This is a genomic window from Streptomyces sp. NPDC030245, from assembly GCF_055572995.1.
On sequence record NZ_JBVICF010000001.1, the window covers coordinates 491,833 to 549,503 of the forward strand.

A 57,671-nucleotide genomic window follows, 5' to 3' on the forward strand; every position below is an offset into this window, starting at 1 on the left:
CGGCTTCAACGGGCAGTCTATATGAAGGCATTTCAAGCAGCCCGCGATCGAGGCCTGCGGTTGATGTCACTCGGCAACGATCCCTCGCTGTACGGACACATAACCAGCCCTGGCCTCTTCCGCTTTAAGGCGCGACTGGGATTTACTCCGGTCCCATCACACCACGTCGATCCCGCAGTTGGTTGGACCGAGGCAGACCGAGTGCTGAGTTTGCAAAAACTGAGCGATCCCTCGTTGATGCTGGCGTACCCAATAGCTTCCCCGGGTGAATCTACGACCCTCCAAATGATCCTTTTTACTTCCAGCGCCGAAGTGGCTGCAGAGGAGTACCAAGCGGACTTCCTGTCCGGAATCGAAACGAGAACGATTCTGCCTATTTAGCCCTTCCGTTTGAGCTTCGGTAGCCGTGCGTATTGGAGCCGCTGGGCCGAGGAGGAAATAAAGTGCAGGCGGCACGCCCTCATTATCAATGAGGGTAAGGCAGAGACCACTTAGCCTCTGTCCGGGCATATTTTTTCATCACCTCAGAGGGCGAATTGGAGTTATTCCCGCTATGGAGCCACGCTCACACATTGAAAAGCTTCAGCGCTCCGCGAGCCCTGGATATCCCCGTGGTAACTACCTGCGTCTGGACCGGAACGAACTGGTACCGGACATTACGCAAGAGGTGTTTGAGGGGATCAGGTCACGTCTCTCACCGACGACATTCACTTGCTATCCGGCAACCGGTCCGCTGTACGACGCACTGGCAGCAAAAACGGGGCTGGACCAGTCGAATATTCTGGTCGGTGCGGGTTCGGACTGGCTGATCCGGAACGTCTTCGACGCCTTCTGCGCACCCGGCACCCGGGTGGTCATGCCAGTGCCAACCTATGGCATGTATGAGGTCTACGCGAACATCAACCAGGCGGATCTCATTACCGTCGACTACCGGATTGATCTTGGTTTCCCTACGCAGCCCGTGCTGGCGGCGATGGCGCAAGGAGCCGACATCGTAGCGTTGGCCAACCCAAACGGTGCGATTGGTAGCGCCATTCTAGAGGAGGACCTCGCGCAGATCCTCGAAGTGGCTCGTAGTTCAGATGCGCTCGTCATTGTGGATGAAGCCTACGTTGAGTACGGCGAGACCGACTGCAGCACCTACATCGAACAATTTCCGAATTTGCTGGTCGTGCGTACCTTCTCCAAAGCCCTTGGCCTCGCCGGACTCCGTGTTGGATATGCACTTGGCAACGCCGGCCTCATCCGCTCCGTCGCAAAGCTCCGGCCGAATGTAGAGGTTAACCAGGTTGCCGTGGAGGCCGCGCTATATCTGCTGGAGAACGAACAACTGGTATCCGACCACGTGCGAGCTGGTATTTCCGGCAAGGGCTATCTGAGCCAGTGCCTTCGCGACTTCGGGTTCGAGGTGTACGAAGGGCATGCCAACTTCTTGCAGACAAAGTTTGGTGAACTCCGGGGAAGGATCCTTGACCGGTTCCGATCAGAGGAAATCCTAGTGAAGGACGAACAGGACCCCATTTTAAGTGACTGGACCCGTATCACTATCGGCCCTGTCCAACAGATGGGACGAGTCGTTGAGTGCATCCGATCGGAGATGAAGAATGCTTGATGAAGCTCGCCTCGATAGTCCGGATACTGACTTCTTCAAGAACGCTAGGTACATCGGGACCCAGTCAACTCCCGATCTCCGACATCAACTCAGGGGTGAAGTGGAGAAACACCTCACGCGAAAAAGTGACGATCCTTCATTTAGCGAGGATATGCAGGGCGTCATGAGCTATCTTGCCAATGAAGAGGATCACGATTCGGAGGGCCGGGATCAAGGGTACGCCAAGCAGTCTTTCAGTCGAACCGAAATTGTAACCGCTATCGGTATGCCGTTGGCGCGACGGGCCGACTATTTGTTGTACCGCTACCGCTTCAATGAGTATCCACGCAGGCGTCAGACTGCGCGTATGCCGATCATCTTGGCAGTCGAGCCGACAAGCGTCTGCAATCTTCGCTGCACAATGTGTTTCCAAGCAGACGAACGTCTGCGGCGGAACCGAAAGCTCATGGGCTTCATGAGTCGGGAGCTCTACGAGAAGATTGTCAGCGAGGCCGCTGAAAAGGGTGTGGGCGGTATCGTACTCGCTAGCCGCGGAGAACCGCTTCTGCATAAAGAGATTGCCGATTTCGTCCGGATTGCCAAAGATTACGGCATTATGGACGTTAAACTCAACACCAATGCCACGAAGCTCACGGCCGACATGGCTCGAGCGCTTCTTCGGGCCGGCCTAGACAATCTCGTCTTCTCCGTGGACTCGGCTGAGAAGCACCAGTTTGAGAAGATTCGGGTTGGTGCCAAGTTCGACCAGGTCGTCGCCAACATCAAACAGTTTAACGAGATTCGTAGGACAGAGTTCCCGGACTCTCCCACACGCACTCGGATATCAATGGTGCTGCTCGATGGAGACCAGGATGCCGAGTATGCAGCAGAATTTTGGAGCGAACTCGTCGACGAGTTCGCGGTTCGCTGGGAAATCCCACGGCTGGGGATCTATGACAAGGAGGAAATTACTGGAGACCGCCCCTGCTCGTTGCTATGGGAGCGCCTCTACATCTGGTGGGACGGCATCGTAAATACTTGTGACGAGGACTACCTCAGCAAGTTGCAGATTGGCCAGGTGTCCGTGGATTCAGAGGAGACGATCGAAGGGCTGTGGAATGGGGGCCGGATGGAATTCTACCGGGAGATACACAGTGCGGGTAAGCGTCGCACCATCAACCCGTGTGCCCAATGCCCGGGACTCTAATGGGGACTACTGGCTGACATGTACGTCGACGGTTCCATCTTAGCGTCGGAAGGTTCGAATGAGTGTCGTAGCTGTGGTACCGGCTCGGGGCGGGTCTAAAGGCATCCACCGCAAGAACCTCAGGCTGCTGAACGGCCTTCCTTTGGTTGTTCACGCCATTCGTCACGCCCAACGAGCGCGACTCATAGACCGAGTCATTGTATCCACCGAGGACGAGGAAATCGCTGATGTGGCCCGGAAAGCTGGCGCAGAAGTTCCGTTTCTCCGCCCGGCTGATCTGGCCACTGATGACGCCGTGGACCTCGGCGTCTTCGAGCATGTGCTGCACTACCTGAAGAATACAGAAGGCGAGATTCCTGAGCTTCTGGTGCAGGTGCGAGCTACATCTCCGGTCCGACGGCCTGTCTTCTTGGACCTTTCGGTCCGCCGCATGCTGGAGCGGCCGGAGGCTGACTCGCTGCGCTCCGTCTCCACCTCGGCCCAGACTCCCTACAAAATGTGGCATTACACCGAGGGCAGCCTGATCGATCCCGTCATGCGGCACGAAGAGGTGCCTGACTGGTTCGACATGCCTCGGCAGGCCCTTCCGCCGGCTTTCGTCCAGGACGGGCTCGTCGACGTCGTCCGATCACGAACCGTTCTAGGTCTCAAAACGATGGCGGGTGAGAAACTGCTGGGGCTCTTCCATGCGGAACCGGCGATCGATGTCGATGACTTCGAGGCGCTGACCCGGGCGGGTGCATCGTCCCTCTGGGACGAGCCCGTGCCAGCTCTTCGGGGCGACAACCTCTTCGTCATGCGAGGAAAAGCTGGGCCTGAGGCAGTCGGCGCCGCCGGCCTACCGGCCCTTGAGGAGGTCAGTGTGGACATACGCGATGTTACTGAGATGGGCACCCAAATCCAGGTCTCGGTCGAGGACGAGTTGGTTCTCCGCTGCGAGATCGACAGTCGGTTGAGTGACAGCACCCTGCAGGATCTAGCCGCCCTGGCCAAAAAGGCTAAAGCGAGACGCGTCCTGTTGCCGATCTGGGATGCCGGGGACCCCCATCGCGTTGCCTTGGCCAGGCGGAAGGAACTCCGTCGGATCGCGGATTACCTGGCTGGCCAAGGTGTTGAGCCGTGCCTTGATTGGGACCTGCGGCCGCAGATGCTTTACGAGGTCCTCGGGATCATCGGTCACGCCTCGATCAATGTAACCGCCTGTGTTGAGAGCAATGGGTCTCTGGATCTCGACGACCTCGACGATTTGGAACTGCTAGCCCATCGCATCGGCACTTTGTATGTGCCGGTTATGGAGTCTGAACCCGCTGCATGGACCTCGCAGATGTTGCTGATCATGAAACGGCTTTCAGATGGTCACTTCCAGGGCGACCTTGTGATGGCAGCTCCACGCGAGAGAGCAAATGGAGTCAGAAATCGGGCGAGTCGCCCCGGGCCGGTATTGGCCGCTTCGGGTGCATCGGGATAGGGGAATCATGGGTGAGAATCATACGGGCGCTAGCCTGCTAGCGGCGGCTGTCAAAGATGCTGAAGCGCCAGTCTTTGGTATGGTGGGTGGCCACAATCTGGTCATCTTCTCGGAGCTGCAGAAGGCAGGCGTCACCTTCTATCAGGGACGACACGAGCAGGGCGCAGGCTTCATGGCGGAGGGCTATGGTCGGCTCACTGGCACCCCGCCGGTGCTGCTGACAACGGCCGGACCGGGCATCACCAATGTGGTGACACCCATCGCCCAGGCGTACACCGAATCGGTTCCGATGGTCGTGCTCGCTGTCGACAACTATGCGTCGACTATCGCCACACCCATGGGTCGTTTTCACGGTATTCCGGAACTGCGGAGCATCCTTTCGCCGATCAGTACCTGGTTGGGGACCGCGGACTCCCCCGAAGAGCTCTACCGGCTTGCTCATTTGGCACTACACCCTGCTGAGCACGACCGCCCGATGCCGCGTGTAATCCATGTGCCGAGCGACATGCTGACAGCGGCTGCCGCCGAGATCGCCGTGTCGGGCAACGAACAGGCTGCAACTTCTAACATGTCACTCGATGGTGACGTGGATCGGCTACTCGGGCTGCTGACACGAGCCAAACGGCCCGTGATCTTGGCTGGTGCGGGGAGTGTTCGCGCTCAGGCGGCGCGACAGGTGCAGGACCTTGCGGTGCGCCTGAACGCGCCTGTCGTCACCACCGTCCAGGCCCGTGGTCTCATTCCTGACGACCACTTCCTCGCGGCGGGCACCATTTGGGATCGCTACGCGTCGCTGGACGACCTGGCGGCGGAGGCAGATCTCGCCCTGTGCCTGGGAACCAGCCTCTCCCCCCTGTCAACCAGGGACGGGTCTCTCCCGCTTAAGAACATCTTCCAGGTAGACCTCGCGGAGCCGCTGCGGGCAACCACGTATGAAAGTCGGCAGGTAGCTCGTCAGGACGTCAAACGCTTTGTGGAGCGCCTGCTGGAGCGCCTGCCCGATGATCGGAAGGAGCAGGACAACGGCGAGAGCTTCGCTCGCAAGGTCAAACAGGCTTCCCAGGACCGGTGGGGCCGGCTGACGGAGCGTTCTCCAATCGTGGCCGGTCTGCTACAAGGGATTCGGGAGGCTTCCCCGCGGGAGACAGTCTTCTCCTGCGACATGACGATGTTCGGGTACTGGGCGCAACGGTTCCTTGCGGTACACACGCCCGGCGGTCTGCTCTCTCCGTACTACTACGGCACACTGGGATACGGCGTCCCTGCGGCCATCGGTGCGGCGATTGCCAAACCGGGGCAACCAGTAGTGGCGTTGTGCGGTGACGGCGGGGCCCTGATGAACTTTCAGGAGTTCGCCGCGGCCCAGCGCTTCGGTGTTCCGGTACACGCGGTGGTCTTCAACGACAGCGCTTTCGGTGCTGTGCGCGCCGATGTGCGACGACAGGGAGCTGGCGACGTCGACGTCGTGGATCTTTGGAACCCAAGTTTCGCCGAACTCGCGAATGCCTATCGCCTGGACTATGAGCAGACTGGGCCTCAGGGGGCTGACGTGTGCACCGCGCTGTCGAAGCAGATCAAGAAGAACGTCCCAAGTCTTCTCGAAGTCAAGATCACCGACGAGATTCCCATCTTCTACGAAGTCGACTTGAGGTAGTCAGTGCGTGCGGCCCAAACTCTCACAGCGCTAGCTACTGTCAGGCATCCCGGCGCTGTTCATTGCCTGTTCGGGGCGATTCACCTGACCACCGAGGCCCGGTGGGTGGTGGCGGCGCCCAGGAGACTGCAGGGCTTCGTCGTCGAGCACTACTCAGACCTTCTCAAGACGAGGGACATCGAGATAGTTGACGCCGACGACCAGGCCGCAGGTTCGTTGCGGGAGCGGGCTGCGAGGTTACTAGATGCCGTGCAGCCGAACCTTCTCGTCCGCACGACACCCACCGTCGGAGAAGGGATCGATGAGCACCTGGTCCGGACAGACCGCGAACTTGGTCGCCACACCCCGGCCCTCGTGCTACAGGACTGGCAAGGCATCGGCCGGCACCTTTCGATTGGCCGACCTACCGAATCGTACCGAGTCCTGACGGTGGACGAACGCGCTGCGTCAATGGTGCGCGCAAGGTGCGGAGTTGATGCTGACGCGGTGGGCTGGCTGGCGCACTCTAGATTCCTTCGTGGCCTGCCGTATGCGGAGGCCCGACGTTACGGCCGACGGCTGTTGGGGCTGACCGAAGAGACCATCCAGGTTCTGTTCATTGGATCGGCCGCCGAGGTGGAGGTGGAGCGCGAGCTCAGTTTGGTGGAATCGATCGCGCGGGAAGTACGGACGCTCGTCAAGTCCGTGCCTGTTACCTACAGTTACCGGCCGCACCCGCGACGGGGGGCCGCAGAGCAGGATGAACTGTCAAACGGCGTGTCAGCGTTGCTGGAACCGCTCCCAGCCGTCGACATGGCCCGGCTAAGCTACCGGGAGACCTTGGCATCCGTCGACGTCATGGTGTCCGCCGCCTCGGTAATGAATCTTGAAGCGCTTGCCTACTTCGGTGTGGGCAAAGACCGCCGGCTCCGGGTCCCGTTGAGCGTCTACCAAGACCCGGATAGGCCAGGCCTGTTCCCCGGCGACTGGTCCACTGCCAAGCCTTCAACGCACGTATCCGGAAACGGCTCGGTGCTGGTGCGCCCAGGCAATCCTCCCCCTGCACTTGAGGAGCTCGTGCGGGATCCTGCAATGTCTAAGCACCGCGCTCGTGAGATAAGTCAGTACCTCCCAGACCCACAGGGAGAAGCTTTCCGGTCGAGCATGCGATCCGCACTACAAGAAGAGACAGTTAGTAAGGATCCCTAGCCTAGATTCGCAACCCTGATATCTAGCATATTGATAGGCGGGCCGACCCGGCAATTATTACCCGCCATTACATCCGGGCGAGCGAATGACCCCGTCAGCAATCTAAGCAATTATTCCTGTAACGTTCGATGCATCAAGCCGTATACAAACTCACGAAAGGCTGCGTTTCCATGTTCTCTCTAGAGATGTTCCTTGAGCCCTCCGCGGATAGTCAGATTCGCGCTCTTTGGCAGGAGCTCACAGAAAGGAGCATCGCTACCCTGCCCGAGGTATGGGCGCGTCCGCACATCACCCTCGCCATCTGTCCCACGCTGGACGGGATTGATCACGAGGCTCTAGGGGCCATCTGTCAACGAAAGCCCCAGAACATTCGGATATCGACCTACGGACAATTTCTCGGCGCCCCCAACGTTCTCCAACTCGGATTGACACCGACGCGTGAACTGATGGCCCTTCACGGATCTGTTCATAAGGTCCTCGGAAGCACGAATACAAAGTGCGACCCGCTGTACGTCCCCGACGTGTGGATTCCGCACTGCACCATTTCGATGGGCATGGAGGCAGAGGACCTGGGGGCATTGCGCACTACCCTGCAGAACCTGAAGCCCATCATCTGCCGCATCACCGAGATCGCCTGGGTGGACAATAAGGCTGGCCGGGAGCTTTCTGTAACCTCCCCCTTCTAGACTGACAACTCACCATGTCCGCCAATGAGGCCCTGGCCGGAGCTTGGCCTAAATTGTGCAGGATTCAGCCGGCGACAGAAATTAAATTCTGCCCCCGCGAGGGAAGCTCGCTACTGAGCGTGCACTCGTTCGTAATTGGCGGACATGCAGGCAGACATCATGTCCGCGGCGGCAGGTGCGGCGGGCGTACCCGTGCACCTTGTTAATTTAGTAAGCTACTCAGCCTCCGCCAGCATGCTGAATAGGGCTCGTATACATCGAACGGAGAAGACATGGGTGACACTCGATCACATGACGTTCTATTGGTGCTCTCGCGCCATGAGCTGCCGGGTGGGAATGCCACGATGGACGGACTTTCCAGCGTTATGAAGGCTGTGGGATGCCGGGAACTACACCTACTGCACGTCAAAGAATTCCAGACGCCCTCGTACATATGGCCGCTTCTTCTTGAGTTCAGGCTTCCCGACGAAGGAGACGAGGAAAAGAAGACCGAGCGAGCGCATGAACTACGCTGCCAGCTCCTCGAGCAGTGTGCCTGGCTGAACCATACTGACCTCAAGTTCCTGTGGCTCACGCAAACAGGGTTCGGTGAGGAGCACGACGGAGCAACTCTCATCACCAGTCTGTACTCCTGGCAGCCCGACAGTTCCGCTGAAGAGCGCGACAGGCAGATGTGGATTCACTTCAACATGGAGCGAGACGAGCCCGATTACACGGCCGTCCACTTCAATACAACTAAGGGTGCCGAACACTTCGATAATAGAGAGTTCGACTTCGCCTTCCAGTCGTATGTAGATGACCCGGATGGGCTGCAGCGAATCTACTCCAGGGAGCGTCTCGAAATGATGCGGGAACACTCGAAGGGGTTCCTGGACATCGATACTCGACGGCTCGGTTTCGGTACGGTTCAGATAGTTAGGCTTCCATAGCCATTGGGCCTCGTGACATTCACCGTTTGATCGACGGTGTGCTGTCAGTTCTGCGGTCGTGGATCCCGCCGGGTCGGCAGGTAGCAGGGTTCGAATACAGCTCAAGGGCGGGTGCTCGCGTTTGAGGGTACCCGGCCCCTCGAACGCGTGGTGCACTCGCTCGCCGTCGCGGTATCGAAAATGTGCATTTAAGAGAGCGTGACGAGGAAACGCATCGACTGCGTGTGCTCCAGCAGGTCACATCCACCTCCAGGACCCCTTGAAGAAGCCCCCGGGTGATCGGATAAAGACCTGCCTCCCACCTCTAGCGTTAGTTAGGAGAAAGTAATGACCTTCACCGCTGCGTCTGCCTGCGGCCCTGAGGGGCCGCTTCGCGCTCCCGCCGCACTTCGTCAGGAGCCTGTTGTAAAGACGGTTCTTTTCGACTTCTCAGGAACGCTTTTCCAGATCGATTCCTATGCTGCACGGATTCGGTCCGCGATGAAGCGGAACCTCGATGAGAACGAGATGGAAAAGTTGCTCGACGGGCTCGAATCCGGGCTATCCGATCCGGAAGTCGTCGCAGCCCAGCGCGGTCGGGACGTTTCTGCGCAGGCTCATCGTCATGCGTTCACCACGTGGTACAGCTCGGTACCGGAGCTAGCCCCGTATGCCGATGCGCTCTATGGCCAATTGAAGGACCCAGCCCACTGGCTCCCTTATAGCGATGTCGAGGCGACACTGACCTGGCTCCACCGGGCCGGCTTGCGCCTTGGAGTGGTGAGCGATGTGGGTTGGGATCTACGTCCTACCTTCGCCCATCACGGCCTCGACCATTTCTTCTCCGCGTGGGTTCACTCATATGAGCATGACACAGAGAAGCCTGATCCCCAGCTGTTTTACCACGCGTGCCGGGAAGTGGGTGCTAATCCGGATGAAGCTCTCATGGTGGGTGATCACCCAGCCAAAGATGGGGGAGCCGCTGCCGCAGGACTGAGGGCCTACGTCCTGCCAGCAGGTGCGGCACCCGGTGCATACAGAGGCCTGGACGCAGTGCGCCGGCTCGTTAGCCTCGGGCTTTCATGAGGCGGGCGGTCCAGCCTGGGACTGACGATAGCTTCGTAATGACGGATGGGTGTACGCACTACATGGCAAGACGAGCCGCGGCCACACCCAGACTTCCCTCAGGGGGACAAAATCCTGAAATGGAACAAGGATGGGCCGAATGACGTGCATGGAAAACTCTGTCACCACACCTTAGGTGATCTAGATTCCGCAACTATACAGAGCTCCATTGTATTCCCATTCCTGAGAGTCGCTTCTGCGCGTCCCGACCGAATAGCCGTTCGGTATTCCACAGGCATCTATACTTACGGCGCACTTGCGAGGCGAGCATCTGCTATCACCAACCGCCTCGCAGAACTGGGAACGGGGCCAGGCAGCAGGGTGGCTCTGGTTGCTAGTAGGAGTGCCAACTTAGTTGTGGGAGCAATAGGCTCCCTGATGGCCGGCGCAACATTAGTCATTATTGATTCATCCTATCCAAGGCGGCGCATCAATGGTCTAGTGGAGTCGTGCAATCCTTCTGTGATTATAACTGCGGACAGTGCATACAAGTCCGCCACGGGAATACCGACTTTTTCGACTGAAGCCGTCACGGAAGAGCGATATGCCAATAGTGGGGCCATCGCAGACCGCATATCCCCGCTTGCCTACCTGGGGCCAACCTCTGGAACAACGGGTGCACCTAAGCTGGTAAAAGGGACCCACAGTGCAGTCAGGCACTTCCTGAGCTGGTACTCACAACTGTTTGAACTCACCGAGGACTGCCGGTTCGCGATGCTTTCGGGCATATCGCATGATCCACTGTGGAGGGACATATTTTTGCCCTTGTCTGTAGGTGGAGCGTTATATATACCCAGTGTCAGAACATGGGCTCGCACGGAGTTGCTGATCGATTTCCTGGCCGAGCACGCGGTTACTGACCTGAACGTGACGCCAGGAATGGCCCGACGACTCCTCAAATCTGAATTGGGATCACTCCCTGCTGTGCGTAGAGTAGTTCTTAGCGGAGAAGCAACCTACTGGGAAGATGTGCGGGGCTTTACTGAGGCTGCACCACGAGCACAATTCATAGCAGCTTACGGGGCGACAGAAACGCCACAAATAGCCGCCCTCAACGTTCTGCGGAGCGACGATATTACAGCTAGGACTGGGCTAGTCCCAATTGGGCAGGCATCTCCAGGGTTCGAGCTGGAACTAGTCACACCGAGTGGCAGCGCTGTGGAAGATAAGGCGATAGGTGAGATCGCAATTCGGTCACGATATGTGGCCCCCGGATACTTCGGCCGCAACTCGACTAGTTTGCGTGCGCTCGGGGGCCTATGGGAATTCTCTACCGGCGATCTAGCTCACCGTCTTCCGGCGGGGGACTTGATGTTTCAAGGGCGAACAGATCGACGCATCAAGATACGAGGGGTGCGGGTCGAAGCAGGCGAGATTGAAGCGTGCATCCGCGCACTTCCTGATGTATCCGACGCAGCAGTCTCCATTGTAGGGTCTTCTTCCCCTTTCGCCGAAAGGGAGGAAAAGCTCATCGCCTTCGTCTCAACGATGGATCCCAGCAAAATAACTGGCCAGCAAGTAAGGCGGCATCTTGCCGGTTCGCTTCCCATCGCAGCTCTCCCGGATGATGTTGCCATACTCCCTATGTTCCCCATGAATGCGAATGGAAAGATTGACCTGCCGGCAATGGTCGACAACTACCAGCAGGGCGAAAGTCGCTAACCCCATGTCGGAGCCACTCCAGATGGAACAGGCCGTAAAGTAGTTAGGACTACTGAATAATGTCAATCGAATTCGACATTGCTGCCAAGTCTGCCCGACTTGGGATTGAGCGTACTCTGACGTCAATCTCGGCCGAGATAGTCGGTCGATCCGACATCGGAATACACGACTCGCTCTTCGATAAGGGGCTGACGAGATCGGATGTCGTACGGCTGCAGAGGCGAATCAAGCAGTATTTCGGTTTCGACATCACTGAGCATGCCATCTACGATTCTCCCACTATCTTCGGACTCTCGCTGGTATTGAGGGGGGATCCGAGTCCAGGTAGGGAACTGACGTTGATCCAACTAAGGGCTAGTGATAGCCCGAGCGCGCTGATCTGCTTCCATCCCGTCGGAGGTGGGGCAGCTCGGTATGCACATTTGGCACGGGAGGTAGATGGTATCAATGTGTACGCTGTACAGTCCGTGGGCTTGAACCACACCAGCGAACCAGACCGCACAATTGAACAGATGGCGGAGCGCTACTTCGAGGAAATCAAGCGCGCCGGCCTCGAAAGCAAGCGGCTCGTGCTTATGGGATTCTCGATGGGTGGAGTACTCGCCGTTGAGGTCGCTAAGCGTATGCAAGCAGTATGGGGCCTCTGCCCACCTGTCGTGGTGGTCGACGGGAAGCCCAGTTATTCTGGTTCGAAAGGCATCGATGTCGACTTCAGGGTGTTCGTGCGACAGGTTCTCTTGCTGGACCTAGATGTGGAGCCTGCCCCAGCAGGAGATCTACATGACGCACTAGACAATGTCTACGAAATCGCAGTGGACGAGGGGTTCCTGCCGCAGTCATTTCCTCGGGAACTGCTACATCGGATCCTGGAAGTTTTCCGAACAAATGTAGAGGCCTGTGCAGGATATAGCGGCAGTCATTTTCCGGGGGAGGTTTTTCTATTCCGGTGTACGAAAGATTCAGAAGCTTTGGATGATCTCGGTTGGGCCGATTATGCAGATGGGGTGCATAGGTTCGCCCTACAGGCTGACCACTTTTCCGCTCTTGAACCACAGCACGTGAGCGAAATCGCAGGAAATCTGGCACAGCTCTTCCGTTGATCCACCGTAATAGCGATCGTGGTACTGAAGGAGAACAGATGGCTACCGACCAAGCAGACGTTGTGCGCGAAGTCTGGAATGAACTGCTCGATGTTGGAGCCGAAAGCGACCCGCAAGCCGACTTTTTTTCCCTTGGGGGGACGTCTCTGCTTGCGATGGCATTCATTCAAGAAATCGAGAGTCGACTCCTCATTGAGTTCCCTGCCGAGATTCTCTACTCGGGTGCCACGCTAAAGCAGGTGATTGATATCTGCGAAGAGCGTTCTCTAGCTTGAGAGATGTGTCAATAAGTGCCGATTAGTCAGCGTTAGCGAATCAACCTTCTTGGCGAAGGGGACTGCATCCGGCCCATGGTAGGCCAATCATCTTCCTTCGGTCCGAGAAAAGGACGTATCCCGACGGTAGGTTCGGTATGCGAGGCGTGACAGGTTCACAAGGGCTTCGGGAAGGAATCCGGGCTTAAGGAAACGGCGACACGCTGAGTGCCCATACCCAGAATCCCTCAAGAGGAGCGCTGAGCAGTTGATTGACAAACGGACCATTGTGGTATGTAAGTGGCAATCAGAGATCGCACGTACGCTCCTGAATTGTGGCGCTGACGTCTATATGGTGCTCGATCGCTACGATATGTTGAATGAGAGTCCAGATCAAGGATTACTGAATCGCTGCCTCGGCGTATATCACGTGGGTAGCTTCGACTCTCTAGAGGAATTGTCGGGTGTTGCCGTCGACATCCGGATGCGTGGTCGAGATGTCGATCTGGTGATCGGCCATGGCGAGATGTGTCAGCTCGGAGTGGGGTACCTCGGCGTGCTCCTGGGGACGGTATCCGACCCGCTTGTTCCCCCCTCGCACCGGGACAAACGCTTGATGAAGCAGCGAGTGAGGGCGTTGGGCGTTCCGGTGACCAACTTCATGTCGCTGCCGGACGGAAGCGATAGAGAAGCAGCCGCGATGGTGGCAGAGACTCTCTCTATGCCTGTGATTGTTAAGCCGGCGGCCGGTTACGGCTCAATGAGCACGGTGCGAGTCACGGACGCGGCGGAACTGATTTCGGTGACTTCGGAATTCACCTACGAGCCACTTCTGCGTTCCAAGCAGCTGATTGTCGAAGAGTTCGTGACTGGTAGCGAGCTGTGTGTGGACGCAATTTGGTCAGGAGGGGAGCCACTGACGTTCGTCCTGCACGAGTACCATACGCCTCGCCTCGCCGTCGCCGAGGACGACGATGCACCGAGCATGGACGGCTCGCGTGTACTTGCAGCCGAGGAACACCCTGACCTGGTGAGCCAAGCACTTGAGATCCACAGCCGGATCAACGACGTGCTAGGCATCCGAGAAGGCGCCACACATATGGAGCTATTCGTGCGTCCCGATGGTGAGGTGGTGTTCTCGGAGATCGCCACACGGGTCGGCGGAGGTTGGATCCCCGACATGCTCACAGCCCACCTTGGTCATTCCATTTGGGGCCTGGTGGGCCACGCGGCTGCCACAGGTACGTGCCCGCCCCTGAAGAGTGAGCATGGCTACATCGCCGGTGTGCATCTAAGGCCGACGAGGCCAGGTGTTATCACCTCTCTCCCCGCCGACGAAGAATTTGCTGCCTTCCCTGGGGTGATCAGTTGGCGTTGCTCGCGGCAGGTTGGTGACCGAGTCCGGCTCAGTCACCCGTCAGAGTGGTGCCTATTCGTCGTTTTTGGGGCTGAAACCCCTGAAGAATTGGAAGAACTACGGGTGCGTGTAGCCCGGAGATTCCAGATCGAGACGGCAGGTTAGACCGTCCATCGGTGAACACCGGACGACAGGATGGTCACGCTCCCGTGTGGGATCTGAGCCCTGTTTAACCATGATCGCGACCCGGTCACGCCGTCGAACTTCGGGTGCGACTCGACGCTCTTCTGATCATCTAGGCAGCCGTGAAAGCCAAGATAAACGCTTTCTTGGGATTGCTCTTGCCAGAAGTTCTACTCCTCTGCGATGCACCAGCCGATGACATTCTCTGGAGGACTTCTCTGTGTCCGTCTCCTCGTCCAGCTGCCACTTATGTGTGCCTGCTTATGGCCGGCGGACAGCCGTGACTGTCCTTGCTCGCGTTCTGAACACTCGCGAAACTTTCCGACCCTAGGAGGAGCCATGTCAGTCCATTACACCGTCATCCTCCGCTTGACAAATCTGGTTGCCGATCACGACGGTCCCTCTAAGGGCGAGCGGACTCTCCGGGCGAGCGATGTGCTCCCGAGAGCCGTCGCCCCGCGGCTCGACGTGGCCACGTCTACCGAGATCGTATCCATTACCGAGGAATGCCGCAGGGCGCTGGGTAGGGCGACCTCTTTCGTCGCGTTTGCGATCGAGCCGCTGGTAACCAGGGCGCCCAGTGCTCAATTCCTGGTGTCGGGCGTGTGACCGGCATGGGTCTGTTGAGCAGCTACACAGTGCCATCCCGGGACGGGCGGATTTTCGCTGCGACCGTGGGCCTCTTCTCGGCGGGCAACGGTCTCTATATGGCAGGCGGGACCTTCTTCTTCGTCAGAGGCATCGGACTGAGCGCTGCACAGGTGGGCGCCGGGCTGACCATCGCTGGGCTGATCGGCTTTCTTGCCACGGTGCCAGTGAGCATGTTAGCTAGCCAGCTAGGCATATTGCGCACCCTGCGGCTACTACACATTTGGAGGGCTAGCGGGTTTGCCGCGCTTACCTTTGCAGACAATGTGGTGTCCTTCACTCTTTTCGCCGCGATGCTCGCGATGGCCCAAGGGCCAAGCTCCCCGCTGAATCAGGTGGTGGTCGGCACCATTGCGGGGGAGCAAGACCGGACGCGGACATTCGCTGTTATGCGAACGGTTTCCAATGCAGGTATGTCTATAGGGGCCCTGATGGCCGCGCCGTTCTTGACTGTGGACAGCGACTGGGCGTTCAGGATACTGCTTTTGGTGAACACCCTGGTCTACCTCGGTGCTGCCCTGCTTCTGGGTCGCCTAAAGGTTGAGATCAGCACGCCGGAGGCGAAGCGGGCACCCTGGCGGGGAGGTCTACTGGCCGTACTCCGCGACCGCCCATATGCCGCGCTGACGGTGGCAAACGGCGTACTGTTCCTGCACACCGTGATTCTGTCAGTCGGGCTGCCTTTATGGGTCGTGGAGTCGACGGATGCACCAGCCGGGCTCCTAAGTGCATTGATCGCGGTCAACACTGTGCTGGCTATCGCCCTTCAGGTTCACTTCACCAAGCGGGTCGACTCCACTGCGACTGGCGCACGGGCGCTGCGGTTCGCAGGATGGGCGCTGACGGCGACTTGTTTAGTCCTGGCCCTGACGACCCGGACCAACGGCTATGTCTCTGTGGCCCTGCTGGTGTTCGCCACCGTCCTGCTGACCGGCGGCGAGCTGTGGCAGGCGGCCGGCGGCTGGGAACTGTCGTACGAGCATGCAACAGAGAACAGTCGGGCCGAGTACCTGGCCGTGTTCAGTCTGGGTGGCTCGGCAGCAGGCATTGTCGGCCCCGCCCTACTCGCTGTGACGGTAAGTCATGGCGCCGTTGGAATGTGTTCACTGGCCGTGCTGTTCCTTTTGACTTCTGCAGCCATCAAGGCGATCGGACTCCGGTTGGAGCAAACGGTCACTGAGGCCGACACAGCGTCCGCGTGATCACCCACACAACCTGTCCGCACTGCCCCACGAAATCGACACTCTTTCCCATCAGCGGCAGCGGCAGCGGCAGCAGCAGCAGCAGCAGCAGCAGCTAGAAAGGATCATGGTTTGTGAGGCTTTCCCGAGTAGGCTATGAAATGGCTAGTATGTCCGGCCTGCGAGGCATCATGGAGGACATCGCGACCTCTATGGGCGCCGCAACAGAAAGACCGTGGCTTAACCTGGGAATCGGAAATCCGGCGGCGATCCCCGAGGTTGGCGATACTTGGAAGAAGACGACGGCAAGGGCGCTCGCCGACTCCTTCGAGGATGTAAGTTGTCGATACGGACCCTCTCGGGGTTTACCCCTGCTCGTCGATGCCATCGTCGACTACTTCAATCGACGATACAACTGGGGAATCGGACCACGAAATGTCGTCGTGGGGCCAGGAAGCCAGATGCTCTGCTTTATCGCCGCAGCATTATTTACTGGTCCAGGGGGTGATCGTGACACGCGCTTGGTTCTCCCGTTGGTCCCGGACTACACCGGTTACCAGGGCCTCAATATGACGCCGGGAGGGATCGTCGGCATCGAACCGCTGTTGCAGACAGCAGGCGACGGACGCTCGTTCAGTTACCTCTTTGACCTAGCTGCCCTCGAGCGTCAGGCGAACGTTGGGCTGATGTTGCTGTCAAGTCCAAGCAATCCAGCCGGGCGCTGCGCTTCCCCTGCCGAGATCTGGAGCCTGGTCACAGCCGCTGAGGGGCATGACGTGCCACTCGTGATCGACAATGCCTACGGTGCGCCGTTTCCCCGCATCGGAAATTCGATCACGGCCCCGGTTTGGCATGATCGCGTCGTCAACTGCTTCTCTCTTTCTAAGGCAGGTCTGCCAGGAGAGCGTCTTGGTTTCGCGATCGCAGATGAGAGATACATCGATCCGATCGTCTCCTTTCTTGCTAACTCCGCCCTGCATTCGCCCCAGCTAGTACAGTCTGCGCTTGCACGCGCACTGGCCTCCGGCACCCTTGATGCCCTGGTGGAGTCGGTGATCCACCCGTTCTACGCTCATCGCCGGAAGTTCGTAGAGTCCTTGTTCCGGGAGAGTATTTCGGAGAGCATCTCCTGGCGGTTGTATGCCAGCGAAGGGGGAATGTTCTTCTGGGTCTGGGTGGACGAGGAGTGGTTCGACGATATGCTGCTGTATCAAGAGCTCAAGGAGCGTGGGGTTTTCATCGTGCCAGGGCGTCACTTTTTTACAGATCTCGACAGCAAGAGTTTGGGCCGGCATCCGCAGCAGTGCTTCCGCGTCAGCATCACCCCCGATGCGGCCACGCTGGCCGCCGGTATCGAGATGATCGGGCAGGCGCTGAGTGATATGCAGGTCGGGAATACCCGTGTGCACGCGCGTCCGTGATGGCATGGGGCGCTTCTCTATTTGCTTACCGGGAGGCGCCGAGGCAAACCGGTGGACGTGTTTACGCTCATCCGCGTAACCTATGGCACTGAACAATTCACTGCGCTACTGAACTATGCACTGAACTGTTTCGTGCGCGACTGAACTCTTCAGTGCTATTCAACAGGTCGGCACGGTCGGAGCGAACCGGTGGGCTTCGCGTTCCCAGGTGATGACGACGGAAGCCGGGCAGATGATCAGGGTCGGTCCCGTGGCGCCGGTGGTGGTTTCCCTGCGGTGCAGGTGCAGAGCGAGAGCGGTCAGCGTTTTGCCCAGGACCATGTCGTCGGCGAGCAGCGCACCGAAGCCCGCGTCGGTGGTGTTCGCCAGCCAGGCCTGGCCAAGTTGTTGGTAGTCGCGCAGGGTTGCCTACAGCGTTTCCGGCTCAGGGACGGGTGTGGTGCGCGAGTTCGGTGCGCAGGAGTCCACGAGGTTGGCAAGAGAGGCCACCGGCTCGCATGGCACGGCATCTCCCATCGCCAACTGCAACCGGCAACAAGATTCGACTGTGGCAGTCAGACTTCGACACCAGCAGGGTCTCGTGGGCGGTGCAGGGGGATCACTCGGCCGCCCGAGGCAGCGACCTCCTGTCGTAGCAGTGTGTTGTCGTGGTGGAGTGCGGCGATCGCGGTGGCGGCGGCGTCGAGGCGGCGCTGGAGCGTGGTGCACTGGCGGGTCTTCTCGGCGAGTTTGCGTTTAAGGTCGCGGATTTCCTCGTCACGGCGGGCTTCTCCGGGGGTGGTGCTGCCGTGCTCGGCGAGGTGAGCATCCCATTCGGCGAGGATGGCTTGGGCCCGGTTCATGGTGGCTCGACTCACCCCGGCCTCCCGCCACAGATTCTGCTTGGTCAGACGGCCGTCAGTTCGCTGGGGTTTCCCCGCGAATAGCCGTTGCATCGCGGCGCGCAGTGCTTTGGCGGTCTCTTCGGTGACGCCGTCAACCGTCAGTGTCCGATCGGCGGGGCCGGTCACGTGTTCTCCTCCTTGACGTGGGCGAGGACGGCTTCCGCACGCTCGACCTCGCGGCGGATGACGGCCTTGCGAGCTGCGGGCAGACGGCGGGTTTCCAGCAATTTGAGCTGGGTGCGCTTGTGAGAGTCGTAGATGGGGACGTGCTCAATGCCGATCATGCTGTTGTGGCAGCGGTCTGGTCGGCACCGCCAGTCCAGGGGGCCGGTGTGCCCCTTGGGGATGACCGTGTTCTCCCGGCAGACGGCCCCCTGCGGGTTCGCCTCATCGAACAGGCAGTTGTTGAGCATGCCGAACCGGACGGTGATCCGGGCCCTGCGTAGCAGGTCGTCTTCGACTCGGGCGTCACCGCCGTTGGCCGTGACGGTGACGATGATGTCGTCGAACACCTCCTTGACCCGGTCCGCGCCGCTGCCGTAGCCGATCGGCTTGCCGTCCTTGTACTGGCCGTAGAGGTCTTTGAAGCGGCGGAATCGGGTGACTTCCAGGGCGGTTTCCAGCAGTTCGGCCCACTGGGTGTCACCGGCCGCGTAGGACTGGGTGGCGCGGTTGGCCAGGGCCCGTGCGGCGACGTGTTTGAGCTGAATCCCCAGGGCGATCTCGGAGCCGGGGAACTGGTCGGTGAGCATGGCCATGGTGTGGCGGAACATGTGCGGGCGGACCCGGCCTTCGGGGATCTCGTCCAGTCCCGACCAGGCCCGGCCGGAGTTCACCTCGTTGATGAACGCGTCGATCATCTGGTCGCCGTGGACGGCCTCGGTGCTCTCGGGCCTCTTCATCGGGGAGAAGACGCGTTCGTCGTGGACCGAGACGATCTCGGCCAGTGTGATCGCCTCGGCAGCGGGTTCGATGATCCACCAGTGTTTGCCCGGTCGGCCTGCTCGTCCCTTGTCCAGGTGCGACTTGATCGCTGGGGCGTTGTAGTGCTGGACGACGGAACCGCGCCTGATCTCGTGGATCTCGCTGTCGCGCATCATGGACAGTGCCGCGACCAGGCAGAATGCGGCGTCCCTGAGCCTGACCAGCATGCGTGTCAATGCTCTGGGATCAAGGCCGGGATGCCAGGGGCCGACAGTGCCGTCCGCCCGGGTCACCTCGACGAGGTCGTGGATCAGGCCGGAGGTCGTGGGGTGCCCGGCGGCGAGGGCAGCCCAGACCTTCTCACGTCGGCGCATCCCGGACGGCAGCGCTGCGGTGAACAGGCCGGATCCTTTGGAGGAGCTGAACCCTATGAACAGGGCCAGCAGGTTCCAGTTGACGCCCTCGTGCTTCTTGCCGAGGGAGGACCCTGAGTGGGCCGGATCGTGCAGCGGGATCCGGTTGCCGGGGTCCGCGAGCCAGGCGTCGAGCACCTCGTCCGCCTCGCCGCGGCGATCGGTGCTGGTCCGTGCGATCGTACGGAGCTGCTGGTAGCGGGTCATGGCGCGCAGGACGTCGGGGGCGAAGGTGTGCACATAGATCCAGGCCGCCCTGACCAGCGGAAACCATACCTCTGGTGCGATGGTGGGGGTGGACAGGTCGTGTGTCACCTCGTACTTGGCGGCCTTGCGTGCGCTCATGCCGCGCCAGGGGTCCACAGCCGGGCCGCCCAGGGCGAGGGCGGGGCCGATCTCGTGGAGGAACTTCGCGACGACGATGTAGTTCATCAACGTGCCGGGCTTGCGACCCTTCTCACGCAGCCACTTGATGAACCGGCGCAGGTCCGTGTCCCGCCAGGTCCCCATCCGGGCCGGCAATTCCTGCTGCTCCGCCCAGCCGGCCAGAGTGCGCAGAGCGGACACCCGGCGGATAGCGGTCTGCACGTCGAAGGGCTCGGGGGCGAGATGGACACCTGCATCAATCAGCGCCTCATGCCGCGGGTTGGCCATGATCATGAAGGTTTCCCGGGCCGTGAGGTTCCACTCGGGATCGTTCAGCCCGTTGCTGAAGGTGGCCCGCCAGCCGCACTCGGGGACGTTGGCGTTGCGGCGGACTACGCCGTTGAAGTCCCAGATATCCGCCTGCCCGAACAGTGGCAGGTCGGCGTCGCCCAGCAGGGAGTGGCTCTGGATGACCGGTTCGTCGCCCTTGAAGATCGAGACGGGCAGCGGTGGGGTTGCAGGTGTAGTCATGCGTCGAACTCCACGTGTGCGGCCAGCGGAAGGGGCAAGGTGATGCCGGCCTCGGCGATGTGTTTGCGGGCCAGCGAGATCTCCTGCTCGGTGCGGTCCTCCAGTACCGCCTGTAAGTTGACGTAGGACTGTCCCCACAGTGCGGTGAAATGCTGCGGGGCCAGCCGCTGCCGGATGCGCTCCACGTGGTCGCTGAACAGCAGGAGCTGAGGAAGCTGACTGGGCAGCACCCAGGCGTTGCGGCATTCCAAGCAGCGCAGCGGGGCGACCGCGCACAGCTCTCCGGCCGGGCTGAATGGTGATTCGTAGGGGTTCGTGCAGTGGGTGACGCCCATGTCCAGTTCGCCCTCGACCAGGTCGTCGGCCTCCTTCTTGCTCAGGCCGAGGGCCTGAAGCTGCGTGCTCTCCTCGGCGGCATGTTCGGCCTCCTGGGACAGCACAGTCGGCCCCTCGAGCGCCTTGCTGAACCAGTGGTCCTGGGCGGAGTTGATCACCTCGGCGGAGATCACGCGCAGGGTCGTCCCCTGCGCGTAGTGGCCTTTGAACGTCTCCTCGTAGTGGTCGTCGGCGGCCTCGTGGACGTGGCCGCGGGAGGCGACGACCTTCTCCACCTTGCCGGACTTACGCAGGCGCCTGATGTCGGTCTTGCCCTCGACGGTGACCCCGTGGACCTCCAGCCACCTGCTGAAACGGGCCAGTGGGGCCTCGGGGTTCCACTCGCAGAACTTCAGCTCACGGTCCACGTCCACCGCCGCCCGTACGAACAGATTCCTCTCTGGGTCGGCGGCCCGCTGCCGTGCCCGTTCGGTCACGGCCATCAGGCGCTTGACTATCGCGCCGGGCTCGCGGCGGGGCCGGTCGGTGAATTCCTTGGTCTCGATCACGTCCGTCATCTCGATCGAGGTGTCCTTGAAGGCGCGGTAGTAGCGGCGCTTCGCGCGCTTGCGTACCAGCGTCAGTCGCACTCCTCGCGGTGTGAATTCGACGCCGTCTTCAGTGAGTTTGCTGACCTCCTCGGGCGGATGCGCGGTGGCGTCGATCAGCAGCACCCGGAAAGCATGCAGGTCGAAGGTGCTCGGCCACAGCTGAGCGACCAGATGCCGTGACAGCTCGATGCGGGCCGTGGTTACCGGCATACTGCCGTCTGGCCGGCGAATGCACGCGCGCAGTTCCTCGGTCCACCCCCGAGTCGGCCCCACGGCATCACTGATCTGCGCTGGTGTGACCGCCTCGTTAGCGAGTCCCCACAGCAGATCCGGGATGGACATCCATGATCCGTCGCCCGGGTGGCGGCCCTGTGCGGCCAGACGCCAGCCCGTCTCCAGGCGCTTCTCCAGCGCGATCACAGCTGCCCAGGCGGCACGGACCATGGCCTGCTTCTCCGCGCGGGAGAACTCATCGAGTTCTTCGTTCTCGCCGATCGGGACGCCGCTGCCGGCCTTGGCCAGCGCGGCCATACGCTCTGTGACCGGCCGCTCCGGGTGTTCCACCCGTCTGCGGATCAGAACCCGTACGGCGCCGGACAGGATGGCGGGCCGGTTGGAGTTGGGGGCGAACCCTGACGGCAGTTTCCTCTCCCAGGTAGCCATGGCGCGTGCCAGGTCGGGTTGCTCTCTGCCCAGGGAGGCTCGGGCGGCGTCCTCGCCCAGCTGAGCATCCACCGACGTGCACAGATTGTCGACCGCCTGCTGATAGGACTGCACCGTCCCGGCCGCCAGCCCGGCCGCCTCGACGTACTCGACCCACTCGTCGGCCAGCTCCGCTGCCAGCTGCGAGCAGGTGTACACACTCGGCAGGAGGCGGTTGGTCAGGTTGCGCCTCGTCGCACTCGACGTACGGATCACGCGCTCCCCGACCCTGCCCACCACCGGATCCGGCACCTCGGGCACATCCGGGAAGTCCCTGGTGAACTCACCTCTGCGCGGCATCGGCCACCCCCCGCTTCTCCAGACGGAAAGCGTGCGAGGCGATCTGTGCGTACGTCGCCTCGCTGCCCAGCTCGCCGACCCAGCCGCGGAAGGCATCGTCGAACTCATTGAGCAGATCGTCGGTGTACTCGAGGTACTCGTACGTGGTGGCCGGGCTGGAGTGCCCAAGTCTCCGACTGACGATCAACAGTGGATTCAGCCGCATGTGGCTCGACAGGTAGGAGCGGTGCCGGCGGCGGCGTGCAGCCGCGTCCGGCTCCTCACCGTCCATCTGCCGCTCCAGGTAGTTGAGCATCTGCAGGGCGTAGGTGTGGCGAAGGTCGTGCCAGCGCCACCTTTTGCGCGGCAACACCACGTTCTCGTCGGCGAGTGCGGTCATGCGGCGCCAGGCCGCGTGCCGGTAGCGCTTCCACGAGTCAGCCCTGGGCATCAGTCCGCCCTGGCAGATGAACACCGCCAACGCTTCCAAGCCCACATCCGTCTCATGCACCGCGATCCGCCGCAGCTCCGGGTCCACCGAGGACATCTCGAGCACCTTCTCGATCCCGTCCAGCACTCCGTAGACCAGACCCGATTCATGGTCAATGCGGGAGACGACGAACAGATCGCGGTACCGCTTCTCCAGGCGCTTCGCCGATGTGACGGCCTGCTCGGGCCGCTCCAGCAGCAGGTAGGGCTTCAGCCCCTTCATCGAGTCGTCCGGAACGTAGATGGAGCGGGCCTTGCCATACTTCGCGCAGGCCTGAACGGTGAACTCCACGTCCCTGACCGGGTGCCCCACCCCAATGCCCAGCTCGGGCAGCAGGACCGTCGCCCACTCCTGCCACCGCATCCCCGTGCCCAGCGCCAGGTCTGCCGCCGCGCGGTTGCGGTGCGGCGACCAGCCCCGAAACGACGAATTCACACGTGAGTCCGGAAGCTGGCCGCCCAGACCCACGTCGCGGAAGTACCGGTACTGCCCCAGGGTGAGGTGACGGATGTCCATCCGCTGCCTCAGCTTGGGCGCCAGCGGATTCTGTCCCCGCGATCCAACCCGCACCGGCCTCTGCTTCACCAGCCCCACGTCGTCCTTCAGGTAGCTGTAGAACCGGTCGAGGAGCTGAGACTCCTTGCCCCACGCCGCGTCCTGGAGCGGCCGTCTCTGCAGCACCGTACGAACCCGCTTGTAGGCCCTGACGTCGGACTCGGTGGCCGAGAGGACATCCCGCCCCCGATGTTCCTGAAAATCGGAGTACCGGAAGAGGATCCGCCCGTACTCCTTCATCGTGCTCTTGGCCAACTCGTCGTTGGACAAGCTCCGTCCCCACGAGCAGTGCGGCTCGACGGGCATCATCGTCTCGTCATCGAGGTAGATCGGCATCCCGTCCGCAAGCGCCCGATCATCCAGAAGCGTAACGACTTCCTCACCGGAGACCACTTCGCTCTCCAAGCAGCGCAGTGCCAACTTTGAGTCTAAAAAGAACAGTTGCACCCTGTGCCCTTCTCGAGACAACTCTCATCAGAGAGATAGCAGAGCGTTCTCTACGCCACCACTCCGACGCCAGCAGCGAGAGGTACTTCATGAGACAGATATGAACTGCCCCAAGAAGAAGTGCGTGAGCAGGACGAGCGGCACACGCGTGATTCCGAGCGAACGCAGACAGCGGTCGACGGCCACCGGGTCGGGCCCCGCGTCGATCACCACCCCCGCGCCGTCGCCCGCCGCGAGCACCATGGCATCGCCCTGCCCGACATCACACATCGCCATACGCCACCCCGGCGGCGGCCAGCCCGCGATCACCCGCGTGACGGGCGGCGGCTGGACGATCACGAGGAAGAGGAGCCCGGCACAGGCCGCGACCAGCCAGGGATGCCGCACGATCCTGCGTCCCACCAGGGCGAGCACCACAGTGGCCACCGCGAGCAGGAACCCACCGCGCCAGCCACCCGGCCAGTCGACCCCGCTCCCGGGGAGCGCCGCCCCGGTGCGCGCGATGTCCGCGATCCACTCCGTGGGCCAACTCGCGGCCCACGCCAGCGCCTTGGCGACGGGCATCGCGACCGGCGCCGCGGCGAGCGCCGCGAAGCCGAGCACGGTGGCGGGCGCGACCGCGAACTCCGCGAGGAGGTTGCACGGCACCGCGACCAGGCTCACCCGGGCCGCGAGGACGGCGACGACGGGCGCGCACACCGCCTGCGCCGCGGCCGCGGCGGCCAGCGCGTCGGCGAACCGCGGCGGGACCCCCCGGCCGCGCAGTGCGGCCCCCCAGCGTGGCGCGAGCGTGAGCAGCGCGCCGGTGGCCAGGACGGAGAGCAGGAACCCGTAACTCCGGGCCAGCCAGGGGTCGAACAGGACGAGCAGCAGGACCGCCGTGGCGAGCGCGGGGATCAGTGATCTGCGCCGCCCGGTGACGATGGCGAGGAGCGCGATCAGCCCGCACGCCGCGGCCCGCAGCACACTCGGATCCGGCCGGCACACGATGACGAACCCGAGAGTGAGCGCCCCGCCGAACACCGCCGTCGTCCGCAACGGAATGCCCAGCTTCGGTGCAAGACCACGCCGCTCGACCCGCTGGGCGGTGCCCTGTGGCCCGATGAGCAGAACCAGGACAATCGTGAGGTTCGCCCCGCTGACGGCGAGCAAATGCGTGAGGTCGGTCGCCCGGAAGGCCTGATCCAGCTCGGCCGGAACCCGTGATGTGTCCCCGATGACGAGCCCGGGGAGCAGAGCGCGGGCGTCGGCCGGCAGACCGTCCGTCGCCTCGCGCAGCCCGCCCCGCAACCGCCCCGCCAGCCGCTGCGCACCGGACGGCGCCCCGACCACCCGCGGCGCCCGCTCCCCCGACACCCGGAGCACCGCCGCGACCCGGTCCCCCTCCGGCAAGGGCGGGGCCAGCCGCGCCCGCACACGCACCCGGGTCGACGGCAACAGCGCAAGCCAGGCCTTTTCGGGCCCAGCCCTTCGCCGCGCGCTTCGCCCCGAGTCTTGAGTGCTCCCCGTCCGCACGACGACCAGGACCGGCGTACGCGTCGCGGTCGATGTCCCGTCCGCCTCCCTGACCCGCACCACCTCGGCGTCCAGGACAACCGCGGGCGGCATCGTGTGCGCACGCGCGACCGGGGGCCGCGAGCGCCGAGGGTCGGACGTGACCTTCAACTCCACTTCCACTTCCGCGTACTCACCGGCCAGCACGGGGACGGGACCACGGCGCAGGTCCGCGCCGTGCAGAGCCGCGGAGGCGGTCGCCCCGGCGGTGCAGAGCAGGACTGCCGCCACCGATAGCCTCCCCCACTGCCGCCGCCCCGCCGGCCCCCCGCGCGCCGGCCCTCCTAGCGCCGACTGCCCGAGCGCCGACCGCCCGAGCCGCCCGGCGCCCCGCCGCCGGCTTCCCTGCACCGTCCACGCCACCATCAGCGCTCCGGCCGCGAGCACGCAGACCGTCACCGTGGCGACCGCCCACCGTGTCGGGGCGTCCAGCATCAGTGCCGCCGTCCCCCATGCCGCCAGTGCGGGCGGCACCAGCCGGAGGTCGGCCGGGCCCTCCTGTCGAGGGTTCGAGGCGCCGAGCCGGTGACCCGACGCGAGGTGAACTACCGCGCGCGTCATGGCCGTACAAGATCCTGAAGATCGGCGAAGCGCCGGTCGCCGATTCCGTTGACCTCGCGGAGCTCCTCGACGGAGCGGAACCCGCCGTGCTCCGCGCGGTAGTCGAGAATGTGTTGTGCCAACACGGGCCCGACACCGGGGAGTTCTTCGAGCTGCTCGGCCGTCGCCGTGTTCAGGCCGATCGGGCCGGTGGCGGCCGCCCCGCCCACTCCTGCCGCCCCTGCCCCGGCCCCTACCCCTGCCCCGGCTGCCCCCGTCCCTGCTGTTCCTGCGCCCGCCCCGCCGGCTGTGGCGGCTCCTCCCACCACCACTTGTTCGCCGTCCATGAGGAACCGCGCCCGGTTGAGGCCGTCCGTCTCCGTGCCGGGCTTGACCCCGCCTGCGGCCCGCAGGGCGTCGGCGACCCGGGACCCGGCAGGCAGCCGATGCACCCCGGGGCGGCGAACCTTCCCGCTGACGTCCACGACGATCACACCCCCGGGGCCACCGGCGGCCGCCGCACCCCCTGAGCCGCCCACACCGCCCCCGGTCTCCGACGCCCGGCCCGCCTGCGCCGGAGGACCCGGCGAGGGAGCCGGTTCCGCATCCCCGTCGGCGGCCGCCCCTGCCGCACTCACCACTTCGGGCAGCCGCACGGGCTGCGTACGCCCCGACCAGAAGTGCTGCACCGCGAACGCCGCCGCGACGGCGAGGACCACGCCGAGAGCGACCACGCTGCGCCGCTCCAGGCCGCACCGCGACTGAAGCCACACGGGCAGCCGCTCCCGCAGGGCGAGCCCCATCCGCTCGCGCCGCGAGGCTCCCAGTCGCGCCCCCGCCTCCGTATCTCCCCTTGCCTCCGCGTCAGGCGGCTCCCCCACCCCCACCGGCGCACGTGGTACCGATCCGCCGCCGACCGGAGCCCCGCCCAGCAGCCCGGCGTCGGCAGCGGCCACGTCCAGCCGCGGAGGCGCCGGAAGGCGCGGCGATGACCGCGGGTGCGAGTGCGAGTACGGCTGCGGCTCAGCGAAAAGGCTCTCCGCCCGCAGCCGAACCGCCTCCGCCGAAGCGGTCGCAGCGGTTGGAGCGGTTGGAGCGGCTGGGGCAACCGAGGCCCGCCTGCGGCGGACCCGCTCACGTGCACGCCGGTGATTCGCCCGCCCGTCGGAGGCGGGAGCGCGGCCGGGGCCGCTCGTCGCGGAAGCTGTCCTGGAAAGTGATCGAAGTGCCATGCCGACGACGTTAGGCACGGCGGGAAAAAGTTGTTGATCTTGCTTGTTTTCCGTGGATTACCCGGCAGTTGTGGATATCTCCGTCACCCGCACGAGGGACTTCAGGGCCGCGCCGTGCCTCACCGCGGCGAGACCACCGCTCCCAGCAGCCCCGGCCCGGTGTGCGCCCCGATCACCGCGCCGACCTCGCTGACGTGCAGCTCCGCGAGGCCCGGCAGCCGATCCCTGAGCCGGTCGGCGAGCACCGACGCCCGCTCCTGCGCCGCCAGGTGGTGCACCGCGATGTCGACCCGGCCGCTGCCCGCGCGCTCGACCACGATCTCCTCCAGCCGGGCGATCGCCTTGGACGCCGTACGCACCTTCTCCAGCATGTCGATCCGGCCGCCGTCCAACTTCAGCAGCGGCTTGACGGCGAGCGCGGAGCCCAGGAGCGCCTGTGCGGCGCCGATGCGGCCGCCCCTGCGCAGATAGTCGAGGGTGTCGACGTAGAAGTACGCGGACGTGCCCGCGGCCCGCTTCTCCGCGGCCGCCACCGCCTCCTCCACCGAGTCGCCCGCCTCCACGGCCTGAGCCGCCGAGAGGGCGCAGAAGCCGAGGGCCATGGCGACCATGCCGGTGTCCACCACCCGCACCGGCACCGGCGCTTCCTTCGCGGCGAGGACCGCCGCGTCGTACGTACCGGAGAACTCGGCGGACAGGTGCAGCGAGACGATGGCCGTGGCGCCCGCCTCGGCCGCCTTCCGGTACGTCTCGGCGAACAGCTGAGGGCTGGGCCGGGACGTCGTCACCGACTTCCGCTTCTGTAGCGCGAGGGCGAGCGAGCGGGCCGAGATCTCGGTGCCCTCCTCCAGCGCCTGATCCCCGAGGACCACGGTCAGGGGCACCGCGGTGATGCCGTGCCGGTCCATCGTCGCCTGCGGCAGGTAGGCCGTTGAATCCGTGACGATCGCGACATGGCGGGACATGAGCTGGAGGTTACCTGTCTGCGCCGCCGGGTGGCAGTCCGGCCCCTCCCCGCCCCGGTGCTGCGGCGCCGGGCGGATCAGGTCGTGCTCTCGGGCTTGGTCTTCTTCTCCCACGGATAGGTCACCCGCGCGCCGGGCGGAGTGATCGCGGGCCGCGTCGGCTCCTGGGCCGCCCGACGGGCCGCCTCGGACTCTTCCGGCTCGGGCGCCGGCTCCGTCGTCCAGTGCCGCAGGGCGCCCGCCTCCATGTCGATCTGGGTGCTCAGCGAGTCCAGGTCGTCGTCGGCGAAGCGGCGGGCCCGGTCGCGCGCCGACCACCGCAGGGAGTCGGCGGCCTTCGTGATCTGTTCCGTGCGCTCCCGCAGCGCGGGAAGCCGCTCGGCCAGAGCCGCCTTGTCCGGGTCGCGCTCAAGACGACGGAGCTCGTCGTCCAGCTCGTGTCCGTGGACGCTGAGCCGGTCGAACAGTTGCAGGGTCTCCTTCAGCGAGGCGTCGTCGGGAGCCCCCGCCTGGAGGACGTCCTGCGTGGCCCGCATGGAGGTGCGCAAGGAGAGGCGCAGCTGCGCCAGTTCCCCGGCGCTGCCGGTCTGCGCGAGGCTCTTGGCCCGCAGCGTGGTGTCCTCCACGGTCCGGCGGGCCTCCGTGATGGTGCGGTCCACACCTCGCTTGGCCGCCTTGACGACCTTCACCGTCGCGTAGATACCCAGCACCAAGAACAGCACGAACAGCAGCGCCACGACTGCGCCCAGGGCTCCCATGACGCTCCTTTCCGGATCCGGTCCAGCGCGCTCCAGCGATGTCCGCTCCAGCGACTCCTCCACCGTAAACGGAGAAGGCAGGCCGGAGGTTCCAGCGGAACCCCCAACCTGCCCGTAAGGGAAGACCCCTATACCGCTACGCGCGAACCGTCACGCGCGAGCCGTCACGCGCGAACCGTCACGCGCGAACCGTCACGCGGGAACGATGTTCACCAGCTTCGGCGCCCGCACGATCACCTTGCGGATGCCCGCTCCGTCCAGCGCGGCCACGACCCTCTCGTCGGCCAGCGCCACCTTCTCCAGCTCCGCGTCGGAGATCGACGGGGGGACCTCCAGGCGCGCCTTGACCTTGCCCTTGATCTGCACGACGCAGGTCACGGACTCGTCCACGACGTACGCCGGGTTGGCGACCGGGAAGTCCTGGTGGACGACCGAGTCGGTGTGGCCCAGCCTGCGCCACAGCTCCTCGGCGATGTGCGGGGCCAGCGGCGCGATCAGCAGCACCAGGCGCTCCGCGACGGACCGCGGCACCGTGCCGCCCACCTTCGTCAGGTGGTTGTTCAGCTCGGTGATCTTGGCGATGGCGGTGTTGAACCGCATGCCGTCCAGGTCCTGGCGGACGCCGTCGATCGCCTTGTGCAGGGCGCGCAGGGTGGCCTCGTCGATGTCGGACTCGGCGACGTCCGCGACGGTGACCTCACCGGTCGACTCGTCGACGATCAGGCGCCACAGCCGCTGCAACAGGCGGTACTGGCCGACGACCGCGCGCGTGTCCCAGGGGCGCGACACGTCCAGGGGGCCCATCGCCATCTCGTACAGGCGCAGGGTGTCCGCGCCGTACTCGTCGCAGATCTCGTCCGGCGTGACCGCGTTCTTCAGGGACTTGCCCATCTTGCCCAGCTCGCGCTTGACCGGCTCGCCCTCGAAGAAGAACTTGCCGTCGCGCTCCTCGACCTCGGCGGCCGGCACCGGGAAGCCGCGGCTGTCCCGGTAGACGTAGGCCTGGATCATGCCCTGGTTGTACAGCTTGTGGAACGGCTCGGCGGACGAGATGTGGCCCAGGTCGAACAGGACCTTCGACCAGAAGCGCGCGTACAGCAGGTGCAGCACCGCGTGCTCGGCGCCGCCCACGTACAGGTCGACGCCGCCGGTCGGCTGCCCCTCGCGCGGGCCCATCCAGTACTGCTCGACGGACGGGTCGACCAGCTGCTCGTTGTTGCGCGGGTCCAGGTAGCGCAGCTCGTACCAGCAGGAACCCGCCCAGTTGGGCATGGTGTTGGTCTCGCGGCGGTAGGTGCGCGGGCCGTCGCCCAGGTCCAGGGTGACGTTGACCCAGTCCTCGTTGCGGGAGAGCGGCGTCTCCGGAGAGGTGTCCGCGTCGTCCGGGTCGAAGGTCCGCGGGGAGTAGTCGTCGACCTCCGGCAGCTCCAGGGGCAGCATCGACTCGGGCAGCGAGTGGGCGATGCCGTCCTCGTCGTAGACGATCGGGAAGGGCTCGCCCCAGTAGCGCTGGCGGCTGAACAGCCAGTCGCGCAGGCGGAAGTTGACGGTGCCCTCGCCGATGCCGCGGGTGGCCAGCCAGCCGGTGATGCGGGCCTTGGCGCTCGCCACGTCCAGGCCGTCCAGGGAGATCTCCTGGTTCGAGGAGTTGATCAGCTTCGCCTCATAGGAGGAGAAGGCGTCGTCCCACGCGCGCGTGTCGGTGCCCCGGTCGTCCGACGGCTCCACCACGCAGCGCATCGGCAGGTTGAAGGCGCGCGCGAAGGCGAAGTCGCGGCTGTCGTGGGCCGGGACGGCCATGATGGCGCCGGTGCCGTACCCCGTCAGGACGTAGTCGGCGATGAAGACGGGGACCTGCTCGCCGCTGACCGGGTTGGTGGCGTAGACGCCGGTGAAGACGCCGGTCTTCTCCTTGGCGTCGGCCTGGCGCTCCACGTCGGACTTCGACGCGGCGAAGGCGCGGTACTTGGCGACGGCCTCGGCGGGCGTGGCGTGGCCGCCGGTCCACACCTCGTGCGTGCCCTCGGGCCAGGCCGCCGGGACGACCTTGTCGACCAGGTCGTGCTCGGGCGCCAGGACCATGTAGGTGGCGCCGAACAGGGTGTCCTGGCGGGTGGTGAAGACGGTGATCGCGTCGCCTTCGGTGCCCACGGGGAAGTTCACGCGGGCGCCTTCGGAGCGGCCAATCCAGTTGCGCTGCTGCAACTTGATGGCGTCGGGCCAGTCCAGCGCGTCCAAGTCGTCCAGCAGCCGGTCGGCGTAGGCCGTGATGCGCATGTTCCACTGGCGCAGCTTGGCCTTGAAGACGGGGAAGTTGCCGCGCTCGGAGCGGCCGTCGGCGGTGACTTCCTCGTTGGCCAGGACGGTGCCCAGGCCGGGGCACCAGTTGACGGGCGCGTCGGAGGCGTAGGCCAGGCGGTACTGGCTCAGTACGTCGGCGCGCTCGGCGGCGTCCAGCTCGCTCCACGCGCGCGTGGTGCCCGGTACGGCACGGTCACCGCTCTCGAACTGGGCGACCAGGTCGGCGATCGGGCGGGCCTTCGCGGCGTCGGCGTCGTACCAGGAGTTGAAGATCTGGACGAAGATCCACTGGGTCCACTTGTAATACTCGGGGTCGATCGTCGCGAACGAGCGCCGCTTGTCGTGCCCCAGGCCCAGCGCGCGCAGCTGGGCCTTCATGTTCTCGATGTTGGCCTCGGTGGACACGCGCGGGTGGGTGCCCGTCTGCACGGCGTACTGCTCGGCGGGCAGGCCGAAGGCGTCGAAGCCCAGGGTGTGCAGGACGTTGTGCCCGGTCATGCGCTGGAAGCGTGCGAAGACGTCCGTGGCGATGTAGCCCAGCGGGTGGCCGACGTGCAGGCCCGCTCCGGAGGGGTACGGGAACATGTCCATGATGAACTTCTTGGGCTTGGCCACCAGCGCGGCCTCCGCCTCGTCCCGCGCGGCCATGTCGCCGCTCGGGTTCGGCGCCTCATAGGTGCCGTCGGCGTCCCAGAAGTCCTGCCAGCGTGCCTCGATCTCGGCGGCCAGAGCGGCCGTATAGCGGTGCGGCGCGGCCACCTCGGAGGCGGCAGCAGAATTCGTCTCGCTCATGATCCTCAAAGCTCCATCGATCGTCTCTGCCTGCGGAATCGGCCTGTCGGGCCAAATAAAAATGCCCCTCGCACAGGAGGGGACGCCGCGCCGATTCCGACCGCGATTCACCGGCGGTCGGGACTGATCAGCGCGGCCCGCTAAGCAGAAGGCGTACGGCACGCATGGCGTCAGGGTACCGCAGCCCTCCCGCGGCCCGCGACGAGCTTCCCCTTACGCCGTCCGGGAGCCGCGATGCACCCCGTACTGCCGCCGCATTGCCGCCGACCCAGGCATTGGCCATGGGTTACTCCGCGTACCGCCCACTATCGGGGCAACACCAAGATCGTGTCGCACTTTGATAACAACGCAATAACTCAAATCCCGTACCCACCGGTATGGAGCGACTTAGCATGCGGCGGGACCGAACCATTTCGGAGCCGCCCCCATGAACCCTCTGCACCTCCACCGCAAGAGTGCTCTGCTCGGTACCGGAGCCCTGCTGCTGATACCCCTGCTCGTCCTCGCGGGCAGCGACGGCCTGCGGGACGCCCTCGACTTCACCACCGGCGTCCTCTCCCTGGTCTGCCTGACCGCCGCCGTCGTCTGGGGCCTGGTCGCCACGGACCGCCTGTTCCTGCATCCCCGACAGCGCCTGCTCGCCCAGGCCGTGCACCGCACCACCGCGATCGCCTCCGTCGGCTTCCTGCTGCTGCACGGCACCGTCAAGGTGGCGCTCGACCACGTGTCGCTGTTCGGCGCCCTCATGCCGTTCGGGCTCGGCGTCACCGGCAGCGCCGGACTCATCGGCCTCGGCTCGCTCGCGGGCCTGCTCATGCTCGCCACAGCTGTCACCGGCGCCCTGCGCAGCGCCTTCGCCTCTCCCGCGCGGATCGCCTCGCGCTGGCGGGCGCTGCACATGCTCGCCTACCCCGCCTGGTGCGCGGGGCTGGTCCACGGCCTGTACGCGGGCCGCCCCCCGAAGGGGTGGGTGGTCGCGCTGTACGCCCTGTGCCTGGCCGGGGTCGCCGGTGCCGTCGCCCTTCGCGCGGCGCCGCGCCCGGTCAAGCGGAAGGTCGCCGCCCGGATCCTCGCCCTGCTCGAACCGGAACGCGGCGCCGCGCCACGGCCGCACCGCGACGCCCCCCTGCGGGCCGAGCCGCCCGCGCGGGACACCGCCTCCACCCCGCTGCCCGGCACGACCGCCCCCACCCCCTCGCCGGAGCCGGTCGCCGGTATCTCGGCGGCCTACCGCGCGCTGGCCCCGACCGCTCCCCCGCACCCCACCGTCCCCCCGCCCCGCACCGACCCCGCCGGCCACTGGCCGACGCCCTGCCCACCACCACCCGCCGAATCGCCCTACATCGCGCCCCCGCCCACGTACGACACCACCCCCCAGCCCGTCTACGACCCCTCGTACGACGCGCCCCTCGGCCCCGCGTACGACAGCGGCCCCGCCACCGAACCACTGCCGAGGCCCTTCCAGGCCCCCGGCGCGGGCGAGCCCTGGAACGCCGCCACCGGAGGCCACCCGTGAACGCCTCGCTGCCCGATGTCCCGGAGGTCCGCGTCGTCGGCCTGCCCCTGCTCACCTCCGGCTTCGATCTCGTCGAACGCCTCGACCTCGGCATGCACCTGAAGGTCCACGGCCCCCTGGAACCCATGGCGGGCGAACCCCTCGCCCGCCTCGCCGAGCACATCGCGCTGCGCGGCCGGGGCGGCGCGGGCTTCCCCTTCGCCCAGAAGCTGCGGGCCGTCGCCGACGCGGCGATACGTCGCGGTATACGCCCCGTGGTCGTCGTCAACGGCAGCGAGGACGAGCCCGCCTGCCGCAAGGACACCGTCCTGATCAACCGCGCCCCGCACCTCATCCTGGACGGCGCACTGCTCGCCGCCGAGGCCATCGGGGCGCGCACGCTGGTCGTCGGCGTGACCCGCGACTCCACCGAGGCCTCCATGCGCACCGCGCTGGCCGAGCGGGGCCTCGGCAACCGGCGCGGCCCGGCCCTGCGCGCGCGCGTGCAGCGCAATCCCGTACGCATGGTCTCCGGAGAGTCCTCCGCCCTCGTCCGCTCGGCGGACGGCGGGCCTCCCCTGCCGCCGGGCCGCAAGGCGCGGACGTCCGACTCCGGAGTGGGCGGCGCCCCCACCCTCCTCTCCAACGCGGAGACCTTCGCGCAGCTCGCCGTCGCCGCACGGGCGGGCGCCGAACGCTACTGCCGCACCGGCCTGCGCGACGAGCCCGGCACGGTCCTGCTGACCCTCTCCGGAGCGGTCGCACGGCCGATGGTCGTCGAGGTACCCACCGGGGTGCCGCTGCGGTACGTCCTCGAACTCGCCGGCGCACCCGCGCTCCCGCAGGGCGTGCTGACGGGCGGCTATCACGGCAAGTGGCTCGACGGCATGACGGCGCACGACGCGGTCGTCTCACGCGCCTCCCTGGACGCCTGCGGCGGCGCGCTCGGCGCGGGCGCGATCCTGCCGATCGGCGCGGAAACCTGCCCGCTCGGGGAGTCGCTGCGGGTCGCGCACTGGCTGGCCGCCGAGAGCTCGGGGCAGTGCGGCCCCTGCTACCTCGGGCTGCCCGCGGCGGCCCGCGGCCTCGCCGACGTGCTCCAGGGCGGCGGGCCGACCGCCCTAGAGGCGCTGCGCGAGGTGACCCGGGCCGTGAAGTGGCGCGGCGCGTGCAAACACCCGGACGGCTCGGCGGCCTTCCTGGAGTCGTCGATCTCGGCGTTCACGGACGATCTGGCGGCCCACGTCCTGGGCGGCGGCTGCGGCCGCCCCGTCGCGGGAGTCCTGCCCCTCCAGGCGGACGCGCCCCGGGCGGAGCCCCCCAGTGGCCGCAAGCTCGCCGTCGACTGGACGCTCTGCCAGGGCCACGGGCTGTGCGCGGACATCGTCCCCGAACTCATCCAACTGGGCCCGGACGGCTTCCCCTCGGTGGCGGAGGCGTCCGTACCGCGCTACTCCGAAGCGCGCGCCACCCGCGCGGTGCGCCGCTGCCCCGCGCTCGCGCTGCGCATCGAGGAGGCCCCCAAGACGGCCCCGCCGACACCCCGGACGCTGCCGGCCGCGCTCCCGCCGGGCCGGGGCCGCCGCGCGCTCGGCAGCGGAAGGCAGTAGCGGCGGCCAGAGGAGTGTGACCCAGAAGGCCACGACAACGAAAGAGCGGGCCACCCGATCCGGGTGGCCCGCTCATATCCTGTGGAGCTAAGGAGAATTGAACTCCTGACCTCCTGCATGCCATGCAGGCGCTCTACCAACTGAGCTATAGCCCCTTGCTTGTCCGCCCGGTTTCCCCGGCGGCTCCGCCAACATTACACGGTCATACCCCTGCTCCACCAAATCGTTTCCGGTCTGGGCGGATACCGGGCGATACGCCCGGTACTGTCAGCCTCCGTGACCGTGCCCGTGTCCATGACCGCGCCCGCCGCCGCCCGTCGCCGGGTGCCGCTGGCCGCCGGGGGCTGTCTGCTCTCCCTCACGGCCTGCTGGCTCGCGCAGCGCGCCGCCGACGTCTCGATGATCGACCTGATGGTCTACCGGGCCGAGGGCGAGACGGTGCGCGCGGGCGGCGACCTCTACGCGCTGCGCGCCACCGACGCCCAGCTGCCCACCACCTACCCGCCGTTCGCCGCGCTGCTCTTCACCCCGCTCACGCTCCTCGACCCGGCGGACATGCGCACGCTCGCGACGCTGGGCAACCTGCTGCTCCTGATCGTCTTCGTGCACCTCTCCCTGCGACTGGTCCACGGCGAGCGGCACGCGCGCGTGGAGAGCGTTCTGTGGGCGTCCGCCCTCGCCGTCTGGTGCGAGCCGGTGTGGACGACGCTGCGCTACGGGCAGATCAATCTGCTGCTCGCCGTCCTCGTCCTGTGGGACCTGACGCGGCGCCCCGGTCACCGCTGGGCGGGCGTGGGCATCGGGGTGGCGGCGGCGGTCAAGCTCACGCCCGCGCTCTTCGGGGCGCTGCTGCTGCTCACGGGGGCCGCGGAGGCCGTGCGGCGCGGGCCGTGGCGGGCGGCCGTGCGCCACGCGTGCGTGGCCGCCGTCTCCTTCGCCGGTGCGACGGTCCTCGCGGCCGCCGTCCTGCCGTACGACTCGTGGCGCTTCTGGACCCGGATGGTCTTCGAGGCGGGCCGGGTCGGGTTCGCCGAGGACACCGCGAACCAGTCGCTGCGCGGCGTCCTGGCCCGGCTCCTGCACACCGGGGAGCCCGGTGCCCCCTGGGCCCTGGCCGCCGCCGCGGCCGGCACGCTCGGCCTCGCGGTCGCGGTGGCCGCCGCGCTGCGCGGGGAGCGCGCCCGGGCCGTCCTCGCCTGTGCGGCGACCGCGCTCCTGGTGAGCCCGGTGTCGTGGTCGCACCACTGGGTGTGGTGCGTGCCGATGGTGCTGCTCCTGGGGGCGGAGGCGAGGCGCCGGGGCGGCCGGCGGCGGTGGGCGGGCGCCGGGGCCGCGTCCCTGGTCTTCTGCTCGTACGCCCTGTGGTGGGTGCCGCACGGCGAAGGACGGCTCGAACTCGCCCAGAACCACGGGCAGATGGCGCTGTCCGCCCTCTACATAGTGACCGCTTTCGCGTTTCTGCTGGTGACGGCGGTGGCGGTCACGCGGTCGCGAACGAGTAGAACCGTTTGAGCGTGCAGTGTTCGTCCAGCAGCCGACCGTAGATCGGCTCCCCCTCGAGCTCGCGGTACGTCTCGATGGGGTCGCCTTTTATGATCAGCGCCCGTGCGCATTCCTCGCACCAGTACTGGTACTCCTGGTTGACCGGCTCCATGTCGCGGACGATCGGTGTGCCACTGCCGCACCAGTCGCACTTCCGCCTGTGTGCACCCATCGATCAGCTCCAGCTGTGGCCGCAGGCGGTGCACACGTACGAGATTCCGCCGTTGTCACCGAGCACTTGAGCGACGTGGGACGAGCCGCAGGAAGGGCAGTCGAGGAGCGTGCGGGGCACGGGCCGTTCTCGTACGTCCGCCGCTTCGGAGAGGCGGTCGACCTCTCCGAGGATGCTCGCAGGCATCGCGCTCTCCCTCCCGTCGGGCTGCGTCCCCTTCCGGCCGTCCGATTCTGCCACGGTCTGCGCGGACCGGGGTGAAGAGGTCGTGGCGGAGCACACAGAAAAATCCCGCCCCCTGGTGGGGACGGGATTTCCGGACTGTGGAGCTAAGGAGAATTGAACTCCTGACCTCCTGCATGCCATGCAGGCGCTCTACCAACTGAGCTATAGCCCCTTGCGTTCTTCCCGCTCGGCGGGCGAACAAGAAGAACTTTAGCCTGCGACCAGCCGGAATGTGAAATCCGGGTCCGGACGCCCGCCCGGGCCTCAGTCGTCGTCGCCGAGCACCGGCTCCGGCAGCGTGCCGGCGTTGTGCTCAAGGAGGCGCCAGCCTCGCGCGCCCTGGCCGAGGACCGACCAGCAGCAGTTGGTCAGGCCGCCGAGGCCCTCCCAGTGGTGGGGCTCCAGGCCGAGGAGGCGGCCGATCGTGGTGCGGATCGTGCCGCCGTGGCTGACCACCACCAGCGTGCCGTCCGCGGGCAGCTTCTCGGCATGGCGCAGGACGACCGGCGCGGCCCGGTCGGCCACCTCGGTCTCCAGCTCGCCGCCGCCCCTGCGCACCGCCTCGCCGCGCTTCCACGCCGCGTACTGCTCGCCGAAGCGGGCGATGATCTCGTCGTGCGTCAGGCCCTGCCACTCGCCCGCGTACGTCTCCCGGAGGGACTCCTCGTGCGTGACGGTGAGGCCGGTGACCGCGGCGAGCTCGGCGGCCGTGGCCGCCGCGCGCCTGAGGTCGGAGGCGACGATGGCGTCCGGCTTCAGGGAGGCGAGCAGCCGGGCGGCGCGCTTGGCCTGGGCGACGCCCGTCTCGGTCAGCTCGATGTCCGTGGAGCCCTGGAAGCGGCGCTCCAGGTTCCAGGCCGTCTGGCCGTGCCGCCACAGGATGATCCGGCAGCCGCGGTTGCTCACCGCAGCTCCCCGTCCAGGTCGGCCTCCTCCGCGGCCCGCTGCTCGGCGTGCTCGGCGGCCTTGCCGCGGGTGGCCTTGGCGTCCTCGGGCAGGCCGATCTCGGGGCAGTCCTTCCACAGGCGCTCGAGGGCGTAGAAGACACGCTCCTCGCTGTGCTGGACGTGCACCACGATGTCCACGTAGTCGAGGAGGATCCAGCGGGCGTCGCGGTCCCCCTCGCGGCGGACCGGCTTGGCGCCGAGCTGCTTGTTCAGCTGCTCCTCGATCTCGTCGACGATCGACTTGACCTGGCGGTCGTTGGGAGCGGAGGCGAGCAGGAACGCGTCCGTGATCGACAGCACGTCGCTGACGTCGTACGCGATGATGTCGTGCGCGAGCTTGTCGGCAGCCGCCTGGGCGGCGACGTTGATGAGCTCGATGGAGCGGTCCGTGGCGGTCACTAGAGAGCTTTCCTTCGGCTGGTGGATACACCCCAAGGGTCTCACGGACCGCCGACAGCGCCCCAGACGATTACGTCACCGCCTCGGGCGCCGCCCCTCTAGCCGGTGCGGTAGTCCTGTCCGAGGACCACGGAGACATCGGCGTTCGCCGCCGTCCTGCCCTTGCGGACGGCGCTCGCGGGCAGGCCGAGGGTCTTCGCGACCTCGGTGGCCTGCGCCTTCTTGCCCGCGTCGGCGTAGGTGACCTCCGAGGCGGGCCGGGCCGCGGAGCCCGTGCCGCCGTCGATGAAGGTGTAGCCGCCGTTGACCAGAGCGACCCGGGCGTCCTCGCCCGCCGTCTTCTTCCCCGAGGCGTTGCGCACCCCGACCCGCAGGGCCGCGCCCTCCTCCGGGCTCTTCACCGTGCCGCCGAGGATGTCCTTGACCACCGTCTCGCCGGCCTGCTCGGTCAGCGTGCCGTCCTGCCGCACCGGCAGCAGCGACGTCTTGTAGTCGCCGCCCTTGGCGCGGTCGGCGAGCTTGGCGAGGAAGGCGCCGAGGTCCTTCTCCTCCAGCGAGGGGTCGAGGATCTGCGCGAGCGACTGCACGGTGGTCGTGGCGGCCTGCGGGTCCGAGGAGAGCTTGCGCAGGACGCCCCGCATCACCTCTCCGAAGCGGTTCAGCTGGTCGGTCTCCGTCTCGCCGGGTGCGCGATAGGTGGCGTACGCGACGGCCATCGGCCCGCTCAGGGTCTGCTGCTCGCCCTTCTTGACGAGGGGCGCCTCGCCGTTCTTCGCCTTCGGGTCCGGCACATCCGTGTCGGTGTCGACGTCGATGTTGCCGACGAGCTCGACGAGGTTGTTCAGGTACGGGGTGTCGAGCCGCCAGGTGCCCTCGACCTGCGTGCCGAGCACCGTGTCGAGCGACTCGCGGGTGCCGGTCGAGCCGTCCTCGTCGACGGACTTGCCGAGCGTGGTCGCCGTGCCGTTGTCGTCCGTCACGGCGAGGGAGTTGGGCAGCAGGACGGTGGCGCCCTGCTTGGTGGTGGTGTTGTTCACCAGGAGCGCGGTGGAGGTGCCCTTGCCCTTGGTGTTGTGCAGGTGCAGGACGATCACGTCGCGCTTCTGCGGCCCGGCCGCAGCGCCCGCGCCGTCCTCGCCGTCCGACTGGCCGGGCAGCATGCCCGCGAACCACAGGTAGCCGACGCCGCCCGCGACCACCAGGGCGAGGGCCACGACGAGCGCGACGACCCGGGAACGCCCGCGCCGCTTGGCCTCCTCGCGCCGCTCGGTGCGGCTCTCGGTGAACTTCAGCCAGTCGATGACGTCTTCGGAGTCCTCGTCCGGCTCCTCGATGAAGGAGAACTGCTCGGTCTTGTACTCGGGTTTCGGTGCCGGTTCCGGTTCGGGCGCACGTTCGGGTTCCGGAGCCGGAGCCGGAACGGGAGCCGGAGCCGCTTGCGGCTGATACTGCTGCTGCTGAGGGACCCAGGCGGTGTCGTACGACGTCGTGGCGGCGCCCTGCGCGTCGTAGCCCTGCTGCTGCCCACCGGCATACGGGTCGTACGCGTACCCCTGGTACTGCTGGGGCATCTGCGGTTGCTGCTGCTGTTGTTGTTGCTGCTGCACCAGCTGGTACACCGGCTGCCCGTACTCGTCGTACCCGACGACCTGGTACTGGTCGGCCGCGTACTCACCCGCGTACTCGCCCGCATACGGGTCACTGCCCGCATAAGGGTCGTACTGTCGGTCGTTCACCGGTGCCCCTCTCGGCTCATTCGCCGCGGTACAGCTCACGCTTGTCGATATAACGCACCACACCGTCGGGCACCAGGTACCAGACCGGGTCTCCCTTGGCGACCCGCGCGCGGCAGTCCGTGGACGAGATGGCCAGGGCCGGCACCTCCACCAGCGAGACACCGCCCTTGGGCAGCCCGGGATCGGCCAGCGTGTGGCCGGGCCGGGTGACCCCGATGAAGTGCGCGAGGGAGAACAGCTCTTCCGTGTCCCGCCAGGTGAGGATCTGGCCGAGGGCGTCGGCGCCCGTGATGAAGAAGAGGTCCGTGTCGGGGTTGAGGGCACGCAGATCCCGCAGCGTGTCCGTGGTGTAGGTGGCCCCGCCGCGGTCGATGTCGATGCGGCTGACCGAGAACTGCGGGTTCTCGGCGGTCGCGATGACCGTCATCAGATAACGGTCCTCGGCAGGTGACACCTGCTTGTCGCTCTTCTGCCACGGCTGGCCGGTGGGCACGAACACCACCTCGTCGAGGTGGAACTGCGCGGCGACCTCACTGGCCGCCACGAGGTGTCCGTGGTGGATCGGGTCAAACGTTCCGCCCATGACGCCCAGGCGGCGCTTGCCGTTGCTCACCGGACCGGTAGGCATGTCCTGCTCTCCCATGCGTGCAGACCCTACCGGCCCGGTCGAGGGGCCCTGCTCCGGTCCCGGCCCTGTCTTAGCGGTCCCGGTTGAAGAGGGTGGTGATCCACAGGAGGAGCATGAGGACGACGAAGGCGCCGCCGCCGGTGAGGAGGGGGCTGAGGCTTTCGTGGTTGCCGCCGTGCTCGCCGCCCTCGGAGGCGAGAGTGACCAGCTGGGCGGCGTTGCTGTGGAGGCTCATCTCAGGCAGGACCTATCCGGAGGTGGGATGGACATAAAGATTTCCGGCCCATCGTAAGCGGGAGGCCCGTTCCGCCTTACGCCGACTCAGCCGTTGCGGTGGTCGACGTCTTCGGAGGCACCCTTGTCGGCCTCTTCGGAGGCACCCTTGCCGGCGTCCTCAGAGGCCTCTTCGGAGGCACCCTTGTCGGCGGCCCCGGCGCCCGCGCCCCCGGCCCCCTGCCGGTACCCGCGCAGCAGGAACCAGCCGACCAGTACGCATCCGACGACCATGACGATCAGCACGATCCGCAGCAGATTGCCCGGTCCCTGCTGCTCCGCGGCCTTCGCCGCCTCCGTGAGCCAGACGGCCCCAGGATTGTGCTCCATGACGGAAGACTCCTTCTGTGTGCTGCCCTGTCACGGTATCTCCGCCTAGGCTGGGCCCCACCTCGGGGGCAGGAGAGGACGAGACATGGGGGATGCGGCATGACCGACGACAACCACCACGGCGGGGGCCACGAGCGCGTGCCGAGCCGGCAGCGCAGGCGCTTCCCCGGCATCTCGTCACGGGCCTACGAGCACCCGGCGGACCGCTCGGCCCTGGTGGCCCTGCGCAAGCTGACCGGCTTCGACACGGTCTTCAAGGCGCTCAGCGGCCTGCTGCCCGAGCGGAGCCTGCGGCTCCTGTTCCTGTCGGACTCCGTGCGCGTGTCCGACGCGCAGTTCGCGCACCTCAACACCATGCTGCGGGACGCCTGTTACATCCTGGACCTGGAGAAGGTCCCGCCGATGTACGTGAACCAGGACCCGAATCCGAACGCGATGTGCATCGGCCTCGACGAGCCGATCATCGTCGTGACGACGGGCCTCGTGGAGCTGCTCGACGAGGAGGAGATGCGGGCGGTCGTCGGCCACGAGGTGGGCCACGCCCTCTCCGGACACTCCGTCTACCGCACGATCCTGCTGTTCCTGACGAACCTCGCGCTGAAGGTCGCCTGGATCCCGCTCGGCAATGTCGCGATCATGGCGATCGTGACGGCGCTGCGCGAGTGGTTCCGCAAGTCCGAGCTGTCGGCGGACCGCGCGGGGCTGCTGGTCGGGCAGGACCTGAAGGCCTCGATGCGCGGCCTGATGAAGCTCGCGGGCGGCAACCACCTGCACGAGATGAACGTGGACGCGTTCCTGGAGCAGGCCGAGGAGTACGAGGCCGGGGGCGACCTGCGCGACTCCGTCCTGAAGATCCTGAACGTGCTGCCCCGCACCCACCCCTTCGCCACGGTCCGCGCCGCCGAGCTGAAGAAGTGGGCCGAATCCCGTGACTTCCAGCGCATCATGGACGGCCACTACCCGCGCCGCGACGAGGACGGGGACACCTCGGTCTCCGACTCCTTCCGGCAGTCCGCCTCCGCGTACGCCGACGACGTGCGCAACAGCAAGGACCCTCTGATGAAGCTGGTCAACGACATCGCGGGCGGCGCGGGGGACCTCGGCGGCAAGCTGCGCGGGAGGTTCACGGGCCAGGGCGGCGGCTCCGGCACCGGCTCGGCGACCGACGACAAGCAGCCGTAACGGCCCGGGTCACGAGGGAGAGAGCGAGGGCTGGGCCGACGCCGCGAGGGATCCGCACAGCGCCGTCGCGTCCCCCGTCGCGTACGGATCGGTGCCGGCCGGGCCCGCCGCCTTCGCCTTCTGCCCGGCGAGCAGCGGGCGCAGGTGGTTCGCGGTCTCGCCGTCGCAGGCGAGGGGGCCCGCCTGAGTGGCGGAGGTGACCAGCTCGGCCCGGTGCATCCGCAGGTCGTCGCGGTCGAAGCGGAAGCGCAGCTCGCGGCGGACGGTGAACAGGGACGCCTCGGCGCGGGCCCCGTCGGCCGCCTTGCCCGCGGGCCGCAGCGCGTACACGAAGGTGTGGTCCGTGGTGACCTCCAGCGTGTTCCTGCCGGTCTCCTCGACGCGCATCGTGCCCTCGGTCCTGACCCGCTTGTCGGCGAGTGCGGTCCGTGCCGGGTCGAACCGCACCAGCCAGCCGGTGGCCGCGTGCCGCCCGTCGGCCGCCGGGTGCGCGAAGCTCCGGTCGAACTGGGCCAGTTGCCGCGGGTCGACCAGGATTCGCACGGGGCGCGCGGAGCCGCCGGTGAGGACGTCCGGGTCGAGTGAGGACGCGACCAGGTAGTCCTTGGCGGTGACCAGTGCGGCCATCACCTGACTGTCCGAGAAGTGTGAAGTGCGGCGCGCTCCGGGGAGGTTGATCCCGGCGGCGCCCGCCCTCAGCTGTGCGGCCGGGCTGCGTGCGTAGAGGCGGGCGACGCTGGTCGAGCCGGGCACGCGGCCCGCGGGTGCGAGCGGTATCACCGTCATGCGCAGCGGGTCGGGGCGCTTGGCCGCCGGGGACTGATACGGCTGTCGTACGCCCATGTAGATCGCCGTGCCGAAGGCGATGGCCATCAGCACGGCGAGGACGACGAGTTGGCGGGAGAGGCCCCGGTGGAGTCCGGGGCGGCGGCGCACGGCGCGTGTGTGGTCGTCCATGCGCTCCTGTGCGGAGAACTCCTGGAGGCGGGCAGCGCGCACGAACGATTCGTCGAAGACAACCGACCCGTACTCGTCCTCGCCACCGCCGGGAGCGCCGTCGGGCGCCCCTGCGGGTGGGTCTCCTGGCCCGCCCATACTTTCAGAGTAGGTCTCCGGGACGCCGGGTAAACGCCCTGGTACACGTCAAGTTCGGTCAACTCTTCACGGGGTGCGCGGCTCGGCGGGCACCGCGGACCTGCCGAACTCGGCGGAGACGGAGGGGCTGGGCGCCCTCTCCTTGCCGGCGCTCTGCCCGACCTCCGTCGAGGCGGGTGCGGGCACCTGCTCCTGACGGCCCGACGACGCTCCTCGGTAGACGGCCGTGAAGGCGAGGGCGACCATGCCGATGCCCATCACGAGGGCGAGCATCCAGGCGATGGGGCGGTGCCAGCGGATGTGGCCGGGGTGGCGGCCCGGGCGGCCGTACCCCTCGCCGCGGGCGATGTGTTCGTAGGCGTCGTCCAGGTCGTCGTCGCGGCCGAACTCGCTGCCGTCGTCGGGGCCGAGGCCGTCGTCGTAGAGCTCGTCGTCCGTCGCGTCGGGGCCACGCCCGCGGGTGCGCGCCCGGCGGGCCTCGGCCTCGGACGCCTCGGCGCGCGCCTGGGCGGCGGCCAACAGCCGTTCCACGGCGGTCGGTTCGTGTATCTCCGCGGCCCGTACGAAATCCTCGTCGAAGACCACGGAGGCGAACTCTTCGTCCGCACCCCCGCGGTCGCGGTCGTCGTCGGGCTCCCAGCCGTCAGGGAACGACGGCGTGCCCCCCACGTCCTCCGGCACCCCTCCAGCGTAGCCCTGGAGGGGGCGATTTGGGCAGCCGGAAAGGGAATTCAGCGGACGTGACCGTCGCCCGTCACGATGTACTTGGTGGAGGTCAGCTCGGGCAGCCCCATCGGGCCGCGCGCGTGCAGCTTCTGGGTGGAGATGCCGATCTCGGCGCCGAAGCCGAACTGCCCGCCGTCGGTGAAGCGCGTCGAGGCGTTGACGGCGACCGTGGTGGAGTCGACGAGCTGGGTGAAGCGGCGCGCGGCCTGCTGTGAGGTGGTGACGATGGCCTCGGTGTGCCCGGAGGCCCACAGCCGGATGTGCTCGACCGCCTGCTCCAGGGTGTCGACGACGGCAGCCGCGATGTCGTACGAGAGGTACTCGGTCTCCCAGTCCTCGGTGGTCGCGGGCACGACAGTGGCCTTGGAGGCGTCGCCGTAGGTGAGGACGCGCTCATCGGCGTGGACGGTGACGCCGGCCTCGGCGAGGGCGTCCAGGGCGCGCGGCAGGAACGCGTCGGCGATGTCGCGGTGCACGAGCAGCGTCTCGGCGGCGTTGCAGACGCTGGGACGCTGGGCCTTGGAGTTGATGAGGATGTCGACGGCCATGTCGATGTCGGCGGCGGCGTCCACGTACACGTGGCAGTTGCCGGTGCCCGTCTCGATGACGGGGACGGTGGACTCCTCGACGACCGTCTTGATCAGCGAGGCGCCGCCGCGCGGGACGAGGACGTCGACGAGGCCGCGGGCGCGCATCAGCTCGCGCACGGAGTCGCGGTTCTCGCCGGGGACGAGCTGGACGGCGTCGGCGGGCAGTCCCGCGCCGTGCACGGCGTCGCGCAGGACGCGCACGAGGGCGGTGTTCGACGCGTACGCCGAGGACGAGCCGCGCAGCAGGACGGCGTTGCCGGACTTGAGGCAGAGGGCGGCCGCGTCCACGGTGACGTTCGGGCGGGCCTCGTAGATGATCCCGACGACGCCGAGGGGGACGCGGACCTGGCGCAGGTCGATGCCGTTGGGGAGGGTCGAGCCGCGGACGACCTCGCCGACCGGGTCGGGCAGGGCGGCCACGTCGCGCACGTCGGCGGCGATGGCACGGACCCGCTCCGGGGTGAGGGTGAGGCGGTCGACGACGGACTCGCTGGTTCCGGCCTCGCGGGCACGCTCGGTGTCCTTGCCGTTGGCCTCGACGATCTCGGCGGTCCGCACTTCGAGGGCGTCGGCGATCGCGAGCAGCGCGTCGTCCTTGGCGGCGCGCGGCAGCGGGGCGAGCGTGGCGGCTGCGCCGCGGGCGCGGTAGGCGGCCTGGGCGACCGGCGAGAGGTTGTCGTAGGGCGAGACGGGAGAGAGCGACGTCATGCCCGCAGGGTAATCCCCGCACCCCGAGCGTTCACCCGGTGTTCCAGTCCCCGAGACCGGTGCGGTGGCCCCGTGGGACGACGGCTCAAAAGACGACGGCTCAAAAGGGGTGCACCCCGACGGGGGCGGCCGGTAACGGGCCGTAACCCTCTGCGATCCGTTGGTGGTATGTGTCGCGGCCGATCACTTCGAGCCCCACGATCTCCCACGGCGGCAACTGCGCGCTCTGCCGGTGCTCGCCCCACAGCCGCAGTGCGACCGCGGCCGCGTCGTGCAGATCGCGGGCCTCTTCCCAGTAGCGGATCTCGGCGTGGTCCGGCGCGTATCTGCTGGTGAGGAGAAAGGGGTGGTCGTGGGCGAGCTGTTCGAGGCCCCGCCTGAGCTCGTCGAGCGGGGCTTCGGCGCCCGAGACGCTCAGCGTGACGTGCCACAGCCGGGGCGCCGCCGCGCTCTCGCCCTCCTGGCTCTCGGCCGCGTCGCTCTCCCGCGCGCCGTGCGGCTCGTTCTCGTACGCCGTTCCCGCGGCGACGCTCGTCAGCGTCCGCTCAGCCGAGCCGCGGGACGCCGCCCCTGGGCGCACTCGTCTCACGACGGCCTCCTTTACGCAATGGTGGTGCTGATACGCAACGGTCGTGCAGAACTGTCTTCGACAAAGTTGAGCAGGCCAAGCAGTCCCGCGGGGCGGTTTTGGGGAGTTTCACCTTCCGCGCACCGGACGGCGCCGGCCGCCCGCGATGGTTTTCAGCCGGGGCGTGAGAGGCGGGTGGGACGGCCGGTCGGACGCGACCTGGGGCTTTCCGTGGCTATCCGTGGAGCAGGACCAGGTCGTCCCGGTGCACGACCTCCCGCTCGTACGCAGGTCCGAGTTCGCGTGCGAGATCCCGGGTGGAGCGCCCGATGAGCATCGGGATCTCCTTGGCGTCGAAGTTCACCAGGCCGCGCGCCACCGGCCTCCCCGCGGCGTCCCGCAGCTCCACCGGGTCGCCCGCGCCGAAGTCGCCCTCCACGGCCGCGATCCCGGCCGGCAGCAGCGACTTGCGGCCCTCCACGACCGCGCGCACGGCGCCCTCGTCGAGGGTGATCGCGCCCTGCGGCTCGGAGGCGTGCTGGAGCCACAGGAGCCGGTCGGCGGAGCGGCGTCCGGTGCGGTGGAAGTACGTGCCGGTGGCGCGGCCCGCGAGGGCGTCGCCCGCCTGGCTCGCGGAGGTCAGGACGACGGGGATCCCGGCGGCCGCGGCGATCCGCGCCGCCTCGACCTTGGTGACCATGCCGCCGGTGCCGACGCCCGCCTTGCCCGCGCTGCCGATCTCGACGTGCGCCATGTCGGCGGGGCCCGTGACCTCGTCGATGCGGGAGGTGCCGGGCTTGGCGGGGTCGCCGTCGTAGAGGCCGTCGACGTCGGAGAGGAGGACGAGGAGGTCGGCGTGGACCAGGTGGGCGACGAGGGCGGCGAGCCGGTCGTTGTCGCCGAAGCGGATCTCGTCGGTCGCCACGGTGTCGTTCTCGTTGACGACCGGCAGCGCGCCCATCGCGAGGAGCTGGTCGAGGGTGCGCGAGGCGTTGCGGTGATGGGCCCTGCGGGCCATGTCGTCGGAGGTCAGGAGGACCTGTCCGACGCGTACGCCGTAGCGCGCGAAGGAAGCGGTGTAGCGGGCCACGAGGAGGCCCTGGCCCACGCTGGCGGCGGCCTGCTGGCGGGCGAGGTCCTTGGGGCGCCGCGCGAGCCCCAGCGGGGCGAGGCCGGCGGCGATGGCACCGGACGAGACGAGCACGATCTCCCGCTCGCCGCCGCTCCTGCTCTTCGCCAGTACGTCGACGAGGGCGTCGACACGGTCTGCGTCCAGGCCGCCCGCCGCGGTCGTCAGGGACGACGACCCCACCTTGACGACGACCCGCCGGGCCTCTGCCACTGACTGCCTTGCCGCTGTCACGCTTTTCCCCAAGTGATCCGATGCTCCGGATGTGCAATCTACGTGGCGCGGGAAGGCGTATTCGAGTCAGAGGCAGAAAACGGCCTCGGGGTTCAGTCTTCTTTGCCCCTTTATCCGGTGATTGATGTCACGGAAGATTGCTAGGGAGCCACTGCGCGTCATACGGTCAGTGGTCGACTTCCCCCCAGTTTCCCTTCATCCCTCTTCATCCCCGCCAGGAGCCCACGCCCGTGCCCTCTGCCGGACTCGCCCCCCGACGACGCATCGTGCAGCTGTCAGCGCTGTTCGCGATGTTCGCGCTCTTCGCGACACAGCTCGCGACCGCGCTGATCCCCATCGTCCCGGTGTTCATCACCGCGGCCGCCGCGAATCTCGCGCTCGACATCTATCTGCAGTACAAGCAGCCGGGCCTCCTCTCCCTCCTTGGCAAGATCCGCTTCGACGTCACGGTGCGCCAGCTCCTGCGCGACATGCTGATCCTGGTCGGACTGCTGCGCATCGACGGCATAGAGCCGCTGGCCGAGCAGTCGCCGCTGACGATCTCGCTGCTCGGCTTCTACGCCCTGCACTTCGGCTGCCAGGCCGTCGCCGTGCTGGTGCGCCGCGCCCGCTCGCTGCCGATCGTCACCCGCAACATCGACGCGTCGGATCTGCACCTGACCGCGGCCCCGCCGCGGATCCTCTCCCGCCGCCAGGCCCACCGCCTGCTGACCTTCTCGGTCCCGACCACGGTCGGCCTGCTGCTCACCGCGGGCACCACCGACGCGTACTGGGGCGGCATCGGGCTCGCCGTCTCCATCACGCTGATGGGCGCCGGCGCGCTCTACCTCGCCACCTGGCTGCTGCCGAAGAAGCGGGCGAAGAACGACCAGAAGGTCATCGAGTGGCTCGACGCGTGGCTCGCGGAGTACAAGCCGACCGTCGCCATGTACTTCTCCGGCGGCACCACGTCCGCGTACCAGGCGAACATGTGGCTCTCCACGCTCGCCGCGCTCGACGGCAAGCCGCTGATCGTGCTGCGCGAGCGGTTCATGGTGCAGAAGATCGACGCGACCGACGTCCCGATCATCTGCTTCCCGAAGGTCGCCACGATGTTCTCCCTGGAGACGTCGACGCTGAAGATGATGCTGCACCCGGCGAACGCCGCGAAGACCTCCCAGGTGCTGCGCATCCCCACGATCAAGCACGCCTTCATCAACCACGGCGAGAGCGACAAGCTCTCCTCCTGCAACCCCTACGCGAAGGCGTACGACGAGGTGTGGGTGGCGGGCCCCGCGGCCCGCGACCGCTACCAGCTCGCGGACATCGGCGTGGACGACAAGGACGTGGTCGAGGTCGGCCGCCCCCAGCTCTCCCCGATCCGCCCGTACTCCGGCGCGCCCACCGGCCCGTACACGACCGTCCTGTACGCCCCCACCTGGGAGGGCTGGGACGGCAACCCCGGCAACACCTCGGTGGTCCTGGCCGGCGAGAACATCGTCCGTGAGCTCCTCGCCGACCCGGGCGTGCGCCTCCTCTACAAGCCGCACCCGATGACCGGCTCGCAGAACCCGGCGGCGGGCGCCGCCAACGAGCGCATCAAGGCGATGATCCTCGCGGCGAACGCGAAGCGCTCCGGCGCCCGTCCCGGCCCCGAGGCCGCCGCCGAACTGGCGCGGCGCACCGAGGAGCTCGACCGGCTGACCGCGCGGCGCTTCCGCAAGAGCGCGGACGAACAGGAGCGGATGATGCTCCAGAGCTCCCCGGACGGCGGCCAGCAGGCCGCCGTGGCCGCGGCGACGGCCGCGTGGGAAGCCGCGTTCTGGGCCTCCTTCCCCGAGTGGGAGCACCAGATCATCACCTCCTCGCGCCCGGCGATCTTCTCCTGCTTCAACCAGGCGGACCTGCTGATCAGCGACGTCTCCTCGGTCGTCTCCGACTGGCTCAGCAGCGAGAAGCCGTACGCCGTCGCCAACACGGCGGGCATGTCCGAGGCGGAGTTCCGCGCGAGCTTCCCGACGGCGTCCGCGGCGACGATCCTCACCCCCGAGGCGGACGGCGTGGCGGCCCTCCTGAAGGCCGTGCGCGCCCCGGAGCTCGACCCGCACGCCGAGGACCGCGCGGAGCTCAAGGAGCACCTCCTGGGCCCCTCCGACCCGCCTTCCCTGGTCCGCTTCAACGCCGCGGCCCTCGCCCTGAGCGCCAAGGCCGACGCCCGCCGCGCCCGCATGACGTCCCGCATCGACGCGGACATCCCGGGCCAGCGCGTCGCGGAGGAAGCGGCGGAGGAGATGGAGCAGGACCCGAACGAGTCGAACGAGCCGAACGGCGCGGAGGACTCGGTCACCGCGTGACCGTCCGCGCGACTGTCTGAGCGCATACGAAAGGGCCCCCGAGCCTGGATCCAAGCTCGGGGGCCCTTTCGTATGCGCTGCCTGCGCCGCCCTGGAGTACTAGAAGGGCTTGAAGTCGTCGTACTCCCGCTGGGCCTCGTCCCGCTCCGCCTCGCGGTCCCTGCGCCGCTGGGCGGCCGGCCTGGGCGCTTCCAGACGGTGGTCCTCGCCACGGCGGCCGAGCATCTCCGCGCCCGCCATCATCGTCGGCTCCCAGTCGAAGACGACCGCGTTGTCCTCGGGGCCGATGGCGACGCCGTCGCCGTTGCGCGCGCCGGCCTTCATCAGGGCCTCCTCGACGCCGAGGCGGCTGAGGCGGTCCGCGAGATATCCGACGGCCTCGTCGTTCTGGAAGTCGGTCTGGCGCACCCAGCGCTCCGGCTTCTCACCGCGCACGCGGTACAGCGGCTCGCCGCCGACCTCCTCGCGGGTGACCGTGAAGCCGGTGTCGTCGACGGCCTTGGGGCGGATGACGATGCGGGTCGCCTCCTCCTTCGGCTTCGCGGCACGCGCCTCGCCGACCAGCTCGGCCAGGGCGAAGGACAGCTCCTTGAGGCCCTTGTGGGCGACGGCGGACACCTCGAAGACGCGGTAGCCGCGCTCCTCCAGGTCGGGCCTGACCAGGTCGGCGAGGTCCTGTCCGTCCGGTACGTCGATCTTGTTCAGGACGACGATGCGCGGCCGGTTCTCCAGGCCCGCGCCGTACTCCCGCAGCTCGGCCTCGATGACGTCGAGGTCGGAGACGGGGTCGCGGTCGGACTCCAGGGTGGCCGTGTCGAGGACGTGCACGAGCACGCTGCACCGCTCGACGTGGCGCAGGAACTCCAGGCCGAGGCCGCGGCCCTGGCTGGCGCCCGGGATGAGGCCGGGCACGTCCGCGACGGTGTAGACGGTCGAGCCCGCCGTCACCACGCCCAGGTTCGGGACGAGCGTCGTGAACGGGTAGTCCGCGATCTTCGGCTTCGCGGCGCTCAGCACGGAGATCAGCGAGGACTTGCCCGCGCTCGGGTAGCCCACGAGTGCGACGTCGGCGACGGTCTTGAGCTCCAGGACGACGTCCCGGGCCTCGCCCGGCTCGCCGAGCAGCGCGAAGCCGGGGGCCTTGCGGCGGGCGGAGGCCAGCGCCGCGTTACCGAGGCCGCCGCGGCCGCCCTGGCCCGCGACGAAGGTGGTGCCCTGGCCGACCATGTCCGCGAGGACGTTGCCCTGCTTGTCGAGGACGACCGTGCCGTCCGGGACGGGCAGGACCAGGTCCTGGCCGTCCTTGCCGGAACGGTGGTCGCCGGCGCCGGGCTGGCCGTTGGTGGCCTTGCGGTGCGGGCTGTGGTGGTAGTCCAGGAGGGTGGTGACGTCCTGGTCGACGACCAGGATCACGTCGCCGCCACGGCCGCCGTTGCCGCCGTCGGGGCCGCCGAGCGGCTTGAACTTCTCACGGTGGACGGAGGCACAGCCGTGGCCTCCGTTACCCGCGGCGGCGTGCAGCTCGACGCGGTCCACGAAGGTGGTCATGGTTCGGTGCCTCCAGAAAAGAACGGAAATGTCTTACGTCTAACACGCGAAAGGCGGACCCTCTTCCCGACACCGGGAAGAGAGGTCCGCCCTCGCGAAGAACGTGTTCTACGGCAGCCTGGATCAGGCGACCGGAACGACGTTGACGACCTTGCGGCCGCGGTGGGTGCCGAACTCCACCGCACCGGCGTCCAGCGCGAACAGGGTGTCGTCCTTGCCGCGGCCGACGCCCGAGCCCGGGTGGAAGTGCGTGCCGCGCTGGCGGACCAGGATCTCACCGGCGTTGACGACCTGACCGCCGAAGCGCTTCACGCCGAGCCGCTGAGCATTGGAGTCGCGACCGTTCCGAGTGGACGATGCGCCCTTCTTGTGTGCCATCTTGTCTCAGTCCCTTACTTCGCAGCCGTGGGGATACCGGTGACCTTGATCGCCGTGTACTGCTGGCGGTGACCCTGGCGACGGCGGTAGCCGGTCTTGTTCTTGTAGCGAAGGATGTCGATCTTCGCGCCCTTGTGGTGGTCCACGACCTCGGCCTGGACCTTGATGCCGGCAAGGACCCACGGGTCGCTCGTCACGGCTTCGCCGTCGACAACGAGCAGGGTCGAGAGCTCGACCGTGTCGCCAACCTTGGCAGTGGAAATCTTGTCAACCTCAACGATGTCGCCGACAGCAACCTTGTGCTGGCGACCACCGCTGCGCACGATGGCGTACACGCGGATCTCTCTCTCGCTCGGAACGGGACCCCTGCAGTCCAGCCGCCCGCAGAAGCGGGACAGCCTCTCTCACGGCCCGGGGCCACGAGAGGAAATAGGTTTACAGAGGGCGGGCGTGCATAGGAACACGCCGACGGTCAAGGTTACGGGGCCGGTCCTGAAGGGTCAAACCAGCCCCGTACCCCCCGCTCAGGTGACCGGCTTCTCACCGTCCGGCGGCAGCGGCTTGACGCCCTTGCACAGGTCCGTCTTGTCCGCGCTGCCGGGCCAGGCCACGGCCCGCGTGCGGTCGAAGTGCGAGCGGTAGGTGTCGTGCACCGAGTCGTCGTCGATCTTGACGATCGCCTCGTCGTTCTCGCGCAGCGCGGGCGCGGTGTAGTTCTGCGACCCGGTGAAGGAGACCTTGTTCCGCTTGCCGTCGTACACGCCGTCGACCAGCAGGTACTTCGAGTGGATGATGTACGGCGTCGTGAGGCGGGCGCCGGGGCGCAGCGGGTCCCGGTCGTCGTTGTAGCAGCGCACGGACGGACCGCCCGACGCGTGCAGCTGCTCCCAGGTGCCCGGGGTGCCGCCCTGGCTCTTGGCGCTGTCCGTCTCCGCGTACAGGATGCTCACCGAGCAGCCGGCCTTCTTCAGCGAGACGAGCTTGTCGGCGATCTGCTTCCGCGTGATCTTGAAGATGGCGGCGCGGACCTTCGTGCGCTGCGTCACACCCGCGGAGTCCTTGTACGTGCACTTCACGTTGTTCAGGACCGAGTACATGGTGTCGGTCTCGTTGACCGTGCCGTTGCGCGGGAAGAAGTACGCCTTGTAGCGGCCGCTGCTGACCGTGCGGTAGTCCCAGTCGGCCCAGCGCTTGCCGAGCATGTCCGTGAAGTACTCCGCGTACGCGTCGTACATGGCGGGGTTCTCCGGCAGCAGCAGCGCGTCGTTGAAGAACTTCGTGTGCGCCGACGGCGTCGAGTTCGATGTCGTCTGCACGACCACGTCCCTGGCGCCCTCGACCTCCGAGAAGAGCCAGAACTTGTTGTGCATGATCGACTTGCCGTAGCTCGGGTTGCCCAGGCAGGACTTGCCGGTCGGGCAGAGGGCCACGAACGACGGCTTGGTCTTGTCGGTGCCGAGCGCCGACTTCAGTGTGGCGTACGAGGTGTTCGTCGGCCGGTCGCTTTTGCTGGTCTCGTCGAGCAGGACCTGGACGCGCACGCCGCGCTTCTTGGCGGCGACGAGCGCGTCGACGACCGGCGCCTCCCAGACGTGGTAGACCGCGACCTTGATCGTCGAGCCGGGCACGGCGGAGTTCGTCAGCTCGATCAGCCGGGTCCTGATGGCGTGCTGCTGGTCGACGGAGCCCTTGGGATCGTTGAAGATCGGCCCTTCCGTCCAGGTGGGCTGCGGGTCCGCCGACGCGGTCCCCATGGAACCCGCGGCCTGGATCCCCGCCGCCGAAAGGACCGTGGCCAGCGCCGCCGCCTGGCGGCCGCCCTTGACCGGTTTCACCGCACGGTGCCGTCCCGTGCCTCGCAGGCGCCCGTGCGCCATGTGTCATCCCTCCCCGGGCGAAGGCGCGCAGTCTCCCCAAACGCACGCACACGTCCCTGTTCATTCATCAGACCGCATGAGTTTTACAGGTATCCCCCCGGAGCTCAAAGAACGGCCGTCCCACTTCACGCTTTCGGGGTGTGCGACGCCGTTTCCAGGACACGGCGGTGCCCCCCGCCCGGCGTTGTCGCCGTGCGGGGGGCACCGGTCGCGAAGAGGTCAGTCCTCGCTGGTCGCGCTCGCGGAGACGCCGGACGGCGTCTGCTCCGCCGCCGCGGCCTTCTTCGCCGTCGCCTTCGACGCCTTCTTGGCCGTCGTCTTCTTTGCGGCCGTCTTCTTGGCCGCGGTCTTCTTGGCGGCCGTCTTGGTGGCCGCCGTCTTCTTGGCGGGCGCCTTCTTGGCCGCCTTGCGCGCCGTCTTCTTGGCCGGGGCGGCTTCCTCGGCGGGGGCCTCGGTCTCCGTCCCCGCCGTCTCGGCGGGCTTGTCGGCCTGCTTGTCAGCGGGCTTCTCGGCGGGCTTCTCCGTCGACGGGACGACCACGATGGCCGCCTCCGGGGACGCGGTCGGCGCGGTGGCCCTGCGCACCGCACGGCGGCGCGGACGCGGCGGCGCGGCGTCGGCGACGGGCGCCTCGGCGACGGGCTCGGACACCGGTTCGGCGACCGCTTCGGCGACCGGCTCGGCCTTGGGGGCCTCCACGACCACCTCGGCGCTGTCGGCGCCCTCCGCGGCCTTGGGCGAACCGGCCGGCGACGTCGCCTTGCGGACCGCGCGACGGCGCGTACGCCCCTTCGGCGCGGCGTCGTCCGCGGGAGCCTCCGCAGCCGCGGGGGCCGCCTCATGGGCCTCGTGGGCCTCCTGCGCCGCCTCGACGGCTTCGGGGCTGCCCACGATCGGGTCCTCGACGGCCGGGGCCACCGTGCGCGCGGTCTCGGCCTCGACGGCCGGGATCTCGGCGGCCTTGGCCTCCGCCTCGGCCTCGGCCTTCGCGGCACGCTCGGCGCGCTCGGCGGCCTTGGCCGCCCGCTTGCCTGACTTCTTCGCGGCCTTCGGAGCCTCCGCCTTCTCGGCGTCCGCCCGCGGGGCGTCGGCCTGCGCGGCCTCCTCCTCGGGAGCGGCCTCCGCGCGGGGAGCGCCCGCCGGAGCCGACGCGCGCCGCGTGGCACGGCGCCGCGAACGGCCGCGGGACGCGGCCGCCTCGGCCTCGGCCGCGCTGCTGTACAGCTCCTCGTCCGCGACGAACTCGGGCTCGGGCAGCGCCACCGGAGCGGCCACCTCGGCCGCGACCTCGGCCGCGGTCTCGGTCTCCGCCGAGTCGTCGGCCGACTCCACCTCGTGCGTGTGCTCGTGGCCGTGGTCCTGGTGGTCCGAGCCGCCGCGGCCGCGCTTCTTGCGCTTGCCGCCGCCGCCCACGGAGGTGGGCTGCTCCATGTGCACGATGACGCCACGGCCGTTGCAGTGCACGCAGGTCTCGGAGAAGGACTCCAGGAGGCCCTGGCCGACGCGCTTGCGGGTCATCTGGACCAGGCCCAGCGAGGTGACCTCGGCGACCTGGTGCTTCGTACGGTCCCGCCCGAGGCATTCGAGCAGGCGCCGCAGGACCAGGTCCCGGTTGGACTCCAGGACCATGTCGATGAAGTCGATGACGACGATGCCGCCCAGGTCGCGCAGGCGGAGCTGGCGCACGATCTCCTCGGCCGCTTCGAGGTTGTTCCTCGTCACGGTCTCTTCGAGGTTGCCGCCCTGGCCGGTGAACTTGCCGGTGTTGACGTCGACGACGATCATCGCCTCGGTCTTGTCGATCACCAGCGAGCCGCCGCTGGGCAGCCAGACCTTGCGGTCCAGGGCCTTCGCGAGCTGCTCGTCGATGCGGTACGTCGCGAAGACGTCGACCTCGGACGTCCACCGCGAGAGGCGGTCCGCCAGGTCGGGCGCGACGTGCGAGACGTAGCCGTGGATGGTCTCCCACGCCTCGTCACCGCTGACGATGACCTTGGAGAAGTCCTCGTTGAAGATGTCGCGGACGACGCGGACCGTCATGTCCGGCTCGCCGTACAGCAGGCTGGGCGAGCTCGTGGAGATCGCCTTCGCCTTCTTCTGGATGTCCTCCCACTGGCCCTGGAGCCGCTCGACGTCGCGGCGCAGCTCGTCCTCGCTCGCGCCCTCGGCGGCGGTGCGCACGATGACGCCCGCGTCCTCGGGGACGATCTTCTTGAGGATGGTCTTCAGACGCGCGCGCTCGGTGTCGGGCAGCTTGCGGCTGATGCCGGTCATGGAGCCCTCGGGCACGTACACGAGGTAGCGGCCCGGCAGCGAGACCTGGCTGGTCAGGCGGGCGCCCTTGTGGCCGATCGGGTCCTTCGTGACCTGCACGAGGACCGACTGGCCGGACTTGAGGGCGGACTCGATGCGACGGGGGCCGTTGGCCATGCCGAGCGCCTCGAAGTTGACCTCACCGGCGTACAGGACGGCGTTGCGGCCCTTGCCGATGTCGATGAAGGCGGCCTCCATGGACGGCAGCACGTTCTGGACCTTGCCCAGGTAGACGTTGCCGACGTACGAGGTGGCCTGCTCCTTGTTGACGTAGTGCTCGACGAGCACGTTGTCTTCCAGGACGCCGATCTGGGTGCGCTCGCCGTTCTGGCGGACGACCATCACGCGCTCGACGGCCTCGCGGCGCGCCAGGAACTCTGCCTCGGTGATGATCGGCACGCGGCGGCGGCCCTGCTCGCGGCCCTCGCGGCGGCGCTGCTTCTTGGCCTCCAGACGGGTCGAGCCCTTGATGGACTGGACCTCGTCGGCGCCGGTGCCGGGCTCGCGCTCGGTGTCCTTCGCGCGCCGCTCCCGCGGCTCACGGACCTTCACGACGGTGCGCTCGGGGTCGCCGTCGGCCGGCTCGCCCTCGGCCGAGTCACCGGCGCGGCGACGGCGGCGACGGCGGCGACGGCTGCTGCTGGAGCCGGATCCGTGGGACTCCGACTCCTCGGCGTCCTCCGCGTCCTGCTCCGCGGTGTCCTCTGCGTCCTGCTCCGCCTGCTCGGCGGCGACGGTGTCGTCGACGTCGGAGTCGTCGGCATCCTGGGCGGGGCGCGCGGAGTCCTGCTGCTCGGCGTCCTGGTCGGTGGCGTCACCGCGGCGACGGCGACGGCCACCGCGACGGCGACGGCGGCCCTGGCGCTCGCCGGACTCCTCCGTGTCGTCGTCGGAGTCGGCCTGGTCGACCTGCTCGGCGGCGTCCTCGGGCTCGTCGGCGGGCTGCTCGGCGGCGGCCTTGACGGGCTCGCGCTCCTCGACGGCGGGCTGCTCGTCGGCGGCACGGCGGCGACGGCGCCTGCGCGGCGTCGTCTCCTCCTCCACCGCGGCGGCGGGCTCGGCGCTCTCCTCAGCGGCCTCGGCGGCGGCCGCGGCGGCGGCGCGCTCCGGGGTCTGGAACATCGGCTCGGCGAACACCGGCGCCTGGAAGACGGCGACGGCCGGGCGGGGCTTGCGTCCGCCGTCCTCGCCGGACTCCTCGGCGCGCTGGGCCCTGCGGGCCTTGTGGCCGGACGGCGCGGAGAAGCCGGTGGCCGCGGCCTTACGGGTGGCGCGGCGGCGACGGCCACGGGGCTCGTCGTCGGCGACGTCGGCGGCTTCCTCGACCGGGGCGGCCGGGGC

At 67.1% G+C, this 57,671-nt stretch carries 48 protein-coding genes and 2 tRNA genes (2 of these 50 only partly in view); 20 read left to right on the forward strand and 30 right to left on the reverse strand.

Features of this window, described 5'->3' with window-relative positions:
* From ACZ4Z4_RS02185 to ACZ4Z4_RS02255, 15 genes are all read left to right on the forward strand, one after another.
* On the forward strand, positions 1–381 hold the end of the coding sequence (locus ACZ4Z4_RS02185; RefSeq protein ID WP_468320960.1) for a GNAT family N-acetyltransferase. The gene continues 552 nt to the left of window position 1, outside the view; only the last 381 of its 933 coding nucleotides appear in the window; its start codon lies off the left edge, out of view; the stop codon is at positions 379–381.
* A 172-nt stretch (positions 382–553) separates the two neighbouring features.
* On the forward strand, positions 554–1,612 hold the full coding sequence (locus ACZ4Z4_RS02190) for a pyridoxal phosphate-dependent aminotransferase (protein ID WP_468320962.1): 1,059 nt from the start codon (positions 554–556) through the stop codon (positions 1,610–1,612).
* Positions 1,605–2,798, forward strand: coding sequence for a radical SAM/SPASM domain-containing protein (locus ACZ4Z4_RS02195; RefSeq protein ID WP_468320965.1), 1,194 nt, complete (start codon positions 1,605–1,607; stop codon positions 2,796–2,798). Before ACZ4Z4_RS02190 ends, ACZ4Z4_RS02195 begins: the two co-directional genes overlap by 8 nt.
* Positions 2,799–2,856: 58 nt before the next feature.
* Positions 2,857–4,266, forward strand: coding sequence for an acylneuraminate cytidylyltransferase family protein (locus tag ACZ4Z4_RS02200; protein ID WP_468320969.1), 1,410 nt, complete (start codon positions 2,857–2,859; stop codon positions 4,264–4,266).
* A 7-nt stretch (positions 4,267–4,273) separates the two neighbouring features.
* The gene (locus ACZ4Z4_RS02205) at positions 4,274–5,920 is read left to right on the forward strand and encodes a thiamine pyrophosphate-binding protein (RefSeq protein WP_468320972.1); all 1,647 of its coding nucleotides are present in this window, start codon (positions 4,274–4,276) and stop codon (positions 5,918–5,920) included.
* Between the two features lie 105 nt (positions 5,921–6,025).
* Positions 6,026–7,108 carry a hypothetical protein gene (locus ACZ4Z4_RS02210; RefSeq protein ID WP_468320975.1) on the forward strand — a complete coding sequence of 361 codons (1,083 nt, stop codon included), beginning with the start codon at positions 6,026–6,028 and terminating at the stop codon, positions 7,106–7,108.
* A gap of 170 nt (positions 7,109–7,278) precedes the next feature.
* Positions 7,279–7,794 carry a 2'-5' RNA ligase family protein gene (locus ACZ4Z4_RS02215; protein ID WP_468320978.1) on the forward strand — a complete coding sequence of 172 codons (516 nt, stop codon included), beginning with the start codon at positions 7,279–7,281 and terminating at the stop codon, positions 7,792–7,794.
* A gap of 344 nt (positions 7,795–8,138) precedes the next feature.
* Complete coding sequence (locus ACZ4Z4_RS02220) at positions 8,139–8,723, forward strand: hypothetical protein (RefSeq protein ID WP_468320981.1); 585 nt, start codon at positions 8,139–8,141, stop codon at positions 8,721–8,723.
* Positions 8,724–9,050: 327 nt separating this feature from the next.
* Positions 9,051–9,788 (forward strand): HAD family hydrolase, encoded by a 738-nt coding sequence (locus tag ACZ4Z4_RS02225; protein WP_468320983.1) that lies wholly within the window; start codon positions 9,051–9,053, stop codon positions 9,786–9,788.
* A 45-nt stretch (positions 9,789–9,833) separates the two neighbouring features.
* Positions 9,834–11,489, forward strand: a complete 1,656-nt coding sequence (locus tag ACZ4Z4_RS02230) for an AMP-binding protein (RefSeq protein ID WP_468320986.1) — start codon at positions 9,834–9,836, stop codon at positions 11,487–11,489.
* A gap of 59 nt (positions 11,490–11,548) precedes the next feature.
* Positions 11,549–12,589 carry a thioesterase domain-containing protein gene (locus tag ACZ4Z4_RS02235; RefSeq protein ID WP_468320989.1) on the forward strand — a complete coding sequence of 347 codons (1,041 nt, stop codon included), beginning with the start codon at positions 11,549–11,551 and terminating at the stop codon, positions 12,587–12,589.
* A 38-nt stretch (positions 12,590–12,627) separates the two neighbouring features.
* Complete coding sequence (locus ACZ4Z4_RS02240) at positions 12,628–12,864, forward strand: acyl carrier protein (protein ID WP_468320991.1); 237 nt, start codon at positions 12,628–12,630, stop codon at positions 12,862–12,864.
* A 331-nt stretch (positions 12,865–13,195) separates the two neighbouring features.
* Positions 13,196–14,365 (forward strand): ATP-grasp domain-containing protein, encoded by a 1,170-nt coding sequence (locus ACZ4Z4_RS02245; protein ID WP_468320994.1) that lies wholly within the window; start codon positions 13,196–13,198, stop codon positions 14,363–14,365.
* A 692-nt stretch (positions 14,366–15,057) separates the two neighbouring features.
* On the forward strand, positions 15,058–16,233 hold the full coding sequence (locus ACZ4Z4_RS02250; RefSeq protein ID WP_468320997.1) for an MFS transporter: 1,176 nt from the start codon (positions 15,058–15,060) through the stop codon (positions 16,231–16,233).
* Positions 16,234–16,382: 149 nt separating this feature from the next.
* Complete coding sequence (locus ACZ4Z4_RS02255; protein ID WP_468321000.1) at positions 16,383–17,633, forward strand: aminotransferase class I/II-fold pyridoxal phosphate-dependent enzyme; 1,251 nt, start codon at positions 16,383–16,385, stop codon at positions 17,631–17,633.
* Positions 17,634–17,792: 159 nt separating this feature from the next.
* Here ACZ4Z4_RS02255 and ACZ4Z4_RS02260 read toward each other — a convergent pair whose 3' ends face one another.
* The 10 genes from ACZ4Z4_RS02260 to leuS form a co-directional block, all read right to left on the reverse strand.
* A complete protein-coding gene (locus ACZ4Z4_RS02260) occupies positions 17,793–18,035 on the reverse strand; it encodes an SNF2-related protein (RefSeq protein ID WP_468322072.1) in 243 nt (80 codons plus the stop codon).
* 152 nt (positions 18,036–18,187) lie between these two features.
* Positions 18,188–18,643: a hypothetical protein gene (locus tag ACZ4Z4_RS02265; RefSeq protein ID WP_468321003.1), complete on the reverse strand. Its 456-nt coding sequence runs from the start codon at positions 18,641–18,643 to the stop codon at positions 18,188–18,190.
* Complete coding sequence (locus tag ACZ4Z4_RS02270) at positions 18,640–20,751, reverse strand: integrase (RefSeq protein ID WP_468321005.1); 2,112 nt, start codon at positions 20,749–20,751, stop codon at positions 18,640–18,642. Before ACZ4Z4_RS02270 ends, ACZ4Z4_RS02265 begins: the two co-directional genes overlap by 4 nt.
* The gene (locus tag ACZ4Z4_RS02275; RefSeq protein ID WP_468321007.1) at positions 20,748–22,640 is read right to left on the reverse strand and encodes a hypothetical protein; all 1,893 of its coding nucleotides are present in this window, start codon (positions 22,638–22,640) and stop codon (positions 20,748–20,750) included. The genes ACZ4Z4_RS02270 and ACZ4Z4_RS02275 overlap by 4 nt, the downstream gene beginning before the upstream one ends.
* A 22-nt stretch (positions 22,641–22,662) precedes the next feature.
* Positions 22,663–24,108: a hypothetical protein gene (locus ACZ4Z4_RS02280; protein ID WP_468321009.1), complete on the reverse strand. Its 1,446-nt coding sequence runs from the start codon at positions 24,106–24,108 to the stop codon at positions 22,663–22,665.
* Between the two features lie 129 nt (positions 24,109–24,237).
* Positions 24,238–26,265: a ComEC/Rec2 family competence protein gene (locus ACZ4Z4_RS02285; protein WP_468321012.1), complete on the reverse strand. Its 2,028-nt coding sequence runs from the start codon at positions 26,263–26,265 to the stop codon at positions 24,238–24,240.
* Positions 26,262–27,047 carry a ComEA family DNA-binding protein gene (locus ACZ4Z4_RS02290; RefSeq protein ID WP_468321014.1) on the reverse strand — a complete coding sequence of 262 codons (786 nt, stop codon included), beginning with the start codon at positions 27,045–27,047 and terminating at the stop codon, positions 26,262–26,264. Before ACZ4Z4_RS02290 ends, ACZ4Z4_RS02285 begins: the two co-directional genes overlap by 4 nt.
* 548 nt (positions 27,048–27,595) lie before the next feature.
* The gene (locus ACZ4Z4_RS02295) at positions 27,596–28,441 is read right to left on the reverse strand and encodes a DegV family protein (protein ID WP_468321017.1); all 846 of its coding nucleotides are present in this window, start codon (positions 28,439–28,441) and stop codon (positions 27,596–27,598) included.
* A 77-nt stretch (positions 28,442–28,518) separates the two neighbouring features.
* Positions 28,519–29,199: a hypothetical protein gene (locus ACZ4Z4_RS02300; RefSeq protein ID WP_468321020.1), complete on the reverse strand. Its 681-nt coding sequence runs from the start codon at positions 29,197–29,199 to the stop codon at positions 28,519–28,521.
* Positions 29,200–29,391: 192 nt separating this feature from the next.
* Complete coding sequence (leuS, locus tag ACZ4Z4_RS02305) at positions 29,392–32,292, reverse strand: leucine--tRNA ligase (protein ID WP_468321022.1); 2,901 nt, start codon at positions 32,290–32,292, stop codon at positions 29,392–29,394.
* Positions 32,293–32,719: 427 nt separating this feature from the next.
* Between leuS and ACZ4Z4_RS02310 the strand changes: the two genes are divergently transcribed.
* A complete protein-coding gene (locus tag ACZ4Z4_RS02310) occupies positions 32,720–33,808 on the forward strand; it encodes a hypothetical protein (RefSeq protein WP_468321024.1) in 1,089 nt (362 codons plus the stop codon).
* Positions 33,805–35,397 (forward strand): ferredoxin, encoded by a 1,593-nt coding sequence (locus tag ACZ4Z4_RS02315; protein WP_468321027.1) that lies wholly within the window; start codon positions 33,805–33,807, stop codon positions 35,395–35,397. Before ACZ4Z4_RS02310 ends, ACZ4Z4_RS02315 begins: the two co-directional genes overlap by 4 nt.
* Positions 35,398–35,479: 82 nt before the next feature.
* Here the strand turns inward: ACZ4Z4_RS02315 and ACZ4Z4_RS02320 are convergent.
* A tRNA-Ala gene (locus ACZ4Z4_RS02320) sits at positions 35,480–35,552 on the reverse strand.
* Positions 35,553–35,691: 139 nt separating this feature from the next.
* Between ACZ4Z4_RS02320 and ACZ4Z4_RS02325 the strand changes: the two genes are divergently transcribed.
* On the forward strand, positions 35,692–36,909 hold the full coding sequence (locus ACZ4Z4_RS02325) for a glycosyltransferase 87 family protein (RefSeq protein ID WP_468322075.1): 1,218 nt from the start codon (positions 35,692–35,694) through the stop codon (positions 36,907–36,909).
* On the opposite strand, the gene ACZ4Z4_RS02330 is transcribed toward ACZ4Z4_RS02325, so the two are convergent.
* The 9 genes from ACZ4Z4_RS02330 to ACZ4Z4_RS02370 all read right to left on the reverse strand — a co-directional run bounded on the left by ACZ4Z4_RS02330 (position 36,878) and on the right by ACZ4Z4_RS02370 (position 41,649).
* Positions 36,878–37,111, reverse strand: coding sequence for a hypothetical protein (locus ACZ4Z4_RS02330; protein ID WP_306334254.1), 234 nt, complete (start codon positions 37,109–37,111; stop codon positions 36,878–36,880). The genes ACZ4Z4_RS02325 and ACZ4Z4_RS02330 overlap by 32 nt on opposite strands.
* A gap of 3 nt (positions 37,112–37,114) precedes the next feature.
* Positions 37,115–37,297 carry a hypothetical protein gene (locus tag ACZ4Z4_RS02335; RefSeq protein ID WP_362995749.1) on the reverse strand — a complete coding sequence of 61 codons (183 nt, stop codon included), beginning with the start codon at positions 37,295–37,297 and terminating at the stop codon, positions 37,115–37,117.
* Between the two features lie 138 nt (positions 37,298–37,435).
* A tRNA-Ala gene (locus ACZ4Z4_RS02340) sits at positions 37,436–37,508 on the reverse strand.
* A gap of 92 nt (positions 37,509–37,600) precedes the next feature.
* Positions 37,601–38,242 carry a histidine phosphatase family protein gene (locus ACZ4Z4_RS02345; RefSeq protein WP_468321031.1) on the reverse strand — a complete coding sequence of 214 codons (642 nt, stop codon included), beginning with the start codon at positions 38,240–38,242 and terminating at the stop codon, positions 37,601–37,603.
* Complete coding sequence (gene rsfS / locus ACZ4Z4_RS02350) at positions 38,239–38,682, reverse strand: ribosome silencing factor (RefSeq protein WP_398297710.1); 444 nt, start codon at positions 38,680–38,682, stop codon at positions 38,239–38,241. Before rsfS ends, ACZ4Z4_RS02345 begins: the two co-directional genes overlap by 4 nt.
* A 98-nt stretch (positions 38,683–38,780) precedes the next feature.
* Positions 38,781–40,418, reverse strand: coding sequence for a LytR C-terminal domain-containing protein (locus tag ACZ4Z4_RS02355; protein WP_468321033.1), 1,638 nt, complete (start codon positions 40,416–40,418; stop codon positions 38,781–38,783).
* A gap of 16 nt (positions 40,419–40,434) precedes the next feature.
* Positions 40,435–41,061 (reverse strand): nicotinate-nucleotide adenylyltransferase, encoded by a 627-nt coding sequence (nadD, locus tag ACZ4Z4_RS02360; protein WP_356262450.1) that lies wholly within the window; start codon positions 41,059–41,061, stop codon positions 40,435–40,437.
* A 55-nt stretch (positions 41,062–41,116) separates the two neighbouring features.
* Positions 41,117–41,281, reverse strand: a complete 165-nt coding sequence (locus ACZ4Z4_RS02365; protein ID WP_362995757.1) for a hypothetical protein — start codon at positions 41,279–41,281, stop codon at positions 41,117–41,119.
* An 86-nt stretch (positions 41,282–41,367) separates the two neighbouring features.
* Complete coding sequence (locus ACZ4Z4_RS02370; RefSeq protein WP_468322152.1) at positions 41,368–41,649, reverse strand: hypothetical protein; 282 nt, start codon at positions 41,647–41,649, stop codon at positions 41,368–41,370.
* Between the two features lie 99 nt (positions 41,650–41,748).
* Between ACZ4Z4_RS02370 and ACZ4Z4_RS02375 the strand changes: the two genes are divergently transcribed.
* Positions 41,749–42,831 carry a M48 family metallopeptidase gene (locus tag ACZ4Z4_RS02375; RefSeq protein WP_468321036.1) on the forward strand — a complete coding sequence of 361 codons (1,083 nt, stop codon included), beginning with the start codon at positions 41,749–41,751 and terminating at the stop codon, positions 42,829–42,831.
* A gap of 9 nt (positions 42,832–42,840) precedes the next feature.
* Here the strand turns inward: ACZ4Z4_RS02375 and ACZ4Z4_RS02380 are convergent, their stop codons facing one another.
* The 5 genes from ACZ4Z4_RS02380 to proB all read right to left on the reverse strand — a co-directional run bounded on the left by ACZ4Z4_RS02380 (position 42,841) and on the right by proB (position 47,860).
* Positions 42,841–43,926 (reverse strand): SCO2583 family membrane protein, encoded by a 1,086-nt coding sequence (locus ACZ4Z4_RS02380; RefSeq protein WP_468321038.1) that lies wholly within the window; start codon positions 43,924–43,926, stop codon positions 42,841–42,843.
* 66 nt (positions 43,927–43,992) lie between these two features.
* A complete protein-coding gene (locus tag ACZ4Z4_RS02385; protein WP_468321039.1) occupies positions 43,993–44,607 on the reverse strand; it encodes an SCO2584 family spore wall biosynthesis protein in 615 nt (204 codons plus the stop codon).
* A gap of 50 nt (positions 44,608–44,657) precedes the next feature.
* Positions 44,658–45,950 carry a glutamate-5-semialdehyde dehydrogenase gene (locus tag ACZ4Z4_RS02390; RefSeq protein ID WP_468321042.1) on the reverse strand — a complete coding sequence of 431 codons (1,293 nt, stop codon included), beginning with the start codon at positions 45,948–45,950 and terminating at the stop codon, positions 44,658–44,660.
* 100 nt (positions 45,951–46,050) lie between these two features.
* The gene (locus ACZ4Z4_RS02395) at positions 46,051–46,530 is read right to left on the reverse strand and encodes a hypothetical protein (RefSeq protein WP_468322078.1); all 480 of its coding nucleotides are present in this window, start codon (positions 46,528–46,530) and stop codon (positions 46,051–46,053) included.
* Positions 46,531–46,753: 223 nt separating this feature from the next.
* The gene (proB, locus tag ACZ4Z4_RS02400) at positions 46,754–47,860 is read right to left on the reverse strand and encodes a glutamate 5-kinase (RefSeq protein WP_468321043.1); all 1,107 of its coding nucleotides are present in this window, start codon (positions 47,858–47,860) and stop codon (positions 46,754–46,756) included.
* Positions 47,861–48,111: 251 nt separating this feature from the next.
* On the opposite strand from proB, the gene ACZ4Z4_RS02405 reads away from it, so the two are divergent.
* Entirely contained in the window at positions 48,112–50,214 is a 2,103-nt protein-coding gene (locus tag ACZ4Z4_RS02405) for a hypothetical protein (RefSeq protein WP_468321046.1), read from the forward strand.
* Between the two features lie 99 nt (positions 50,215–50,313).
* Here ACZ4Z4_RS02405 and obgE read toward each other — a convergent pair whose 3' ends face one another.
* The 5 genes from obgE to ACZ4Z4_RS02430 all read right to left on the reverse strand — a co-directional run.
* Positions 50,314–51,762 (reverse strand): GTPase ObgE, encoded by a 1,449-nt coding sequence (gene obgE, locus ACZ4Z4_RS02410; RefSeq protein WP_468321048.1) that lies wholly within the window; start codon positions 51,760–51,762, stop codon positions 50,314–50,316.
* Between the two features lie 123 nt (positions 51,763–51,885).
* The gene (rpmA, locus tag ACZ4Z4_RS02415; protein ID WP_365355700.1) at positions 51,886–52,140 is read right to left on the reverse strand and encodes a 50S ribosomal protein L27; all 255 of its coding nucleotides are present in this window, start codon (positions 52,138–52,140) and stop codon (positions 51,886–51,888) included.
* Positions 52,141–52,154: 14 nt separating this feature from the next.
* A complete protein-coding gene (gene rplU / locus ACZ4Z4_RS02420; protein ID WP_127831517.1) occupies positions 52,155–52,475 on the reverse strand; it encodes a 50S ribosomal protein L21 in 321 nt (106 codons plus the stop codon).
* A 189-nt stretch (positions 52,476–52,664) separates the two neighbouring features.
* Complete coding sequence (locus ACZ4Z4_RS02425) at positions 52,665–54,017, reverse strand: phospholipase D-like domain-containing protein (RefSeq protein WP_468321051.1); 1,353 nt, start codon at positions 54,015–54,017, stop codon at positions 52,665–52,667.
* A 219-nt stretch (positions 54,018–54,236) separates the two neighbouring features.
* A protein-coding gene (locus ACZ4Z4_RS02430; protein ID WP_468321053.1) for an Rne/Rng family ribonuclease crosses the window boundary here: on the reverse strand, positions 54,237–57,671 show its 3' portion. Its footprint extends 1,026 nt past the window's final position; only the last 3,435 of its 4,461 coding nucleotides appear in the window; its start codon lies off the right edge, out of view; it ends in the stop codon at positions 54,237–54,239.

Excerpts from the sequence above, each read along its gene's own strand:
- ACZ4Z4_RS02190 (WP_468320962.1), top strand. The coding sequence starts at position 554 with ATGGAGCCACGCTCACACATTGAAAAGCTTCAGCGCTCCGCGAGCCCT.
- ACZ4Z4_RS02195 (WP_468320965.1), top strand. The coding sequence starts at position 1,605 with ATGCTTGATGAAGCTCGCCTCGATAGTCCGGATACTGACTTCTTCAAG.
- ACZ4Z4_RS02200 (WP_468320969.1), top strand. The coding sequence starts at position 2,857 with ATGAGTGTCGTAGCTGTGGTACCGGCTCGGGGCGGGTCTAAAGGCATC.
- ACZ4Z4_RS02205 (WP_468320972.1), top strand. The coding sequence starts at position 4,274 with ATGGGTGAGAATCATACGGGCGCTAGCCTGCTAGCGGCGGCTGTCAAA.
- ACZ4Z4_RS02215 (WP_468320978.1), top strand. The coding sequence starts at position 7,279 with ATGTTCTCTCTAGAGATGTTCCTTGAGCCCTCCGCGGATAGTCAGATT.
- ACZ4Z4_RS02220 (WP_468320981.1), top strand. The coding sequence starts at position 8,139 with ATGGACGGACTTTCCAGCGTTATGAAGGCTGTGGGATGCCGGGAACTA.
- ACZ4Z4_RS02225 (WP_468320983.1), top strand. The coding sequence starts at position 9,051 with ATGACCTTCACCGCTGCGTCTGCCTGCGGCCCTGAGGGGCCGCTTCGC.
- ACZ4Z4_RS02230 (WP_468320986.1), top strand. The coding sequence starts at position 9,834 with ATGGGTGTACGCACTACATGGCAAGACGAGCCGCGGCCACACCCAGAC.
- ACZ4Z4_RS02235 (WP_468320989.1), top strand. The coding sequence starts at position 11,549 with ATGTCAATCGAATTCGACATTGCTGCCAAGTCTGCCCGACTTGGGATT.
- ACZ4Z4_RS02240 (WP_468320991.1), top strand. The coding sequence starts at position 12,628 with ATGGCTACCGACCAAGCAGACGTTGTGCGCGAAGTCTGGAATGAACTG.
- ACZ4Z4_RS02245 (WP_468320994.1), top strand. The coding sequence starts at position 13,196 with ATGGTGCTCGATCGCTACGATATGTTGAATGAGAGTCCAGATCAAGGA.
- ACZ4Z4_RS02255 (WP_468321000.1), top strand. The coding sequence starts at position 16,383 with ATGTCCGGCCTGCGAGGCATCATGGAGGACATCGCGACCTCTATGGGC.
- ACZ4Z4_RS02270 (WP_468321005.1), bottom strand. The coding sequence starts at position 20,751 with ATGACTACACCTGCAACCCCACCGCTGCCCGTCTCGATCTTCAAGGGC.
- ACZ4Z4_RS02285 (WP_468321012.1), bottom strand. The coding sequence starts at position 26,265 with ATGACGCGCGCGGTAGTTCACCTCGCGTCGGGTCACCGGCTCGGCGCC.
- ACZ4Z4_RS02290 (WP_468321014.1), bottom strand. The coding sequence starts at position 27,047 with ATGGGGCTCGCCCTGCGGGAGCGGCTGCCCGTGTGGCTTCAGTCGCGG.
- ACZ4Z4_RS02295 (WP_468321017.1), bottom strand. The coding sequence starts at position 28,441 with ATGTCCCGCCATGTCGCGATCGTCACGGATTCAACGGCCTACCTGCCG.
- ACZ4Z4_RS02300 (WP_468321020.1), bottom strand. The coding sequence starts at position 29,199 with ATGGGAGCCCTGGGCGCAGTCGTGGCGCTGCTGTTCGTGCTGTTCTTG.
- leuS (WP_468321022.1), bottom strand. The coding sequence starts at position 32,292 with ATGAGCGAGACGAATTCTGCTGCCGCCTCCGAGGTGGCCGCGCCGCAC.
- ACZ4Z4_RS02310 (WP_468321024.1), top strand. The coding sequence starts at position 32,720 with ATGAACCCTCTGCACCTCCACCGCAAGAGTGCTCTGCTCGGTACCGGA.
- ACZ4Z4_RS02325 (WP_468322075.1), top strand. The coding sequence starts at position 35,692 with ATGACCGCGCCCGCCGCCGCCCGTCGCCGGGTGCCGCTGGCCGCCGGG.
- ACZ4Z4_RS02330 (WP_306334254.1), bottom strand. The coding sequence starts at position 37,111 with ATGGGTGCACACAGGCGGAAGTGCGACTGGTGCGGCAGTGGCACACCG.
- ACZ4Z4_RS02335 (WP_362995749.1), bottom strand. The coding sequence starts at position 37,297 with ATGCCTGCGAGCATCCTCGGAGAGGTCGACCGCCTCTCCGAAGCGGCG.
- nadD (WP_356262450.1), bottom strand. The coding sequence starts at position 41,061 with ATGGGAGAGCAGGACATGCCTACCGGTCCGGTGAGCAACGGCAAGCGC.
- ACZ4Z4_RS02365 (WP_362995757.1), bottom strand. The coding sequence starts at position 41,281 with ATGAGCCTCCACAGCAACGCCGCCCAGCTGGTCACTCTCGCCTCCGAG.
- ACZ4Z4_RS02370 (WP_468322152.1), bottom strand. The coding sequence starts at position 41,649 with ATGGAGCACAATCCTGGGGCCGTCTGGCTCACGGAGGCGGCGAAGGCC.
- ACZ4Z4_RS02375 (WP_468321036.1), top strand. The coding sequence starts at position 41,749 with ATGACCGACGACAACCACCACGGCGGGGGCCACGAGCGCGTGCCGAGC.
- ACZ4Z4_RS02380 (WP_468321038.1), bottom strand. The coding sequence starts at position 43,926 with ATGGGCGGGCCAGGAGACCCACCCGCAGGGGCGCCCGACGGCGCTCCC.
- ACZ4Z4_RS02390 (WP_468321042.1), bottom strand. The coding sequence starts at position 45,950 with ATGACGTCGCTCTCTCCCGTCTCGCCCTACGACAACCTCTCGCCGGTC.
- obgE (WP_468321048.1), bottom strand. The coding sequence starts at position 51,762 with ATGACCACCTTCGTGGACCGCGTCGAGCTGCACGCCGCCGCGGGTAAC.
- rpmA (WP_365355700.1), bottom strand. The coding sequence starts at position 52,140 with ATGGCACACAAGAAGGGCGCATCGTCCACTCGGAACGGTCGCGACTCC.
- ACZ4Z4_RS02425 (WP_468321051.1), bottom strand. The coding sequence starts at position 54,017 with ATGGCGCACGGGCGCCTGCGAGGCACGGGACGGCACCGTGCGGTGAAA.